Source organism: uncultured Campylobacter sp. (assembly GCF_937959485.1).
Lineage (GTDB): Bacteria > Campylobacterota > Campylobacteria > Campylobacterales > Campylobacteraceae > Campylobacter_B.
Genome location: NZ_CALGPY010000005.1, coordinates 173,015 through 230,685, shown reverse-complemented (window position 1 = coordinate 230,685; position 57,671 = coordinate 173,015). Strand labels below are relative to the sequence as shown.

The following is a 57,671-nucleotide window of genomic DNA, read 5'->3' as shown; positions in this document are numbered from 1 at the left end:
AATTTAATCCCGATCTTTGCCTGCCTGCCGCTGTATTTGTCGCGCGCGATGAGCTTTGGCGACATGATGCAGGCGCGCTCGGCGTTTTACAGCGTGCAGGACGGATTTGCGTGGTTTATGGACTATTACAAGCAGATCATGGAGTGGGCGGCGAGCGTGCAGAGGATCTATGAGTTCATCTCGCGCATGGACGGCGAGAGCGCAAATCTGCGTGCTTGCGTCAAACAAAGCGACGAAAATTCCGCTCGTTGCGAGGGCTTGTCGGTCTTCACGCCTGCGGGCGAGCCGCTGATCGAGGATCTACGCTTCGAGCTTGCGCCCGCGCAGTTTATAATGCTGCGAGGCAAGAGCGGCGCGGGTAAAAGCACGGCTCTGCGCTACGCGGCGGGTCTTTGGAGATACGGCCGCGGCGAGATCAGCCTGCCGCGCACGGGCGTGATGTTTATCCCGCAAAAGCCCTATCTGGCGCCGCTTAGCCTAAAAGAGCTCATTTCCTATCCGCAGCCGCCGCGCGCAGACGATGCTGAATTTTTAGAAATTTTATGCTGCGTAGGGCTTGAGAAATTTGCTCGCATGCTAAACTCGTGCGCCGATTACGTTAAAATTTTAAGCGGCGGGGAGGCGCAGCGGCTTAGTTTTGCGCGGATACGCTACCACAAGCCGAGCTTTGTTTTCGCAGACGAGATCACGTCCGCGCTCGATCCTGCCTCGGCGCGCGAGCTGCTACTTAGTCTGCGTGCGGATCTACCGAGCCTCGGCATGCTAGCGATCGTGCATCAAACGGGGCTTGAGGATATATTCGAGCGGACGATAGAGCTTTAAATTCGGCCCTTTAAATTTCACGCGGCAGGGATTTCGCCTTTAAATTCATATCTTTTTAAATCCAGATTTATTAAAATTACTCGTTTATATTAAGCGGCGATAAAATTTAGCCGAGGCGCTAGGTGTTCGTATACGTGAGCATCGGCACCCGCGCGGCTAGGCGCTCGCACGCAGTCGGCGGCGGGCAGGCACTACGGCGCGGCGAGCGGCTTGGAGATCGGTAGACGGCGTGCGATCGCGATTTTGCGCGAAATTAAGTCGGTAAAATTTAAACGCAAAATGATCCGCCGAGGAGATGTCGCCTAGATAAAATTTTAAACCGAGCCGCGATCGGTAGCGTAACGGCGTGCTAAATGAACGGGCTGCGGCAGCGGCGCGATACGTGGGCGTCGCAATAAGTCGGTAGCGCGTCGGATGGCGTGTAACACATCAGCGGCGCAGATGGCACGCCGTAGTCGAGAAGCGGAACGACAATACGTACCTACTCGGCGCCGTATGACATAACCTTCGCTTGGGCAAATCATCATCGTAACGGCGCTACGATCGAAGCGAACAACGCTGCCGCGACGACGGATCGGCAGTACAAAGCGGCGCGGCGTGATTGCGGCGGCGACAGCATAAAATGCCGCAATATGGCAACCGCGATCGACAGGATGCGTATGTAGGGAAAGCGCAGTGCAAGTAGCGCAAACGTCGCGATACGATGATGGCGATCCGCGGAGCGTATAAGTGAAGCAGCAGTGCGGGCGGCGCAATAACGCCGAGGCGATACGATAGCGGCGACCGACGAGACGTAACGCCGCCGTAGCGTTCGCGTGCGCTACGCCTAAGCCGCTAAATTTTAAAAACAAAGCAAGGAGATTTGATGCTTAAGGCGGGGATTGTTTATAAATTTGCGCTCATCGTGCTGCTAGGCTGCGCGCTTTGCATTTTGGGCTTCTCGGGCGTTAATTTCGCGCGCGGCGAATATGACGAGGCCTGGATGAGCCTGCATAAGATCGCAGGATTGGGCCTGCTTTGCGTCGCGATCTTGCATATAATCACGAGGCGAAAGAAGCTCGTAAAGCTCTGGGGCGAGTTTTTGGACGTGGTTTTGAGCCGCAAAAATCCCGGTTTTTGTAATATGGATCGCATCATCGGCGCGATCGAGCCTTATAATATCAGAGAAATCGCTGGTAAAATGGGCTTTGAGCCGGACGAGCTCGCTGAGATTTTGAAATCAAACGGCATCAAGCTTGTAAGCGCAGATCAAGGTCTGCGCGAGCTTGCGAAGTTTAACGACGAAAAAATTTTCTTCATCTTGGTGCTTTTGATCGAGGCAAAATTCGGCAAAGCGGGCGGATGTAAGGTCTAAATTTTAAAATTCCGGTCAGATTCGCTTCGCAAATTTATCGTTTTGGAAAGTAGGCGGCGCCAAAGAGTCTAAATTTAAAACCGAAATTTTATCGCGCCACGTAAAATACTCAAGATCAAAATTTCATCCAATCTCCGCCTAAATTTTAAAAAATCTATCTTTAATCTTTGAAATTTATTATTATTTAATCAAGAGAAATTATAATATAGCATTTGCAAATCATTCGCAAAATCTTAATTTTAAATAGGGGAGAGTGATGTTTAAGAAATTTTATCTTTCAAATGCCGCGATCGCGCTAAGTTTGTGCGCCGCATTACAACTAAACGGAGCCGAAAACAACGCTACGTCCGAAAATATCGCGCCTAGCGCAGGGGCGGTAAATTCCGCAGTTCCTAAAAACGCTTCCGGCGCGAACGCCACTAAGCTAGGTACCATCGTAGTTACCGCGACGGGCTTTGAGGATATGCTTAAAAACGAGGTTCGCAACGTCTCGGTCATCACCGCGGAGGATATGGAAAACCGCGGCTACCGCGATCTGCGCGAAATTTTAGAAAAGGCGCCGGGGGTTAGCTTTCACGGCGATACGGTCGATCTGCGCGGACAGGGTCAGAAGGCAAATACCTCCGTCAAAGTCCTTCTTAACGGAGTCGCGCTCAATATGATCGACACGACGCCGACGCCAATCCCGATCGATCTCGTTCCTATTGAGGATATAGAGCGCGTGGAGATCATCCCCGGCGGCGGTAGCGTGCTTTACGGCAGCGGCACCAGCGGCGGCGTGATAAATATCATCACAAAAAAAGGCGCCAGATACCCGTACGCCAATGTCTCTACCAAGATTGCGTCGTATAATTACAATGATCTAAATTTAGGGCTAGGTGGAGGCGTGAGCGATAATCTGTTTCTAAAAACCGCCGTTAAGGGCTTTAAGCAGCGCGGATACCGCAAGGGCGAGAAAAATACCGGCTACTATGGCTCGCTCGGGATACATTATAAAATTTCAGACGATCAAAGCATCTCTTTCGATCCGAGCTTTTATCAAGCTAGAACCTATTCCGTGCCTACTCTGGGCCTTATCGAGCTTAGGGAGGATCGCCGCCAACAAGGAGGCGAGAGGACCTTTACCAAAAGCACACGATTAAATTTTGACTTGGATTATGCGGTGAAATTCGGCGATAGATTTGAAGCAAATTTACAGCCTTATTACCAAGATATTAGAATTTTGCAAAAGGGCTTTGTGATGAAAGATCGCAAAGAGGGGGCGAATTTAAAGGGCAAGTTTACCTATGATAACGACGAGCTCATAGTTGGATATGATTATCTTAAAAATAAGGGCTTCCGCAGGATCGACTTTACCACTTCGATGAATCCTATGATGAGCCTTTCGCAACTTACGATCTTTGATATGCAAAAACAGACGCACTCGGTTTATGCCTTAGAAAAGCACGACTTCACAGAGCTGTTTTCGCTTAGTGCTGGCGGGCGTTTTGAGCGCGCCGAATACAAAGTAGATCGCGAAGTCTCTACGACGATGCGTAGGATGGGGCGCATATTTCATACTCAAGAAAGCACGCACGTAACGGATCATAAAAACAACTACGCTTTTGAGATTACGCCGAATTTTAATTATTCCAAGGACGGCAATCTATATTTTAAATTTGAGCGCGGCTATATCTCCCCGGGGCCTAATCAGCTCATCGACAAGCTCGGTCGCAACGGCCCTTATGTGCTTAATAACCTCAAATCCGAAACCTTTAAAACCTACGAGATCGGTCTTAAAGATCTAATCTACGGGCAATACGTAAGCGCTACGATCTTTTGGACCGATACGAAAAACGAGATCGTAAACGAAACCCTGGGCAGCTCGATCACCGACGGTTGGCATTTTATCAATATCGACGAGACGCGCCGCAAGGGCGTGGAGCTGTATGCGGAGCAAAGTCTGCTTTCAAATTTAAAGCTCAGCGAGACCTTTTCATACGTGGACGCCAAGATCCAATCCGGCGCGAATAAAGGCAAACAGGTTCCGTTGGTGGAGCGTTCGAAGTTCGTTTTGGGCGTCGATTACGAGCCGATTAGAAATTTGACGCTGATGAGCGATTTTAAATATTTCTCATCATCGCACGACGCCAACCACGATAGGATCGACTCGCGCACGATCGTGGATCTGGGCGCTGCGTACCGCTTCGCAAGCGGATTTTTGATAAGCGCCGGAGTTAAAAACGTCTTTGACGAGGAGTATAATTACAACCAAAATTTACGCGCAGACGACTATACCCCGGCTCCAGGGCGCAATTACTACGCGGAGTTTAAATACACCTATTAGCGTGCGTTTAAATTTAAGTGGGATTTTGAGCTGCGGACTTTAAAATTTACGGGCGGAATTTAAAATTTCGCCGCAGCGCGCTTTGCCGCCGCGGGATTAAATTTAATAAAAGGAGCGAATATGAAACCGGACTATAAAAACTGGGTGCCTAAGGGCATGATCGCGGGCTTTGCCGCAGGTGCGGGCGTAGCGTTAGTTTTGTTTTTGATTTTCGGCGTTTGCGGCGCTTTCGTGGGCGGCGTGCTGAGGTGGTTTCTTGCGGGGCTTTTCGGCGCAGCGGCGCTGTTTTTGATCGGCTTTACGATATACTGCGTCGTGTGGTACCGCGCGTTTGATTACGGCGGCAAGCGTCAGCTTTCGCGCGCGATCGTAGAGGGCACGGCAAAATACGTGGATCTGCCTGAGGGCGGGCGCGGGCTAGACGTAGGCTGCGGCAGCGGCGCGCTAACGATCGCCGTGGCTAAGCGCAATCCGCACGCATCGGTGCTAGGCGTCGATCGCTGGGGCTTTGAGTATGCGTCTTTTAACAAGCAGCTGTGCGAATCCAACGCGCGCGCCGAAGGGGTGCAAAACACTAGCTTCGAGCAGGCCGACGCCACGCAGCTGCCCTTTGAGGACGGCAGCTTCGATGCGGTTACAAGCAACTACGTCTATCACAACATCATGCACAAGGACCGCCAGGCGCTGCTTTTAGAGACGCTCCGCGTGCTTAAAAAGGGCGGCAGCTTCGCGATCCACGATCTTTTCTCGCGCGGAAACTACGGCGACATGGATGCTTTCATCGCGCGCCTTAAGGAGCAGGGCTATGAGCGGGTCGAGCTTATGGACACGACGCAGGGGCTTTTTATGGGCCCGCGCGAAGCCAAATGGCTGATGTTAGGCAGCTCAAAGCTTCTGGTGGGCAAAAAATAGAGAGCCTTTGTAAATTTTGAAATTTGAGTTAATTTAGAATTCCTAGGCGACGGATTTAAATTTGAGGCCGACCACTTTTATGAAATTTCGCTTTTAAATTTTGAAATTTTATGTTTTGAGCGTGCGGCATAGCGTGGGTTCGGGCGTAGAACCGTGCTATGATAAGATTAAAATTTCATGCTGCGAAGGAAGCGCGAGTAAGACGATCATTCGAGTAAATTTGATCGCGGATAAAGCGGATTTGACGCCGAATCACTATCTTTAAGTTAAGCTTTTGTTTAAAAATATATAATCCACATTTTATTTAATCTCAAAGGAGAAACCGTGAAAGGAACTATTTTGGCTAAGGGCGTTATCCTTGCCGCAGACGAGAGCCGTTACTCATACCAGCAAGAGGATGTGAAATCGGTAAACGAGGATGGTGGGCCCGTCGTTTTGAATCAAGGCGATGAGGTTGATTTTATCGCAGAAGCTCAAACCGCAAAGGAGATATACCTTACAAAAACAAAGCTCATTAACATAGATCTCTCTAATTTTTCTCTTGGGAGCGATAATTTATCTACCATAAGAACGCTTGGATTAGCAGGATCGGCGCTACCGATTTTAGGCGTTATTCCGTTTATCGGTTTAGTTTTTATCATCGCAGGTTTTATATGTATATTGCTCGCTATTATCAAGCTTTCAAATAAAGCCGCCAGCCCTACGCTTAAGAAAAACTATATCATTTATCTAGTAGCCACCGTCGTAGCGACCATACTTATCTTTATAGGTGCGACTATGGGGGTGTTTGCGCTGATAGGTGCGAGCGCTAAATATGGCAGTGCTAGCGGTATCGGCATAGCCATCGGCGTCATTTTCTTCATCGCCGGCATAATCGGTATGATTTATGCGTTTTTTAAAGAATTCCAAGTTTATAATGAGCTTTCAAGAATATCGGGCGATAAATTTTTCCTCTATTACTTCATTTGCACGGTCGTCGGTGCGCTAACGGTCGCTATCGTTATCGGATATTTTATACTGTTAGCGGCGTTTATCTTACAAATCATCGCTTGGTATAGATTGCGAGAGATTAAGGCGGCTTAAATTTTTGTATTTTTGATCGGCGGGTAAATTTACGCAAACAAAACCCCGCCGATAAATTTTAATTTTGCGAGTTTATGCGCAAATCCGCATTGTAAATTTAATGGCTCCGTGATATTTTAAATTTAAACGCGATATAGACTAAAGCAGCCGTAGTCGGTGCGCACGGCTAAAAAATCCTCGCCATTTATGCGCTCAAATTTCGCCTCGCAGCGCTTCACGACGTGCGAGAGCTCGAAGCTAAGCTGCAAATTACCGCTTTTTAGATCGATGATGCGGGCTTTGTCGTAATTAATCAATGCGAGCCGTGAAACGTCCGCACTAATGCAAAGCTCGTCCGCCTCGGCGCATTCAGCTCGTAGCCACGCAGGATTAAGCCACTCGCCGCTTGCAACATCAATGCAAACTAGCTTGCCCGCGTAGCGCTCCTTGCCTAGCACCGAGCCGTCCGCTAAAAAGCAAATTTTATCAAAAATGCCGAAGTCGCCTCCTATCTCGTTTAAAGCTTCTCCATTTAGCGTGTTTAAAATTTTGATCTCGTTTTGCTTGCAATGAAGCGCTAGTCGCGCGCCGTCATCGCTAATCGCGGCGCACAAGGTCGGCGTATAGCTTTTTATCTCGGATTTGTACTCGCTAAGAGGCGAAATCTCGCTGCCGCGCAAAGTAAAAATTTGACCGAACATAGCAAACGCCGCCGTATCTTTCGCAGCGCAAACGAAACTTGTAAATTCTTTGCTATTTTTAAAGCTTATATCTTTAGAAAGATCGCTAAATTCGCTCGTAGCGGGGTCAAATTTAAAGATAAAATGATCCAGATCCAAAAGCAAAATCTCGCCCGCGCGCTCCGCATGCCACGCAAGCGGCTTTGGCAAGAGGGTCTGCTGCTTTACGGCGCCGCTCGCATCCAGCCTGATGAGAAAATCATCTAGCGCGCCGCCCTCTTTGTAGCCGCCGCATTTATAGACGAAAAACTCGCTTTTAGCACCCGCAAAGGCCAGCGCGCCCGTGTATCCGCCGCCGATATAGACGTGCAGATTCGCCTCGCCCACTTTGGCGTCTGCGTTTTGCAGGACGTAGCCTTTCTTTAGGCTCTCCCACTCCTTTTTCACGCAGGCTTTTTGCGCCTCGTCTATACTTGCAAACTCCTTTTGCATCTGCCTCGTTTTGCCGTTTTTGATGCTCTCGCTGATTGAAATTTGACCCTCTATGCGCAAATTTAGGCGGTCACCGCCGCTTAAATTTATCAAATTTTTCATTTTTGCTCCTGCGGATTAGTTTTAAAAATTATCTAAAAGCGGCGCTTAAAAGCCGCTAAATATCGATAATGCGAGGTGCGAGAGCAAAATTTTAACTCCGATTAGGATTAAAATCACGCCGCCTAAAACGAGCGCCTTTGAGTGCAGATATTCGCCCGTTAGCTTGCCTACGTAGCACGCCGCGACGCACAGCGCGAAGCAGACGAGCCCGATTATGCAACAGGCGTAGAGGATGTTTATCTCGCCAAACGCAAAGGTCACGCCCACGGCCATCGCGTCGATGCTGGTTGCGATCGCGCCCAGTACCAGCTCCTTCGTGCTTAGGCGTAGAGCTGGCTCGTCCTGCTCGCGGCGGGATTCTGCGATCATCTTAACGCCTAAAAACGATAAAATTCCAAACGCGACGAAGTGATCGATCTGCGCGATAAATTTGACGAAATTTATCCCCAAAGCGTAGCCCGCAAGCGGCATTATAAACTGAGTCGCCGCGTAGAAAAACGTGACGCGCGCGATCTGCGCAAATTTGAAATTCGGATATTTCGCGCCGTTTGAGATACTAAGCGCGACGCTGTCCATCGCAAGCGCAAAAGCGATGAGTAAAAGCTCCATATTTAGCCCTTTTGGTATTATAAAAGCGTTGATTATACATTAAAATTTTCGAAATAAAATAATCAATCTTTAATTAGGGAAAAACTTTGCTTAAAAAATTAATCTTTTGTTTATTGCCGCTATTTGCGACTGCTAGCTGGGAAGAGGTCGCCGTAAAGGGGCTGGACGTGATGCTTAGTGCGGGCGCGGGCGATAGCGAAAATTTTAAAAACTCACTAAGCACTTTGATAGAGCGTGCCGCAAATGAATACGAACGCACTGGCGTGCAGGATTACGAGCTCGATCTGCCTAGCTACATTACCGAGCGCGCGGGCAAAAAAAGCATCGCCGTGCAGAATATGCAAAGGCTGGCGAGCAAGAAGCTAAGTCTTGCCGTAGAGCCGATCAAAAAGCTCGTACTTGCTAAAATAAAAGATATGTCCGAAGCCGATACTAAGGCGGTAATGAGCGGCGAGGTGCTATTCAGCCACTATCTGCGCACCAACGCCTTTGATGAAATTTACGAAATCATTCGCCCTTTGGCACGCGAACTAGGAGCCGACGCGAGCTTTGCTAAAAGCTTTAAAAGTGCCGTTGGACGCGAGCCTGGAGACGATTTTAGTAGCGAATTCAGCAGCGCCTTTATCAACGAAAGCTTCGATTTTTTAAGTAAAAACGAAAGGGAGTTTCGTAAAAATTCGGGCGCGATTTTAAACGCCATAAAGACGATCAGATAGGCGCGACCGCACTAAAATCTCGGCGAAATTTTACTTTAAATTTATGAAAAATTCTATCCCTGAGCTCGCGGAAAATTTTAATTCAAAATCCGCTTTAAATTTTATCTCAAATCAGGCATGCGAGCGCGCAAAAAATACAGCGTCCGGCGGTGCGATAAATTTTGCTCCCGCTCCCTGCCTCAAAAGAAATTTCAAATTTCAAGATACGGCCGCCGAGTTAAATTTTACCAGCAGAAGAAATTTAAAATTTTATCCCGCTTCGGCCGGTTTTGCCGTGCGCAATCGTGCCTCGGTCGGTTTTGCCGTGTGCAGTCTCGTAGCGCCCTATTCCGCTCCGCGCGTCAGAAATCTTGAGAGAAAATCCGCTTTAAATTTCGCGGCTCTTTCGCCAAATTTAAAGTCTGCGCAAATTCCTGGCTACGCCGAAAATAAAGCTTTAAATTCCGCAAAATCCTATAAAACAGATCCTTGCGAAAATTCCGCAAGAAATTTCAAGCGAAATTTTATATTAAATTTTACGAAAACTTCCACTCATAGCGGCGCAAATAGCGAGAGTTCGCTAAATCGTGCTAGCGCCGTAGACGAGCCAAATTTAAGCCCCGCAAAAAGCCTTGCCGCAGCTCATACGCAACGCTTAAAGAAAAATTTTACTGGAGTTCTTGCAAACGATCCTGGCTACGCTAATGCGCCGCAGAGCTTTGGATTGAAAAATTTTAAGGCGCGGAATTTTGCGAAGAAATCTAATTCGGCAGAGAATTCTAGCTCCGCTCGAAGCTTAAATTCCGCGCAGAATTTCGATTTCGCGCAAAGCTCTAATTCTACGCAGAGCCCTGCTGCCGCGCAAAATTCCGCCTCTACGCAAAACTGCACGCAAAGCTCGAATTCTGCGCAGAGTTTTGGGCAAAATTCTAGTTCCGCACAAAGCCGCGCGCAAAATCCCGCTCCGCCTAGCAGGCTGTGGGATCTGGGGCTGCTTTTCGTAGCGATCGTTTGGGGCTGTACCTTCGTGCCGGTTCAGCGCGCGCTGCATAGCGGCGACGTTTTTAGCTTTTTGTTTTGGCGCTTTTTGGCGGCGAGCATTTTTACCTACCTCGCCTGCCTGCGCTTCGGCGTCAAATTTGACCGCGGCACGATAGGGCGGGGCGTGTTTTGCGGGCTGATGCTGTTTTGCGATTTTTCGTGCCAGACCATAGCGCTTGATTATGCGCTATCATCGACGGTGGCGTTTATTTTGGGGCTAAACGTCGTCATCGTGCCCTTTTTAATGCTTGCGTTTTTCGGCAAAAATGTCGGTACGAGCGCCTTTGGCGGTGCGGTCGTGGCGCTTTTGGGGCTATATTTTTTAAGCGGAGCAAGCGGCGCGGTGGGATTTGGCATAGGCGAGAGACTGACGCTGATTTCGGCGTTTGCATACGCGCTTCATATCGTATTTACCGGCGTCTGCGCGCGCAAAAGCAACCTCTACGGCTTTGTGATCGTGCAGTTTATCTGCGTCTGCGTCTGTGCGCTGATCGCGGCAGTTTTTGTCCCGCACGCGGAATTTGAAGGCGAGATAAAGGTACTTGGGAATTTGATCTTTTCGCCGAACTTCGATTTTGTTTTCGCGCTGGTTTTAACCTCGATCTTTGCCACTGTCGCGGCGTTTGTGATCCAAACAATGGCGCAAAATCGCGGCGTAAGCGAGATAAAAACGGTGCTTATTTTCGCGCTGGAGCCCGTAAGCGCGGGTATTATGGGGTATGCTTTTGGCGAGAAGCTAAGCGCGCTTCAAATTTTAGGCGCGGCGCTGATACTCGCAGGCATCCTGCTTAGCGAGCTGGGCGGGCTTTTAGGCGCGAAGTTTGCTAAAGATCGAGCTTGCGAAAAAGCAGACCGAGGCGACTAGGATTATCGAAGCGCCGCTGGTTAGATTGAGCTTGAAGCTCAAAACAAGCCCCGCCGCGCAGAAAAGCGCCGATAGCGCGCAGCTTATCGCCATCATCGAGCCTAGGCTTTTTGAAATTTTTTCGGCGATGAAGGGCGGGATCGTCATCAGCGAGATCACCAAGATTAGCCCTACGATCTGAATCGACGCGACTACCGCGAGGCTCGCCATCACTACGAGGACGTAGTAAAAGACGCTCGTATTCACTCCGCGCAACAGGGCAAATTCCTTATCGAAGCTGATCGCTAAAAACTGCCTGTAAAAGCACGCCGTAAGCGCCGCAAATGCCGCGCCGCAAATGCCGATAAAGATTAAATTTTCGTGATTTATCGCTAAGATCGAGCCGAATAAAAAGCTCATCAGATCGGATTTGTATCCAGGTGTGAGATCGGCGAAAATTATCCCAAGAGCCATTCCAAATGCCCATATCGCGCCGATTACGGCGTCGAAGCGCTCGGTGTTTCGCAGCGTGACGTAGGCGATTAGCAGCCCCAAAAACAGCGCAAATACGCTAGCTCCCAGCACGGGTGAGATGCCTAAAAATAGCGCGATGCCGATGCCGCCGTATGCGCCGTGCGCGATGCCGCCTGCGATGAAGCTCATGCGATTTATCACGACTAAAGAGCCTACGACGCCGCAGACTATGCTGACTAAAAGCCCGCCGAGCAAGGCATTTCGCATGAAATCATAAGATAGAATTTCAGCCATTTTCGCCCTCCTTGCAGCAGCATTCGTTAAGCGCGAGATCGACGGCGCAGAAGTGTCCGTGCTCGCGTCGCAGGTGATCTAAAAATTCCGCCCTGCCCCCAGGATCGATCTCGTGGGTGTGCGCCGAACCGTTTGCGACGTAAAGCGCGCGGTTTGCGTAGTTTAGCGCAAGCTGCACGTCGTGGCTGATTAGAATTATGCCGCAGCCGCTCTCGTTTAGGGATTTTAAAAGCTCGTAAATTTGAACCTGCCCCATCGTGTCGATGCTCGCTAGCGGCTCGTCGAGAAGTAAAATTTTAGCCTTCGCGCACAGCGCCCGCGCTATGTAAACGCGTTGTCTTTGTCCGCCGCTAAGCTCGCTGATACGGTAGTCTGCTAGGCTCTGCATACCTACGCGCTCCAAAGCCTGCATAGCTTGCTCGCGCTCGGATTTAGAGTAAAAGCCGAAAATTTTCTTATCTATCAGCCCCATTAAAACGACTTCGAGCACGCTTATGGGAAAGCTTTTGTTTATCGCGATGAACTGCGGCACGTAGCCCATTTGCGCTCTGGCAAGCGCGGGCGATCTGCCTAAAATTTCGATCGTGCCCGAGCTTGGTCGCAGCAGCCCCAAAAGCAGCTTCAAAAGGGTGCTTTTGCCGCCGCCGTTGGGCCCGAAAATCGCTAAAAAATCGCGCAGCTCGTAGCTTAGGTTTATATCTTTTAAAATTTCGCGTTTTTCGTAAGCAAAGTTTAAATTTCTTATCGTCACGTCCGCCATGAACGCCCTTTCGCCTAGATTTTGAAAGCATTTATTATAGCCCAAATTCGGAAAAATTGCCAAATTTTGCTATTATTACAAAAAATTTAAAGGCGAGCGGTGGAGAAAATCGGCGAAAAATCAGATAAAAATAGCTGGGATAAAAAGTCCGAAAGTTACGCTAAATTTAGCGGCGAGCCGGGCAGTTTCGGCAAGCGGGTATTTGAGATACTGCACAGCTGGGGCGTAAGCTTTGCGGGCAAAAGCGTGCTCGACGTGGGCGCCGGCACGGGGGTTTACTCGCTGTATCTCGCGTCGCTGGGCGCTAAAGTAACGGCGATCGATAGCTCGGAGGGGATGCTGCGCGAGTTAAGACGCAGCGCGGAGGAGTTTGGCATCAGCTTGCAAAACGTATTAAATTTAAGCTTTGCGGAGTTTTGCGAGCGACTGAATCGCGATGGTTTTGCAAATGCGGTGGGAAAAAATTTTAAAATTTATCCGCGCTCGCAGAGCAAAATTTCAAACGCGCAAGCCCAAGAAGCCCAGGCTTTAAATTTAAAAGACGCCGCGAGCAAAACCCGCGAGAGCGAAAATTTTAAAATTCCCGCAGCTTTTGATATCGCGTTTCTTACTATGAGCCCCGCGCTAAAAAGCACGGAGGATTTTGAGGCGTTTTTGGCTTTGGGCGAGCGCAAAATTTATCTAAACTGGGCAAGCGAGCGCAATTCGTCTATGCTGGCGCCGCTGTTTGAGCGCTTCGGCGCAGGAGCTAAAAGACTTGCTACCGCCGCCGAAAAGTTTGAGGCGCTGCTCGGGGCGCGCGACATCAAATTTAAAAGCGAAATTTTAACTGAGAGGCGCGAGCAAAAACGCAGCCTGCAAGAAGCTGTGCAAAACGCCGCGTGGCACCTACATATGGACGGCGCGAAGGCTAGCGAGCGCGAGATCGAGGAGATTTTGAAAAAGTGGGTTAGAGGCGGGATGATAAACGATGAGATCGAAGCGAGTTTTAAGCTGTTTTATATTTAGCCTGGTGCCGCTTTTGGGGCTTTGCGGCAATCTTTTCTCACCGCTTGAGATGCCTAAATATGACCCGCAAAAGGCGCGGCTGGGCGCAAAAATTTTTACCGACGTAAGATTTAGCCGCAAAGGCCGCTCCTGCGAGAGCTGCCACAACTTCTATCTAAACGATTCGGGCGCTTCGGTGCGCGATGGACGCGTGCCTACGCTCATAAATTCTTATTACTTTGATCGCTACTTGGGCGATTATAATTTCGCGGGCTTTGAAGCGCGGATCGCAGCGTCGGTTTTTAGCGAGAATGAACTGGACGCGAGCGAAGATAGAATTTTAGAGCTTATCAGGAAGAATTTAGCCTACAAGCAGGCTTTTGAAAGTGCTTACGACGAGGCAAATACGGCGAACTTCATTGATGCGCTGAAGGAATTTTTAAAGTCCAAAACGGCGATAAATTCCAAATTTGACCGATTTTTGCGCGGCGAGGTTAAGCTAAATGATGCCGAATATAACGGATATGTGCTTTTTGTGCGGCTGTGCTCGGCATGTCACAACGGCGTTAGCCTAGGCACCGGCAGCTTTACCAAAATTCGCCCAAGCGCGGAAGAGGAGGATGTGCCTAGGCATAGGCTCACTTCCGATGGATTTGAGCTGCGCCGCGTGCCCAGCTTGCGCAATATCACGCAAACCGCGCCTTACGTAAACGGGCAGACGGATTTGCGTCTTGCGGTGCGGCAGATCGCAAAGGATCTGCTAAAATACGATCTTAACGATAGGGAGCTTGATGCTTTGATGAGCTTTTTAGCTACACTTAAGGGCGAGATGACGGAGGCGCAGGATGAAAGATAAGATAATGTGGACTTTGATGGTGGGGATTATGATATTAGGCATAATCATCGCCGGGAATTATTTCTCGTCGCTAAGAGATGTAGCGAGATTTAGCACGATTTCGCGCGAGCTAGCTTTGATCGATAATGCCGACAACCGCTTAAATATATTATTTGATGCAAAGATCGCAAGAAGGGACTTTTCGATTGCAAATGCCGATATGCGCGGCATCTATCAGGTGCTGCAAGCTCTACAAAAAGACAAAATCATCGATAAAATCGGACTTAGCGGCGATGTGCGCGCGATCGGAAGCGCTTTTAGCGATAAAATTTCGCTTTTGGACGAGCTTGGGGCTTTAAATTCGCAGAATTTAATCCTTTTTCAAAGTCTGCAGCAAAAATTTTTATCCAGTGGCGCAAATGCGCAAAGAGCAAATCTCTACTCTCAAATTTTAGGGCTTAATTATAAAAATCGCTCCGAGATCTCTGCTTTAAAAAGTGCGCTAGAAAGCGCAGATGCGTCAAGCCCCGACGAAGCTGCGTTTATAGGAATCGCACGGCAAATTTTAAGGAATTTCGAGCGGCAAAATATCATTGTAAGCGATAATCTCTCGTTGCTAAACGAGCGCTTCGCAAGCCTGCGCGAGCGATTTTCTTACGCTAGTGAGGAATTCTACGGCTCGTTTATGCAAATGACGATGCTTTACACGGCGGTGTTTTTGTCGTTTTTACTGCTTACTTACATCATAAATTCCAATGCTTTGCGTAGTAAACGCGCCCTCGCGCCCTATCGCGCGCTATGCGAGGAGGCAGGCGAAGCGATAGTTTTAGCAGATCAGAGCTTTAAAATTTTATACGCTAATAAAAGCGCGCTTAGCTTAAGCGGCTACGAACAAAGCGAGCTGGAAGGAAGCGATCTTGGAGTTTTGATGCCCAAAGATAAAGGGACCGAACTTCCTGCGATGGTAAATAAAAGCGCCAAAGATACGCGCCTGCTTCGTAAAAACGGCGAGCTAGCCGATGTGAGCCTAAGGCTATCAAATATCGCTGCTGCATCCAAGCCGCCGCTATATGCGCTTTACGCTCATGATATCGGCGAGCGCGAGATTATGAAACTAGCTCTTGCGAGCGCAAAGGAGAGCTTAAACAATCAAGTCTATATCGATCATCTTACGGGCCAGGGCAACGAAGCAGCGCTATACGAGCTAATAAACGCCGAAAAAACGGGCGTAGCGATCTACATCACTATCGTAAATTTTGCAAATTTGCGACTTTTTTACAAGGCGGAGACGACGAATGAAATTCTGCGCTCCTTTGCGCGTACGCTTGCAATGTGTATCGAATCGCACGAGATCAAAGCCAGTATCTTTCGCATCCAATCGGATGAGTTTTGCCTATTTTACGAGGGACTAAATGTCGCGCGCGACGTGGAGATCATAAATAAATATTTCACCGACAAGGTCTTTAATCTCCATACCACCGAGGGCTTTGCGTCCGCGCCTTTAAATATCACGATGGGCGTGAGCGAGCGCGCCGACGTAGCAGGCGGCGCAAATAGGGTCTTTCAGGCGGTTATGGCGATGTATGAGGCGCAGAGCAGAAACGAGCACGTGGGCTTTTATTCGCGCCCAAATGCGATTGAGGAAAAATATCTTCAAAACCAGATTATGATCAACACCATTCAAAATGCGATCAAGAAAAATCAAGTCTTTGTGCTTGTTCAGCCCATATTTGATATCACCCACCGCGATCCTAGTGGTAACACCTACGGCACCGAGGGCGGTGATTATGTCCCGTTAGTATATGAAATTCTAATCCGCCTAATCGATCGTTCGGGCAAGACGCGCTGCCCGGGTGAGTTTATCGATATCGCAAAGCAAACCTCGCTCTACATCCCGCTAACTCAGGTCGTAATAAACGAAGCCTTTCGCTTGCTAGACCGCTTCGCAGGGACTTGCTTTAGCATAAATCTTTCATATTTTGACATCGCAAACGAAGGTATCAAGGAGCTTTTAGAGCGCAAGCTCGCATCCAGCCCAAATGCTTCAAATTTATTTATTGAAATTTTAGAAAGCGAGGAATTTGACGATTACGAGAGCCTACGCAGCTTCATCGCCGTAGCCAAAAACTACGGCTGCAAGGTCGCGATAGACGATTTTGGCAGCGGATACTCCAACTACTATAGAATTTTAACGCTCGATGTGGATTACATAAAGATCGACGGAGCGCTCATCAAAAATATCGCAAACGACAAAAACTCGCGCGCTATCGTCGAAACTATCGCTAACTTCGCGCGCAAGCAGGGCTACGAGCTCATCGCCGAATACGTAGAAAACCACGAAATTTCAATCATCTTAGAAGAGATGGGGATTAAATATATGCAAGGCTACTTCTACAGCAAGCCAATGGAGCCTTCGAGGATAAAATTCTAATCTCATCTCGCCACGACTTTATAGCCCGCCTCTTTAAATTTATAGCCCAAAGATCGCCTTCGTAAGGCGATAAATTCTGATTTAGCAAGCTGCTGCTTTAATACGAAATTTATCTTGGCAAATACTACGCGGTTTTATCGCGAACTTATGGCGCGCCTTATAGCTAAATTGCCAAAAAAGCTTGCGCATGGCAAATGAAGTGGAGCCAAATTTAAAATTAAATAGCGGATTTATGGATGAAATTTTGCGAAGTTCAAAATTTTAAAATTCCAAGCCGTAGAATTTTAAAATTTGAAATGCGCGAGCTGCAAATTTAAGGCTAAATTTTAAAATTCCGTAGCGATAAAATTTTAAATTCCGTGCCTTAAACCCGCCTGCAAATTTTAAAATTTTATGGCGCAAATTTTCAATTCATTCATATAATAAACATTTCGCGCGAACTTTGCAAAAATAAAAATTTTAACAAGCTTTGCTCTAAGTAGCGATAGAGCTTTCAAATGCAGGCGGAATTTTTAAGTGCAAACTTTCTTGCTTTCAGCGAGAATGAGCTTAAATTTTAGGCTTTAGCCCATTAGCTCAAGCAAATTCGCTCTAAGCCTTCATACTCCCCGTATCTTTAAATCTTTGATGCCACGACAGCGCCTCGCTTAAGATGTGTGGAGTATGCCCCGCACAGGGTTGCGCACATGCCCGCTCGAAATAATCTCTCAGCGCTTCTTGGTAAGTGGGATGCGCGATGCTTATCATCGCGCGAGCACGCTCACGAGGGCATTTGCCGCGCAGATCGGCGATGCCGTATTCGGTGATGATGACTTGAGTGTCGTGCTCGGTATGATCGACGTGACTCACGAACGGCACGATAGCGCTGATCGCGCCGCCTTTAGCTAGCGACGGGCTAAGAAATAGCGACAAATATCCGTTGCGAGCGAAGTCACCGCTACCGCCGATGCCATTTTTCATCTGCGAGCCCATGACGTTAGTGGAGTTTACATTGCCGTAGATGTCTGCCTCTAGCATGCCATTCATCGACACGACGCCAAGCCTTCTAATAAGCGCTGGCGAGTTGGAGACATCTTGTGAACGCAGTATGATGTGCTTGCGGTAGAAATCGATGTTTTTTTGAAATTCCTTGACACCTGCGGGGCTAAGCGATAGCGCTGTGGCACTTGCAGTGCCTACGACGCTTCTTTTGATGAGATCTAGCATGCCGTCTTGGATCACCTCGGAGTAGCACTGCAGCCCTTGGTAGCCAGCATTTTGTAGCGAGCTAAGCACGGCGTTAGCGACGTTGCCGATGCCCGATTGTAGCGGCAGTAGCTTCTTTGCGGGAAGTCTGCCACAAGCTTCCTCGTTTTTTAGAAATTTTACGACATTGCACCCGATCGCACTTGAAATTTCATCCACGGCGGTAAAATTATTGACGCGATCATGCGTCCTAGCCTCTATTACAGCGACTACTTTGGCAGGATCTACATGCATGTAGGGGCTGCCTACACGATCGCCTACGTGCTTGATTGGCAGATCCGCAGCGTGTGGCGGCAGGCGCAGATCCGTAACGTCGTGAATGCCCTCCAGCTCAAGCGGCTGATAGTAATTCACTTCTAAAATAACGCGATCGGCGATATCGAGCCAGGCTTGGTTATTGCCTAGCGACGTGGACGGCACGAGCACGCCGCTTTCTTTAATCGCCACTACTTCGATCACAGCAAAGTTTAGATGTGGAAAAAAGCCAGCTTTAAGCTGCGCGGCAAGGCTTGATAGATGCACGTCCGCGTATCGCACGGCGCCACTATTTATCGCATGGCGCATATCGGCATCCGTAAAAAACGGCACGCGAAAGCTCACGGCACCTGCTTTTGCCAAAACTCCGTCTAAAAGCGGATCGGTCGATGCGCCCGTAAAAATTTCGATTTGATAGGGCTCGCCTTTTTCGTGCAGCGTTGTCGCTCGTTGCGCCAGAGCTTGCGGCAGAGCTAGCGCGCAGCCCGCCCCAACAAAGCCGCTAAAGCCCACCGATGCGCCATTTGGGATCAGCTCGCAGGCTTCCTCGGCGCTCATAATTTTTGATTTTAGATATTCGTTTTGCACGCGTGAGTTCATTTTCCGTCCTAGCCGTGATTTGGGCGAAATTATAATATTTTTGCGCGAAATTTCAAAATCTAAATTTCGTGCGTGAGCTAGGCTATAGAGCAAAAATATTAGGCGTGGTCGATTGGGATACGCCTCAAAACGCCTCCGATCAGGCTTTTTTGCTTCGGCGGTTTGAAATACACGCTTGCACAAGCGCTCGGTAGATAGGATTTTAAGCGCGATTAGAGCTTGGTTTGATGGTCTCGCCACGATACCATCAAACGTTCATCGCGCGCCGAATTTTGCGGAATTTAGGCGCAAAATTTACGCATAATTTGCGAGCTGCGATATTTAAATTTAAGCTTCCTTTTGCAATTTAATCGCTCACCGCACTTAAATTTAAATCCCCGCCTCGCAATTTTAAAATAGGCGTTTTAAAATTTATCGCTCGTGGCGTTTAAATTCCGCGTCTAGCGAGCTTTGAGTCTACATTTGAAATTACATCGCTTGCGGTGCACGCATTTGCCCGCCACACCTGTATTTTAATCCGCATTAATGAAATTCCCTCTGTCTGAAATTCTAACCTCTTCGCACAATATGGCAGTTTAAAATTTCAAATTTCGCGCTTTTTTTGGGAGGGCGGTTCGACGTAGATACGCAAAATTTTGATAAATTTACGCTTGCAAAATTCTAAAAATCATATCATCGTCACGGATAGATTGCAGATTTGTTTAAATCCTGGTTCTTAAAATTGTAGTCCTAGCCGTTACGCGAGATTTTTGATTCAAAGAGCCTTGCCGCGTAAATTATAATCTCTCTGAGCCCAAAAATTGACGCCGCTTAATACATGAATTCAAACGCGTTTTAGAATTCAAAATTTAGCCCGCCTTGTTACCATTTTCGGTCGAGCTTTATAAAATTTCGGCAAATTTTATACTTGCAAAATTTTAAAATTCTACCGCCGCAAAATAGGGCGGAATTTCATCTCTGCGGCTTGCCGTCGCCGAATTTAGCGACTATCTCCTCGCTGCAGCTCCCCTTGGGCGCCCAGCCTTCGCGCTTCATCCGCGCCAGATTGTCGCACGCCTCCTGCGAGCCGCCCTCACAAAGTTCGTCGTATATCACGAGGCTGCGGCACTGCCCGCTCGCGAAGCTCTCCAGCGCCGCGGCGTTGCCCAGACAGGCTCGCTCGCGCAGATCGCTCATCGCGTGCTCGCCTGCGCCGTCCGTTTTGCCTCTCTGCTTCCGCTCGGCGAGGGTTGCGAGCTTGCACGCATCTGCGAAAAAGCCCTGCGCTTTGAGGCGGTTTCGCACGACGCCGCGACCGCCCAACTCGTATCTCATTGCCGCTTCGTAGCATGCGGCGGCATCCTTTTTGCTGCATTTTGCTAAAAGCGCGCTGGTTTTTGCGCCGCTAAATTTAAACTCTTTAGCTTCGCTGCCCGCGCTTGCCAAACTAAGCGCCAGCGCCGCAGCCAGCGCAAGCTTTAAAGCTTTCATCTTTACTCCTTTTTCGTTTATCCGCTCGCTCGCTTCGATTTACCGCCTCATCGCGCACTGCACTCGCACAGCCTGCTAAAATTTAAAAGGCTTGCGCGCCCTATTTGCGATCGAAGGCAGAAATTTTACCGCCTCTGCCGCGCTAATTTTTCGGTAGTAGATCGAGCACCGCGCAGGCGCGCTTGTTGTGCATTTTGCACGCCTTATCTAGCGCCTGCCCCGAGAGCTCAAAGCTTTGAGTGGTGCCGATTCCTTGGAGATATTTGACCGACAGCTCGTAGCAAGCTTCGCTACTGCCGGCATCGCACTGCTCGCGAAAAAGCTCAAACGACGCCACGACGTCCTTCTCCACGCCCAAGCCGCGTCCTAGCGCATCTGCGTAGAAAAAGCACAATAGCTGATCTTTGCGCTCGCAGCCGCTTTTAAGACCGCGCGCGACGCGCTCGCAGGAGCCTTCGTCGCTTTTTACGATGCAGCTTTGCAGATCCGCCCGCGAAATTCCGTCCGTTTGGATGACCGCATCGGCGCTGCTTTGCGAGTCGGCGCTCGCTTCGCCGCTTTTTATAAAGCGCGCGCTTGCGGTCTCGCCGATACTCGTTGTTTTGCCCGCCGCAGAAATTTTATCCGCTCGCACGCTCTCGCCGCAGTTTGCCGCAAGGGCGTAAAATAGTGCCAAAAATAGAAATTTTTTCATACTCGCCTCCGTTAAATTTAGCGTCATTTTAATTAAAAATGTTGAATTTAAGAAAAATGCGCTCCGCCTTAAATTTCGGCTTTGTGTCGCAACGCGTTTGGAGCGCGAATTTAAAGCGCGCCGCCAAAGCGATCGATCATAGGCTCTTTAGCGCCGCAAGTACGTTTTGCGCGTCCTGCTCGGGCTCCGCGATACGGCTAAAGCGCTTTATCTCCTTGCCACCTCTAAAAATCAGGGTTTGGCGGTGGTAAAATTTCTTCCCGTCGCCTGTAGTGAAGGTTTCGAGCCCAAGCGGCGCTTCAAGTTCGAATTTTTCGTCGTTTATGAACTCAAACGTAGCGCCCGTAGCGCGCTTAAACTCGCTCGTGTTCGCCTCGCCCATGCTGCCTACGGCGATAAGCTCGAAGCCGAGGGCTTTTATCTGCGCAAACGCGCTCTCGTAGGCCTTGCACTGAAGCGTGCAGCCCGTAAGCCCCGCTGCGCCGCGTAACTCTGCGGGCAAAAATTTGCCGCTGCCGCCCATTTTCGGATAGGTAAAAACCACGCAATTTTTCGGTAAATTTATCATCTCTCGCCTTTTGATCGAAATAGGTCGCAAAAATAGCATAAAAAATCTTAAACCCGCTTAACGGATGAAATTTTAATAAAATTTAGCGTAAAATAGGGGGCGAAATTTCGGCAAAATCAAATTTGGAGTTAAATTTTGGATATTGACAGAGCGATAGAGGAGCTGGCAAAAAAGCAGCAGCAGTGCAAGATAAAATTTATAAAACCGTTGATTTTATTGCTATGCATCGCGGTTTTTTCCATAGGCTGGTTTATCCACGGCTTGATCCAAAACGAATACTCCTCCGCCGTGCTGATGTCTGCGATGATCCCGATAATTGCGGTAAGCTGCGTATGGGGGATTTATGATGATTCCATCGCTAAGTGGGAGTACAACGCCTTTTACAAAGACGCCTTCATCCGCGCTATTATTTCAGATATCGATCCCGCCTTTAGATATGAGCCGCAAAGCGGCATAGACGAAGAAGAGATCCGCAAAACGGGCATCTATCCGAATAATGAATTCGTAGCCGAGGATCAGATAGACGGCGTGTATAAAGGGGTAAAATTTAGCCTAAGCGAGGCGATAAAAATCTATGAAACGCGAGAATCTATGAGGCTTGTAGAGTTATCTCAAAGGTCCAAGAGCGATCTTTCCGCGGCTTTTTTGCTATCGGCGATCGCGCTTTGGAACGCTTGGAGGCTCGGCGAATATGTGCAAGCCTTTAGCGGCTCGGTTTTGGTGTGCGAGTTTTATAAGAAATTTAAGGGGCAAACCATCATCGCGGATCGCTCGCCCGGCACCAAATTTTTAGGCGATCAGGAGCTGATGGACGATGTGATTTTCGGCAAGGAATTTCGCGTGTTCGCAAGCGATAAGATCGAGGCGCGGTATCTTTTGACGCCTAGCCTTATGGAGCGTCTCGGGGCTTTGAAGCTTAAGCTTGCGCCCAAGATCGCTCTTAGTGCGGCGTTTATGGACGGAAAATTTTATCTATTTTTAAACGGCGCGAAAAACCGCTTCGAAGCTGCGCTGTTTTCGCCACGCACTACGCTAAAAGACGCTGAGCGGATAAAGGCTGAAGTTTTGCAGCTTCTTGGTATCATTGACGAGCTGCGTTTGAATGAGGAGCTTTTTGGCGGCGCAAGCGAGAGCGGCGAGCCTGCAAATAGCCCGCCACTCGGCGGCGAAGAGCTGCAGAGATTACGCGATAAAGGCTTGAGCTCGCGCGATCGCTGATTTGAATTTTAAAATGTCATCTCGCGGCTTAAAATTTAACACTTTTTGAAATTTAGCGTCTCTTGAAATTTAACGCGGCGCAAGCGGGTAAATTTTACGGCTTGCGGCGGTAGCTTGAAATTTTAAAATTTAGCCCGCGCGCCGTAAAGCTCGCGATGAAATTTTACTCGTTATTTCCCGCGATCGTTTCGATTAGTTTGCGTTTGTTTCGGCGGTTGTAAAGCACCGACGAAAGGAGCGATAGCGCGATGAATAAGATCCCCACGGTGCCGGTTATGATCTCGCTTACTTCAAATTTCAGCTTGGCAAACATTATAAACGCCAAACACGCGATGGCGTAGTGCGCGCCGTGCTCCAGATACGCAAAGTGCGACAGCGTACCGCGGGCGATGAGATACAGCGTGATAGAGCGCACGAACATCGCGCCGGCGCCGAGGCCCAGCATGATGATGAAGATATTATCGCTTAGCGCAAACGCGCCGATCACGCCGTCGAAGCTAAAGCTCGCGTCCAGGGTTTCTAAATACAAAAAGCCCGCGAGGCCGTTTTTTACGCCGTCCGTGCCGAAAAGGCGGTCGAAGCAGGAGATGAGCAGATAGAGCAGGATTGCGCCGAAATACGCCGCGCCGAGCGTAGCCGAGCCCGTTTTAGCAAGCAGCACGAGCCCTGCGGCTAGAGCGATCAGCGTGGGCGCGTTTGGAATGCGCTTTAAAAATCGCACGAGCCCGTTATTTTCGATTATGCCTAGCCAGTGTAGCTCGCGCTGCACATCGAAGAAAAAATCGCAAAAGACCATCAGCAAAAACGCGCCGCCGAAAACGTAAATTTGCGCTTCGTTCTCGCTTAAAATTTCATGGTAGCGCTGCGGCTGCTTAAGTGCAAGCACGAGGGTTTCGCAAAGACCCAGATGCGCGCTTGCGGCGACGATTAGCACGGGGAATAAAAATCTCATGCCAAAAACCGCGATCGGAATACCCCAGAGGATAAATCTGCTCTGCCATACCGGCGCCATATCTTTTAGCACCTTGGCATTAACTACGGCGTTGTCAAAGCTGAGGCTGATTTCGAGTGCGCACAAAAGCGCGCAGATATAAGCGGCACCTGCGCCGCCGATATAAAACGCGATAGCAAGCGCAATTAGGCTTACTACAAAAGAGGAGTAAAAATATTTCATCATCGTCCTAGCCGATTTTTTGCGCGATTTTAGCAAAATTTAGCCCTAAATTCTATATAATTGCAAAAATTCCAAAAAAGGCAAAAGATGCTTACCAATCCCGTATTTATCAGTATCTGTGTGATGTGCGCGCTGTGCTTGCTGAGGTGCAACGTAATGCTTGCGATCCTAATCGGCACGATATGCGCCGTGCTCTCAAGCAATATCCCGCTGGGCGATGCCATAAATTTATTCATAAACGGCAACCCCGAAAACGCCGGCAGCCTCGGCATGGGCGGAAATTTAGAAACCGCGCTTTCATATCTGCTGCTAGGCGTCATCGCAAGCGCGATCTCAAAGACCAACCTAACGGCGATCTTGGTGCGCGCAGTGGCAAATTTAATCAGCGACAAAAAATACGTCTTTATCTTTTCGATCGCCTTTTTTGCGTGCTTTTCACAAAATTTAATCCCCGTGCATATCGCCTTTATCCCGATTTTGATCCCGCCGTTAGTCAAGATAATGAACTCGCTAAAGATCGACCGCCGCGCCGTAGCATGCGCGCTGACGTTCGGCTTGCAGACGCCGTATATGGCACTGCCGCTGGGATTCGGACTTATCTTTATGGGGCTAATCGAAAAAAATATGAACGCAAACGGCATCGCAGTAAGCCTAAGCGACATATCGAGCGTGATGTGGCTAAGCGCCGTGCCGATGCTCGTGGGGCTAGTGCTGGCCGTGATCTACTACCGCAAGCCGAGAGACTACGCCGAAACCAAACAGAGCCTGGATGCGCATTTTAGCGAGCTTAAGATGGGTATGCGCGAGTGGGGCGCTCTAGCGGGCATCGCGGTGTGCTTCGCGGTGCAAATTTGGATCAAATCCCTTCCGTTTGCCGCGCTTAGCGGAATTTTAGTAATGCTTGCTAGCAAAGGCATCGAGTGGAAGAAGCTCGATAACGTATTTGACGAAGGCGTGCATATGATGGGATACATCGCGTTTTTGATGTTGATCGCCGCAGGATACGGCACGATCTTAAAAGAAACCGGCGGCGTGAACGAGCTGGTGCACGTAGCGAGCACTTTAAGCGGCGGCAAGCTAGGCGGTGCGCTGCTGATGATCGGCATCGGACTGCTCGTGACGATGGGTATCGGCTCGAGCTTCGGCACGATCCCTATCATAGCTACGATATACTGTCCGCTAGCCGCGCAGTTGGGCTTTAGTACGGCGGCGACGATCTTTATCATCGGCGTGGCTGCGGGTATCGGCGATGCGGGCTCGCCTGCGAGCGATAGCACGCTCGGGCCTACCGTGGGGCTGAATATCGACGGCGAGCATAGCCATATGTGGGATACCTGCGTGCCGACCTTTATTTTCTTTAATATCCCGCTAATCATATTCGGCATAGTCTTTTCGATGATGTTATAGATTGCGGAATTTGCGCGGGTTTTCGCGGGCAGAATTTTAGAATTTTAGAATTTCGTCCGCGCGGCGCTGCTCGTAAATTTTGTAAATTTACGAATGCGGCCATTTTTAAATTTAGCTGCGCGGCTTTACTTTTAAATTTACCCGCGCGATTTTACCAAATTTATTTGCGTCGCTCGCACGATCGGCTTAAATTTAACCGCTCGCGGCGTGTTGATAAAAATCATTGCTAAAATTTGAAATTTCGCATAAAATGGACGAAATTTCATAGCAAGGAGCGGTAGTGGAGCAAATTTATCCTTACGTGCAGATTGTGCATCTCATCTGCGCCATTATCTTTTTGGGCTACATATTTTTCGATGTCATGATTTTTTCGCGGCTTAAAAGCGCGCTGGGCGCGGACTATGAGCGCGTTAAAAAAGCGATCGGCTCGCGCGCGATTAAGATTATGCCGGTTTGCCTTTTTACGCTGATAATCACCGGCGGAATGATGATGAGCCGCTGGGTCGGGAGCGCTAACGGCGGGTATTTCGGCACGCCGCTTCAAAAAATCTTTATGTTAAAAGTCACGCTTGCGCTCATCATCGCCGTGTGCGTAGCGATAAATTTAAGCTGCCGTGCGATGGGAAGGCCCGCGCCTGAGTTTTTACGAGCAAATATCCATAAAATCGCTTTTGTATTCGGCTTCATCATCGTGCTTTGCGCCAAGCTGATGTTTGTAGTATGATTTATAGCGCAAAATTTAGCGCTGGCCGCGCACTTTTATCGTGGAATTCTATAGCGCGGCAAAGATTTAATTTTGCTTGCTTTTAAAATACGACGTTTGCTAAAAATTTTAAAATTCCAATTTATCGAGCGGGCGTAGGGATTTAAGAATTTTAAATTCCGCCGCGTCTGCACCAAAGCACGAAATTTTAAAATTTCACTCCTTTCTTGTGCTGTTTTGTCAAATGCAATCTGCAAGATTTAATCTCATAAAATTTTAAAATTTCATCGCAAGCTTTAATACGCTCATAAAAATATCTCGCGCAATTCTGCAGCTTTAAAATTTTGCAAAATTTTAAAAATTTTAAATTTTACCGCTAGGACGCGGATAAGAATTCTAAAAGAAGTTCGCGCAAAATCGAAGCAAACAATGAAAAAGCGAATTTATTTGACGATTTTACTTACTATTTAATAATCATTAAAGATATAAAAAGCTAAAATTGCTTTTCGCCCGCGGGCGAATTTAATGTCTGCTTGCCATTCGGGCGGGATTTTGAGGTTTCCCGTAGCCGTGGCAATGGTTTTGAAATTATTTATGAGAAAGGAAAAGGATGAAGAAATTTCTCTTAAGTCTGCTTGTCGCAGCTTTGGCTAGTAGCGCGCTTTGCGCAAGATCGCTCTCCGAGATCAAAAGTAGCGGAGTGCTTAGAATAGGCGTTTATGACGCACAGCCGCCGTTTAGCAAGATAGAAGACGGCGTGCATCAGGGCTTTGAGGTCGATATGGCAAACGCCATCGCTAAAGATATGCTTCCATCAGGCGGAAAGGTGGAGTTTACCTCCGTGCTTGCAAATCAGCGTATAAAATTCCTACAAGAAGATAAGGTGGACGCGGTTATCGCAACTTTTACCGTAACTCCGGAGCGCGAGAAGCAGATCGATTTTACGACCCCATATTTTAGTGTCAATATAGGCATTTTGACCCGCATCGAAGATAAGATTAAATCCTTAAACGATTTACAAGATAAAACTATTTTGGTTCTTAGCGGCGGTACTGCAGAAACATACTTTGAAAAGCAAGGCTATAATATCGCCAGATGCGATAATGCAAACGCCTGCTATAAGGCGCTAAAAGCCGGACAGGGCGACGGGTATGCCGACGATAACCTAGTCGTGCTGGCTTATCCGGTATTAGATAAAAAGGTTGAAGTAAATATCAAAAATTTAGGCACTTCGGATTTCTTAGCCATCGGCGTGAAAAAGGGTAATTCGGAGCTTTTGGATTTTCTAAACGGCGAGCTAATCAAACTAAGCAAAGAGGGCTTTTTCAAAAATTCGTTCGATAATTTCATCGAGCCTTACTACAAAGGAACTGCAGAGAAAAAGTATTTCTTGCTGGACGATCTTTATAGCTTGCTGTAATTTTTAAAAAGGGGGACGCTATGAAAAAGATAATCCTGGCATTGATGCTGGCCGCGTGTTCGCTTCTTAGCAACACTTTGGCCCAAATTAAAGAAAAAGGGGTTATTCGCATCGGTATAGATGGCTCGTCTCCGCCGTTTAGCGTCGCTAAAGCCGGCGAATATAGCGGCTTTGAGATACTCTTAATCGAAGGGCTTGTTAAAGAAATTTTCGGCGATAAAGGCGGCAAGATAGAATATGTCGTAACGGTAGGTGATGACCGCATAAAAGCGGTGCAGGACAACAGAGTCGATTTGGATATCGCACTCATCTCGGTTACGAAAGAGCGCGAGAAGCTGGTAGATTTCTCCGATCCATACTTTAGCGTAAATATCGGCGTGCTAACTCGTAGCAACGATAATATCAGAAAGGTCTCCGATCTAAACGGAAAGACTATACTGGCGCAGCCCGGCACCACCGTGTTTGATTACTTTACGAAACAGGGCTATAACGTAGTACCGTGTGCGAGCGCGAATGAATGCTTTAATGACCTAAAATCGGGCAAGGGCGACGGATACGGCGATGATAATCTACTTGTATTTGCTTACGCTGTAGTCGATTACAAGGTTGAGGTAAATATCAAGAATTTAGGCTCGACGGACTTCCTGGCCATCGCGGTGCAAAAGGGCAATACTGAGCTGCTTAACGCGGTAAATGCGGGACTAATTGAGCTAAGTAAAAAGGGGTTTTTTACAAAAATTTTTGATGAGAGTATTGAGCCTTTTTATAAAGGCACCATTGATAAAAAGTATTTCTTGCTGGACGATCTTTACAGCTTGTTTTGATTTAAAGCGGCGATGGATGGAATTCTATTCGCTGGCAAATTTTAGTAAAATTTAAAGGAATTTTATGAAAAAGATTATATTTGCGTTGTTAATCGCTTCATGTTCGTTATTTGCTAACTCTTTAGCGCAGATCAAAGAAAAAGGGCTCATTCGCATTGGGATAGACGGCTCACTGCCGCCGCTTAGCGTCTCCGAGGACGGCAAATACAGCGGTTTTGAGATTTCGCTTATTGAAGAGCTCGTGAAAGAAATTTTCGGCGATAAGGGCGGTAAAATCGAATATGTTGTAACTCTAGGCAACGACCGTATCACAGCCGTGCAAGATAACAAGGTCGATTTGGATATCGCAGCCATCACGGTTACGAAAGAGCGCGAGAAGCTAGTGGATTTTTCAAACCCTTACTTTAGCGTAAATATCGGCGTGCTAACTCGCACCGATGATAATATAAAAACCGTAGACGATTTACAAGATAAAGAAATTTTAGCAGAGCCCGGCACTACGGCGTTTGATTATTTTAGCAAGGAAGGATTTAAGGTTATCTCATGCGCTAGTTCGAGCGAATGTTTCCGCGCGCTAAAATCCGGTCGCGGCAGCGGCTATGCAGACGATAATATGGTAGTTTTGGGTTATTCGGTTGTAGATCGCAAGGTAGAGGTAAATATCAAGAATTTAGGTACGTCGGACTTTTTAGCTATCGCGGTGCAAAAAGGCAACGATGACTTGCTAAACGCCTTAAACGACGGGCTTGTCAAGCTCAGCAAAAATGGCTTTTTCAAGAAAATTTTTAACGACAGCATCGATCCTTTTTACAAGGGAAAGGCTGAGAAAAAATATTTCTTGTTAGATGATCTTTATAAAATGTTTTAATTCAAAGGACAAAATATGAAAAAAATTCTACTAAGTATTTTGCTGGGTGCTGGCGCGCTTTGCGCTAATTCCCTAGCAGATATCAAGCAAGCAGGCGAAATTCGCATAGGCTTGCAAGATTCCCAGCCTCCGTTTAGCTTCGATGATAACGGCACGCTAAAGGGCTTTGAGGTTGATTTGGCAAATGAGTTAGTCAAAAATCTATTTGGCAATAAAAAGATCAAAATCGACTTTATCGCCGTAGCATCTAAAGATCGCGTTCCTTCACTGGAGCAAAACAAAGTAGATCTCATCATATCCAAGCTTACCGTCACAAAAGATCGCGTTCAGAAAGTCGATTTTTCTTACCCGTATTATTCAGTGCAAATTGGCGTGCTAAGCCGCAAGGACGATAATATTTCAAGAATCGATCAGATCGCGCATAAAAAAATCCTAAGCGTTAAAGGCACAACCGCCGAGGAGCACTTCAAAAACGCGGGCTATGAGATTGCGACATGTGCCGATGCGAATGAATGCGTCGCCAGACTAAAGGCTGGCGAGGGCATAGGCTTTGCCGACGATAACACGGTCGTGCTCGGATACGCTAGAAACGATGCCGCGCTTGATGCAAAAATCATCAACCTTGGCAAGGTAGATTATATCGCCGTCGCCCTATCTAAGGGCAATACCGAGCTGCTTGATGCGGTCAATAGCAGCCTGGTAAAAATGTATAAAGCGAAATTTTTCCATAAGGCTTTTGACGAGGATATCAAGCCATACTACGGCGGTAAGATCGATAAAAAGCACTTCACGCTCGATGAGGTTTATAGCCTGTTTTAATTTAGATGCATCTAAAATTTTAAGGCGCCCCTTGACGTCCAAACATACACGCAGCTGCGATATTTGATCGCAGCTCGTTTTTGCCGTCAAGGCTTCGGCGGCATTTATAATTTAAATTCCGTATTTTTGCGGGCTTGGTTGCGATATAGAATTTTATGAGATTTTGATATGCGGTTGCGAAAGAATGTGGCTTCTAAAAGATAGTCGGTCGCGCAAAATTCTAATCCGAGTAGTAAAATTTTATATCCTTTTTCAGTTGCGTCGGCAGTATATTAAATTTAGCCCTAAAAATTTTAGAAAAATGCGATAAATTATTGTATCCGACCATTTTAGCAGCTTCGTTTACGCTGATTTGATCTAGACTTAATAGCTCTTTTGCAATTCCAAGCCGCTCATTTGTCAACATCGCATAAATGGTCATGCCAAAATATGCTTTAAAATCCCTTTTTAGTGCAAATTCATTCGTGGCACAAAGACGAGCGAGCTCCTTAATGCTAGGTGGGTTTTGCATATTTTCAAGTAATATTTTCTTTGCTTTTTGAACTGTTTTTATGCGATTTTCATCAAGGCTAAGCGCATTTTGGGGCTCATTAAATTTATAAAAACTTCTATAAAGCATCTCTAAAATTTTACTTTCCATAAAAATTTCGCGCATTTTGCCGTCGTATATCGCGGCATTTTCGATTTCTTTAAGGATGATATTTTGCACGGCGCTTGTTTTAAATTTCTTCATGCAAACGGCTTGATCTAAATTCAAATTTTTTAAAATTCCCAGCTCATTTGCAAAAGCGGTGCTAAGCGCTATGCATGAGCTTTTATAGTGTTTATTTTCAAGCTCGTGAACGCCACGCAATTTGCTTTGCATAGTTCCGAGCCAAAACTCACCTTTATTCAAGACGAATTGATCTTTATCCGATCTGAAGCAGATAGGATTTTCGCCCGTATTGAAAAATAAAAATGAATAGCGGCTACCTCGCTCGTGGCGATGCAAAAGAAAATCTCTGCAAATTATATCGCTGCTATAATATCCTATCTCTCCGCCCGTATAAAAAGAGCTAAAGTTGAATTTTATACTTTCGCTTTTAAGCTCGGTTTTGCTATACCTGCATTGCTTGGACGGCTCAATGTCGTTAGATATTTTTTGCAAAAAATCATCTAAACTTATCTCTTTACTCATCTTATCCCTTTAGCGTTTAAAAAAATCCCTCTACCGTTTAGTATTTCTTGATAATGCATATCTTATTATAGTAAAATGAGTTTAAATTTTAATAAGAAAAGGGGCGTTTGTGCGCGCAATATATAAATTATCGCTGATTGCTGCTATAGCGACAGCCGGGATATCGAGTGAGATAGAAAAACAGGGCAAAAGTGTAAATTTGGGCGAAATTACCGTAGTCAGTGCTACGGGCTATCGGCAAAATATTCAAGACGCACCCGCTTCCATCTCCGTTCTTACGCAAAAAGAGATACAAAAGCGTAACTATCAAGATATCTCCGCAATGGTAGAGGATTTGCCGAGTGCCTTTACCGCAACGCTAGGCGCTGCATCTAGAAAAGGCATAAGCCTAAGAGGTCTGTCTCAAAAGTATACAAAAATTTTAATCGACGGCAAGCCCGCGACCAGCGATAGCGCTTATAAAGGATTAAGAAGTATTGGTAGCAGTCAGAATTTCTTGCCTCCCGCAAATGCGATAGAGCGCATAGAGGTCGTCCGCGGTCCTATGAGCTCGCTTTACGGCAGCGACGCTATGGGCGGAGTAATAAATATCATCACCAAGGGCTTTTCAAATGAGCTTAGCGGCAATGTAAACGGATACTATACTTTTGCTAAAAAATCGCAAATAAAAGGTGATTATCAAACGGGTTTTTATCTAAACGGAGCAATTGTCCCAGACGTGCTAGGTATCGCACTTTACGGCAGATTTTTTGAAAAGATAGAGGATAAAGAGCCTTATGCGAATAGAAACAATGAAGAGACGAATATAGGCGCAAAACTGATGTATAACGTAACGCAAAATGATGAGGTAACGCTTGATTATCGTAAAGTAAATAATAAATTTAGGCGTACATACGGGCGTACGCGAACAACCTCGGGAGGCAATAACGATATTGCGAAAGAGGATATGAAAGGCTACACCGCAAGCCTGTCTCATCAGGGAAAATACGATAAGTTTATGATAGATAGCTATGCAAACTACGATAGCATGAAAGAAAGCGGCGCCCAGGATCTGCGTCTTAGAACGACTACGCTAAATTCTAAAGGCTCATATTTTTTCGATTCAAATGCTTTGAGTTTGGGCGTGCAATACCGAAGCGAGAGATTAAACGAAGCCGCTACTACCGCAGATGAGGCAAATGTCAAAAGATGGGATTATTCGATCTACGGCGAGGATGATTTTTATCTAACTGACGATTTAACACTAACCGGCGGAATCAGATATAACCGCGATAAGGACTATGGCGGCCATATATCGCCGCGCGCTTATGCCGTTTATCGTTTAAACGAAAGTTTTTCTATTAAAGGCGGCGTTTCGACGGGATATTCAACTCCGGATATTAAGCAGCGTAGCGAGGGCCTTGCCTTGCCGTTTGCAGGAGGACAAGGAGCGCAGATAGGCAGAAGCTCTTTAAAGCCTGAAAGCAGCATAAGCTACGAAGGCGGGTTTTCTTACGACGATAACGATAAATTTAACTTTAGCGCTACTGCGTTTTATACCAAAATCAAAGATGGAATTTCTACGAAATTAATTTGCCGTCCAAGACCGGGAAATCCTTGCGTGCATAACGGCAAAACTTACAGACGCGGTATTTGGGACACTATAAATATCGGAGAAGCTGAGGTTAGGGGTCTAGAGCTAAGTAGCGATTATCAAATTTTAGATAATTTGAAGCTGCATGCAAACTACGCCTATACGAAATCCGAGCAAAAAACGGGTAGCGAGAAGGGCAAAACCTTAAATAATTTTCCAATCCATTCGGTAAAGCTAGGATTTGATTACGACGTAAGCTCCAAGCTAAACTTATGGTCGCAAATAAATTATTATAGTAGGACGCGCGATAGCCTAAGCTACGATGAGGATATCCGCTCATACACGCTTTTTGATCTGGGCGCGAGCTATAAGCTCACAAAAGACGCAAGTTTAAATTTTACGCTTTATAACATATTCAACGAATTCGTACTAACGCGCTCGGGAAATTATCAAATGATGGTCGTAGACGGGATGAAGGCGCAGGTTGGATTTAACGTGAACTTTTAAATTCGCAGCGCATAAATTTCGTCCGCGGATTTAAAATTTAAGGAAATTAATGGCGATTCTAAAAAGGAAAAAATTTTGGTTCAACGTCCATCTTGTTTTGACGCTTATGTGTTGCGTGCCAATCTTAATCGTAGCCCTTAGCGGCGCTATTATCTCGTATCATGATGAGATTATAGATGCGTTAAATCAAAGCAAATCTTTCGTGAGCCCGAGCGGAAAAGATGCCCTCGAACCCGCCGAAATTTTAAATATTTTCAGAAAAGCTAAGCCCGGTTTTACGCTCAGTTATTATAGAATTCCTCAAAATAAAAATGAGGCGATTAGGCTTTCCGGCACAGATTCTAGCGGCGAGTTTAAATCATATTTTATAGATCCTTATAACGGCGAAATTACTTCGGAAAATATAGGCGATACGTTTATCGGCGTAGCGCTAAATCTACATACTAATCTGGGATTTGGGCTAAGCAAAAACGAAACTCTGCGGCTAATAGGCAAAAATATCGTGGCGCTTAGCACGGTTATGTTTATTTTGGTCTTAATTTCAGGCGTGGTGATCTATTATCCTAGTTTTAGAGGAAAGATTTTACGCGCATTTAGGATAAATTTTAAAGCGAGAGGTTACACGTTTTTATATAGCTTGCACGGCGTGGTCGGAGTTTTGCTGCTACCTGTTTTGCTTACGATAAGCGCTAGCGGGCTTTATTGGTCGTATGATTGGATAGCCAAAATCACCAACAGAGCGCTAGGGGAAAAGGAAATTTTTAGAAAAACGAGTTTTACCGAAGTGCGAGGATTTTCGCTCGAGGATGAAGATAAAATTTTAAATTTGCAGACGGCACTTGATATTTTTAAGCGCGAACGCGGTGAAAACTACGAATTCTTCAATATTATCGCCCAAAAAGATGGAGAAAATTTTATGATCTTTTATTTTGATAAAGGCGAAGAGAGCAAAAAGCATATGAATACGATGAGCGTGAACGTTAAAAAGGGCATCTTGCGGCATGCTCGCTATGATGATGCGAAAAGCACCATGCCGCGCCCTTTTGCTATACATAAAGCCGTTTTGAGCGTGCATTCGGGCTATATCTTCGGCGAGGCGGGCAAGTTCTTATTTTGCGTAGCGGCGATTTCTGTGTTATTTTTTATAGTTACAGGATTTTGGATGAGCATAAAAAGAATTTGCAAGAAAAGATAAATCCATAAATTCAAAGCGGAGAAATAGCTTATTCGCGGGGTAAATTTAAAATTTTACCCGAAGCAGTATCGCTTCTTTTCAGCTAATAAAATTTTATGTGTAGCGCTCTGAAATACTATGTGCAGAGTCTTTTTAAGCCTTGCGTCGCATCTTGATTTTGTTAAATTTGCTTTGGCGTTTTAACTGCATTCATTTGCCGCTCATAAAATCTCTAATATTTTGCGCGATCATTTTTATTAGCCGCTTGCGAGCCTCTATGCTCGCCCATGCTATGTGAGGCGTGATGATGACATTGCAGCGATTTTTTACTCGCAGCAGCGGATGATCCGCCTTCATCGGCTCTGTTTGCAGCACGTCAAGCGCCGTGCGTAGGCCTCGCTCGTCCACGGCGCGAGCCAGCGCGTCCTCATCCACGATGCCGCCGCGGCCGAAATTCATCAAGATCGCCCCCTCTTTCATCTTCGCAAGCTCCGCCTCGCCGATCAATCCCGCCGTTTTTTCATTTAGCGGAGCGTGGATCGAGATGATATCACAAGCTCTCAAAAGCGCATCCAAGCTCACTCTGGCAAACTCGCCGTTATCGTTCGCGCCGCTGGTGGAGTAGTATCTCACGTTCGCGCCGAATGCGGCGGCGATGCGGGCGACCTTTGCGCCGATCTGTCCAAGCCCGATGACGCCGAATTCTTTGCCGTAAATTTCGCTGATGGGCGCGTCAATGTGAGTAAAAATTTCGCTCTCGCACCATTTGCCGCTACTGCCGTAATCCGCGTAGTATCCGAGCGCGTTGGTTAGCGCAAACAGCGACGCGAATGTCTGCTGCACGACGCTGTTCGTCGAATAGCCCGCCACGTTCTTCACCGCGATGCCGCGAGCCTGCGCGGCCTGCATGTCGATGTTATTCGTGCCCGTGGCGCTGACGCAGATCAGCTTAAGCGCGGTTTGCGCCATGATCTCATCCGTGATTAAGACTTTGTTGGTTATGACGATACCCGCGCCGGCTAGGCGCTGCGCGGTTTGTGCGGGCCCTGTCATCTCGTAGCTTTCAAACTCGCCCAAGCTCGCGATCTCGCTAAGATCGGCATCGCCTCCAAGCGTCGCGGCATCCAAACATACGATCTTCATATTTTCCCCTTTGCGTTTTAAAATTTTAAGCCGCAGTCGCGCAGCTAAATTTAGCCGCTAAATTCCATTGCGCGATTCGGAGCGCAGCGCTTAAACGGCAAAATTTTAACTCTGCAAATTTAGCTATTGCGTAAATTTGCTCTAGCGAAATTTTACTATTGCAAAATTTAACTATCGCGAATTCTGCTCTCGCGAAATTTAACTCAGCGGCGCGTGGGGCGTTAAATTTTAAAATTCTAACTCGCGCCGAAGCAAGCGGTAAATTTTACTTCCGCTGAAACCTGCGTCTAAATTTAAAATTTCAATTTGCGCAGAAGCGAGAGATAAATTTCATCTCTACCGCTCGCGTATAAATTTTAAAATTTAGCTCGTGCAAATCTTGCTCCGCGCGGAATTTCAACTTACGCAAATTTAACCTGCTCGAAATTTTATCCGCGCAGAATTTTGGTCGCGCCGCTACGTTAAATTTTGCCATAGTCACCTAGCGTTAAATTTTACTGCTGAGCGGCGATAAAATTTACCGCCGCGAGAGCCTTACCGCCAAATTTATCGCCAAGAGCCGCCGCCCTAAAATTTCTCAAATTGTATAAAATTTGCCGCGCCGCTACTTCGCGTCCTCGATATAATGCCCCACAAATTTTGAGAGATTATCAAGTATCTCGCCGCCCTTGCGGAAGCCCAGCGCGCAGCCTTCGTAGGCGAAAAACACCCCCGCTTGGTAGCTCTGGGCGCGCTCGTCTTTGTTTAGCTCGTAAAATTCCTGATATAAAAATTTCTGATTTCCGTAGTCGCCTCCGTTTTCCTCTATCTTTTTGCCGCCCGCGTCGAAAATCGCCACATTCGCCCCCTCGCGCGCCAAAAACGGCTTTTTGATCATCTTTTTGCCGATGATCGGCGAAAAGGAGCTTTGCAGCAGCAGCGGGTGGTTCGGATACAGATCCCACAAAATTTTCATAATCCCCTTGCTTTGGAAAAGCAGCGTGTATGCGGGATTTAGGATGATCGCCTTTTGATTTTGCACGATGTTTTTTAGCAGTATCGCAAGCTCGCCCTCCTCGATCGCGATCGCCTCCCAAGGGATCAGCTTAAACCAATACTCGTAGTTTTCGCCGTCAAAAAACACGCCCTCTTCGTCGTTAAATTCCACCTCGTCCACGTAGGCAAAGCGCGTCTTAAAGCCCGCATCCTCCGCGGTCTGCTGCAAAAGCTTCGTCGTCTTTTCGTCCTCGACGTTGCCCGCGACGCTGCTAAATAAAATTTTCCACCCTTCGTAAAATTTAGAAAAATCCTCAAGTTCGCCGTCAAGCACCACGAGTCGCTTGAAATTATCGCGCAGCGCGTCGTAAAGGTCGTTGAACTGGCTCGCCTCGTCCATGCCGTTTTCCTTGAGCATCGCCCACTGGATGATCGCTGTCTCAAATACCGCCGTGGGCGTGTCGGCGTTAAATTCTATCAGCTTGATTGGCTTGCCGTCCAGCCCACCCGCGAAATCGAAGCGCCCGTATAGGTGCCAGTGCACCTCGTTTTCCCAGCTTTGTTTGATGAGATCAACGAGATTGAAGGGGATGCCGAGCTCGTGGAAGAGGTTATTGTCGATGACGTGCTGCGCAGCCGCGACAAACATCTCGTATAGCTCGTTTGCGGCCTCATAATACGCATCCGCCTCCGCAGCGCTCACGCGTACGATCTCGTCGCTGACGTAAGGGGTCTCGTCTGCATCCGTGTGCCAGTAAAAGCCGAGCTTTTCGAGATATTCGTTGCTTAACGGCGTTATCTTTTTTAGTTGCATTTTTATCCTTTTTTTTAAAATTTTAACTCATCTGTGCCGCGATTTTTGCGGCTTTTGCTAGTTTTGATACACATACGTCTTCGCGTAAATTTCAAGCGCGCAAGGCGCACGGCAAAATTTAATTAGCGTAGATCATGCGCGGCGATCGTGCGTAAATTTAAGCCACGCGAGATGCGCGGCTAAATTTAAATGGCACGCAGACGACGCGGATCGGGCGCGGCAGAAGCGATGAAATTTAGCCGAGCTTCATCGTGCGCTTTTGCAAAACCTGCGTCAAATCAATGCCAAATTCGCGCAAATTTTAAAATTCTACGCTTTAAATTAAACTCGCCGCGCAGAGCCGCCGTATGTTTCAAAGCGTGTTTAGCCGCCGAAAAATCCGCCGCTCTTGCCGCTCTTGCTTCCGCCGAAAAATCCGCTCTTACCGCTTCGCGCCTTATCGTTTTGCTGCTTTGCTTGATTGAAGCTATTTACGCTTCTGGAGTAGGCGCTCGGGCTTTTGTAGGCGGTTTGGCGCTGGCTTTGATAGGCAGGGTTGTTAAATAGCTTGCCGCCGATCCACGAGCCGATGATGGCACCCGCAGCGCTTGCCAAGATTGCTTCGCCCAGGCTCATGCCGCCGCTGCTAAGCTGCGCGTTTTGGTTGGTTAAATTTGAAGTGCCGGCGTCGATTTTAGCGTTTTCCTCGGCCAGAAGGGCTTTGGTCTCCTCATCGCTTAAAATTCTCTCCGTGCCGTCGAGCGATTTTAAGATGATCTGGGTCTTTTCACTCGGAAATTCCTCTAAAATTTTATATTTTCCCGGCGCGACCTCTTCGAGCCGCACGAGCGCGCCTTCTTGCAGACGGACATTTTGCTCTTGCCCCCTATCGTCGCAGCCTGCTAACGAGCCCGCCATAACGAGCCCGAAGCCGCTTACCAGCGCATAGCTAGCGATTTTGCGTAGTTTCATTTAGATCCTTTCAGTGATTTTATATCTAGGCTTTGATTTATCAAAAGCTCGTTTCCCTCGACGCGGATAAACTCGCTCTTGCCGATGTTTTCGATGATTAAGCTTTGCGCTTTTGGGCGCTTTTTGCGTTTGAGCGATTTTACGAATTTTGCAAGGCTCGTCCATTCGCTACGATCGAAGGTTTTTTCTTTGATTTCGACATCGTAGGGTTTGGCTTCGCGGCTTTTGCTCGAAAGCAGCGGTTTGTCGAAAAACGACAAAAAATATCTGAGCTTCTCGTCGCGCTCTTTATACATAAGTTTGATTTCATCTTTTGAGGCGATTAAAATTTCCTCTTTTTCTTTGTGAAGCCTATCCTTATCGCTTTGCAGTGCTTCGATTTTACCTTTTAGCTCGGAGATTTCTTTGATGAGATAGTCGATGAAGCTTTGAGTGCCTGCTATGCCGCCCGTGCGCGAGCTTTTCGCAGAGTTTTGCGAAGCGGGCTCGCTTTGCATTTCATCATCTAAAAGCACGTAGCGTATGCCGCCGCTTTCCTCGGCGCGCAAGGAATTTCTGCGGATGCGGTTGTAGACGGCTTCTTTTGAAATTCCTAAAATTTCGGCTGCTTCGCCGATCGAGACTTTTTTCATACAAAGTTGCCTTTCAGCTTTGATACGCAATTATTGCGAAATTTGCCTAAAATAGGCATTAAACGCTTCGTTTACAAAGATAGATTCCGCCTTACCGCAGCTGGCGCGCGATAAAATTCCGCTCGCTTACGCCCGCTAGATATAAAATTTCGCTTCGCTCGCAAAAGCCGCGCAAATTATTTTTTTGCTAAGCTTTTAGAATTTTGGCCTAATAATGTTGCTTAATTAAGTATATTTTTTATACACTTACAAAAAATTTTAGTATTTCAAAGGAGGCGAAATGCCCGAATCGCCTAAATATAAAAAATCCGAAATTCGCTGCAAGCTCATTTTAGACGCGGCGCTGGAGCTGTTTTTAGCCAAAGGTTACGAGGCTACGAGCTTAAGCGATATCATCGAGCTTAGCGGCGGCTCGCTATCGTCGGTTTATAAGTATTTTGATAACAAAGAAAGCCTATTTTTGCGCATCATCGAACTGCAAAGCAAAAAGCTTGATGAGCGAATGAACGAGCGCATGCGAATCAATAAAGACCTAAAATTGCGCGAGTATCTGCAGGAGTTTGCAGGGATTTATCTGGAGTTTCTTTTTGCTCCGGAGGCGATAAAATTCTACCGGCTGATACTTTTCAGCGGCTTTAACGGAGCGCTTAGCGAGAGCCCAAAAATCTTTTTAAAAAGCGGCGTGCTAGGTTCGCCGAATGCGCTGGATGAGTATTTGGCGGCGCATGCGGACGAGTTTGCGCCTGGGCGCACGGCAAAAAGCCTAGCGCTATATTTTTGCTTTTTGCTTAGAGAGCCGCATTTTAGCAGGCTGCTGTTTTTCGACGAAAAGCTAAATTTCAAAGCGAGCGAGCTAATCAAGGATCGCATCGATATGTTTTTGCTCGGCGTAAAAAAGCGCTAATGGCGGAATTTTACAGCGCAAATTCCGCGTTTTTCGCACCTTTAAATTTTATGAGCGGTTTGGGACTTGGATTTTATAGCTTGGATTCTATCCGTTACCAAGCGCTATAAAATGCCACGTATCCCGCACTTAAAATTTTAATTCTATTGATGCAAAATTTTTGAAACGATTAGAGCTGAAATTTTTATTTTCTGTATTAAATTCTGTGCCGAAGTTAAAATTTCGTCGTGGAATTTCGCGCCGCTTGCCTGCGCCTTTAAATTTGCGCCACTCAGATTTTAAATTTAATAAAACCTCTTATAATCCCGCGAAATTTCAGATCAAAAGGATTAAAAATGGATTATGATATCATCGTAATAGGCTTTGGCAAAGCAGGCAAAACCCTTGCCGCAAAATCCGCCGCGCTAGGTAAAAAGGTCGCTCTCATCGAGCGCTCGCCGCAAATGTACGGCGGCACCTGCATCAACGTAGGCTGCATCCCGACCAAGCGACTAGTTACGGCGAGCAAGGAAGCTGGCTTCGTAAATTTCAGCGTGCTCGGAGAGTATTTCGTGCTGAGCATGCAGAAAAAGGACGAGCTCGTAGAGGCGCTGAGGGCGAAAAATTTAGCCATGCTAAAGGGAAGCCCAAATATCGATGTAATCGATGGCGAGGGCTCATTTACGAGCGCGAATTCCGTGCGCGTGCTAAGTCCTGACGGACAAACACGTGAAATTTCGGCAGAAACGATCGTCGTAAATACGGGCTCGAGGGAGGTCGAGCCTAGCTTTGAGGTAAGCTCGCAGATCGCTTATAGTAGCGAAGAAATTTTAAATTTAAAGATCCTGCCGAAGCATCTAGTAATCATCGGCGGCGGATTTATCGGGCTTGAGTTTGCCTCGATGTTTGCAGGGTTCGGCTCGAAAGTTAGCGTACTGATGCGATCGAAATTTATGAAAAACGAAGATGAGGACGTGGCTGCCAGCGTCAAATCCGCTCTGCAGGCCCAAGGCGTGGAGATTGTCGAGGGCTGCGAGTTTTTGAGTTTAAAGGGCGGCGAGCTGAAATTTAACCTCGCGGGCGAGAGCAGGCTGATCGCGGCGGATGCGTTTTTATACGCCCTCGGTCGTCGCGCGAATACGAATGACCTAAATTTAGCCGCTGCGTGGGTGCAGACGGACGCGCACGGCAATATCATCACGAATGAGCATTTGCAAAGCTCTACTGCTGGCATCTACGCGGCAGGCGACGTGCGCGGCGGCGAGATGTTTACCTACACGAGCCTGGATGATTTTAGGATCATTTTTAGCGCGCTTTTCGGGGACGGCGCGCGCACTACGAAAAACCGCGCACCGCATGCAAGCGTGCTGTTTACCCGCACGCCGCTAGCTCGCATCGGCCTTAGCGAACGCAAAGCAAGAGCGAGCGGGCGCGAGATCAAGGTGCTGAAGCTTTCGATGGCGGCGGTGCCTGGCGCCAAAGTTGTAGCGCACGACGAGGGAATGATGAAGGCGGTCGTGGACGCGGCTAGCGGCGAAATTTTAGGCGCGGCGCTTCACTGCGTAAACGCGCACGAGATCGTTAATGAGCTGGCGATCGCCATGGCGCTGGGCGCGAAGGCGGACTTTTTCAAAAATCAAATTTTTACGCATCCTAGCATCAGCGAGGCGCTGAACGATCTTTTCGGACAGTTTTAAATTTAAAATTTAATGGCGCTCGGGCTTGGCGATGCCTGAGCGCCGTGACGTAAATTTATTGCGAAATTTAATGCGCCGGAGCGGGTTAAATTTAGACTGGGTTAAATAATTTGAGTCTTTGCCACCAGCGCCTTTCTTGGTCGCTATAGCTTGGCACGCATCGCTTCATCCGCCGCTTGTAAAAAATAATTTCTAGGTTATCTTGGAATTGTTTTGAAAGAGCTGTGCGTAAAATTCTGTTAGCACCTATCGGTATGTACTAATCGCTTGTTGTTTAGAATTTCAAAAATTTATACTTTATGGATAGGCTCAAAATTTTATTTATCTCCAAAGATCAAATAGGCTAAATTTCTACTCAAATTCCCATACGCAACTACCCAGTATTCTCGTATGATATTTTTGATTTGCAAGTTATCGTCCAGAAAGTCGGCAAATGTTTTAATCCTATCTTTGTCTACCGCGCCCAGCTCTTCATCCTCTTTCTCAAACGAAGCGACAATTAAATGCAACAGAGCAATCTTGTCGTAGAAATTTAGTGTCTTGTTTTCTAGTAGATTTAGCATAGACGTAATTTTGCCAATGTCTGCTAATTCTAGCTCCCAATCTTGCTCATCTCCCGCCGAATCTAACCCCAAAAGCTTATTTAATTTTATTGCGCTTTCTTTTCTTACGAAATAATTAGTCATTTTATTGTCCTTTATAGATGTTTTTGCCGCGATACTTAGACGACTGCGCCATCTAGCAGCTTTTTGGAATTTTTCAAAGCCCATACGAAATTTTCGAGCTCTACGCAGTCTTTTAATTCAAATCCAAAATTTAACAAACCTACCGATAGGGCGTCGCCATCTTTTATGACATGCGCTATTAGATTGCCTTTATGTTCTATACTCACTTTATTTTCATATCTTGTAAATTTAAAGATATTTTCCGAGCATCTTCCGTTTCTTTTTGAAAATTTCTCAAACTGCTCCGCAAAATTCGGTCTTTGATTCCCATCTTTTAGCCATAATCCCCCAGCATATAGCGCCCATATAAGCTCGTAAAAATTGATATTATGCCGAGTCTCGGTAGCAGCGACTAAAAGCTTATTCGTTTCATGGTTGATCTCTATTAAAGCCTCTCTGTCCATATGCCAAATCTCGGCTACTACTTTTTCTCTATCCGGCACGGAGGCAATTAAAAATTCAAATTCATTTTTTATCATATTAAAATCCTATTTTTTTGTTTTTTACTACCTAATTTAATTTGAATGTTCTATCATTCGAGCCTAAATCGTATTTTTCCCATTCTTTTATGGCGTCTCGCGCCTTTTCTACTACGATATGCCAATTTGAATCCTCTATAATGGCGCGATCATCGGTTTCGTCTTTGGCTTGATAATTTTTTATAGCATCTCTAAATTCTTGCAATAATTCTATAAGTTTTGGCGGGAATCCTAAACGACAAGCCGCATTTTTTATAAAATCGTCGAAATCAAAATCATCAAAAAGCGTGCACATTAGCTCTGTATACGATGAAATATAGCCCTCTACGTTGTTCTCGTTCAGCCAATACATTTTTGCTGCTTTATGCTGGAAGCCTCTTCTATATTATCATAAATGCCCTTTACGCGGAATTCCTGTCCTTCTAAATTAAGCATCTATTTTTCTCCATAAATTTTGTATTAAATTATTTTGTCTAAATCAAATTTTATTCATTTCCACTCTTAATCTCTGCAAGCGTTAATTTTGCCAAAGGATTGATAAGCTTAGCGATGCAATATTTATTATCGCATGTAATCACGCTTTGGCGCTCATCTACTTTCATTGCGTTGGAGCAATTCGGGCACATTACATAGCCTTCGCCCAAATCAACGCCAATCGGAAAATTTAGCCCTCTCTGTTCTTTCAAAAATCTAAAAAATTCCTCTTTTGAAATTTTGATATTAGAAAATAATCGAAAAATTTCTTCTACCTTTTGCCTTATCTCGCCTTCTTTAAAAAATACGTTAGGAGCCTTTTTAAAATCTTCATCAAACTCAGAAAATCTACCCGTCATCATACCCAATTCTTTTAATGCCTGCTCTTTCGCTTTATTGGTTGCGCAATATTGCGATTCCAAATCGTACATCTTATAAAATTCATCGCAAAACAGCTCTATATCGCACCAATCGTATATGAATCCAGCTATTAAATAATACAATTCTTCATTTTGCTGCATATTTCACCTCATTTTAAATTTTTATCGCCATTTTTATCATTTATGGCTTTTATAATTTCATGCAATAGCTCGTTTTCGGCGGCATTTTTCTCATCCAATATTGACACGCCCATAGTCGTTGGAGTAATCTTAGATAAAAACAGATTTATAAGCTCTGTTTTTTCATCGATTCCGTATGACAATGTAACGATATCCAATAAATCGTGCCGCTCTATAAAACCATCAAAGATATCTTCTAATCGCGACGCTTTCTCTGCGTAGAAGAATATCCACTTTACGCCTATAAGAAAATCCGTTGGGATATTACTAAAGATATCTATCTTATCCATAAAGTGCGATCCGATAAGCAAATATATATCCGAGCTGCCTTTAGGCAAAGAGTCAAGCTCACAAATAGAGCCGATATTTTTATAATTTAGCATTTTATTCCTTGTCGCGCCGATTTTGCACCCTCTTTAGCCACTCTTTTTCAAATTTATAATATTTCTCAAGCTTTTTATTCTTTTCTATTTGATTCCACTTTTCTATCTCGGCATAATCTTGCAGTTCGCCTCCGCATTTAGGGCAAACCCTCCTATCTTTAACGTCCGAGAAATTATAAAATTTAAGGCACCCTTTGCAGCGCATAAATTTAGGATAATATTTTATGCTTTTTTCGGAGCGAAATGCGAGATATGCAAAGAAAACGCACGCCGCAAAGCATAAAATTCCTATGATGATACGCAGATACGCGCTATCAAATTTTACCGATGCCATAAAGCCGGGTTTTATATCGACTTTCCCTAATAGAGCGGCCGCCAGTCCCCATGCAAAAAAAGCAAAAAAGCCGATTAACGCGAAATTTCTATTTAGCATTTTTATATATTCCTCGTATAACAAATCAAAATTTCATCGCTTTTTAAATTTACGCTTTTTAGGCTTTGGAGCTTTAGCGCTTTGATGAGGAGCGTTTCTTCGCCAGTAGTCGCCGTCATTATACTCTGTAAGCTTTTTGCCGCAGTCCGGGCAAATTTGATCGGTATCTTTGACGTCCTCGTATCGGTAAAATTTACCGCAGTCTGCACACCACATATACTCCGGGTATCTTTTTATGTTCTTTTCAGAGCGGAAGGCGAAATAAAAGCTAGAAATACCTATTACTATAAATGCGATTGCGGGCAATACCCATAAAATACCTGCATCATCAAATTTAATATATTTCTCGCCTATCTTTACATGTTTATGTACCGTAAAATTTATAAGATATAAGAAGCACATTATGCCTGTCAAAAAAGCGGCAATTCTATCTAGCATTGCGCTGCTCCTTTTCCTTATGATCTGCTTCATTCATAGCGTTTTGCGCCATACCGTCTGATCCTTAAATTTTGGCTCTATGAGATAAATTTTATTCCTGATCGTTTTAAATTTCTCATATAACAAACCTGCAATATTGCAAAATCAAAGTATAGTCTTCGCTATAAAATTTTACCCTATTTTTTCTATTGTAGATACTCATACTTAGCAGATATTTGGCGAAATTTATGTAATCCTTCGTACTAGGAAAATAAAGCGTAACGCTTTGGTAGAATGTTTTAAAATTCAGCTCAAATTTATACTTATCCATATCATCCGTTATATAACACTCCGTTTCGTCCATTTTAATAAATTCCTCTATATCTATGCATAGTTGAGCGCTATTTTTTGCAAATCGCGCTCCTCCCACCCAATATTCATAAGGAAAAAGCTCTAGGTATGAGACCCTTTCATTATACGATGATGTTAAAATGTTTTTTGCGAAATAATACATAGCCAAATTCGTAGTAAAACCCAATACCACAAGCTTTTTGTTTTCTAGAATTTTAATATCTAATTTATGATATTCATGTCCCATAAGTTCCTCATCGATAGTTAGAGGATCGTCTTTTATATAAATTTTATTCGGTAGCACTGATTTATTCTCCTTTTGCGCACTATACCGTTATTCATCGAGCGCCATTAAATATGATCCCAATCCCTTTGATTGCGGAGTATAATAACTCTTTTCCACCTAAATTGAAGCTATTTGTGTTCATATTTTCTCCAATATAAGTTCCGCCGAGCCCTCCTCAAGCGAATTATACTCATCCAGATGTATATGCGAATGTTTCGGCGCGGAATCTTGCGCTAAAGTAAGCAAATGCCTGGCAAGAGATATAAGTCCGCTTTTATTTGCCCTTATAGTAACTTCGTTTCCTAAAGCATCGACAGAGATCACAAAGTCCTTTTCCCATTGTAGCTGCAGTCCCTTTTCTGCGCAATAGTCTAATGTTTTTATAACATACTGTCCCATATATCGCCGATACTCCTTTCTAAATTTAATCGGTTGCCGAATAAAATTTACCTCATCCATCGGCTAATCAATCTCATAATATTTCTAGAAAAATTATATCTAAAATAAAAATGAAGGGGGTCGGAATAACTAAATTTAAGACAGGTGGTGCGCGCGAAAATGAAGTGGATTAAAATTTGAAAACAACTTAAGCAGGAATTAAAGAAAAATAGAAAGAAGTGATTATAACTTAAAAATAGCTTAAGTGGTGGTCCCGATTGGACTCGAACCAACGACTTCCACCATGTCAAGGTGACACTCTACCAACTGAGTTACGGGGCCAAAAAGAAACGGCAGTATATCAAAAAAATCTCTCAATAGCAAGCAAATTTTAATTTTTCGTAAAATTCTGCCGAAATTCTATACCAAGATTTCGCCGTGACGTAAAACCCCGTCGAATTCTACGCGAAATTTCACGATCTTGCCGCAACTCCGCGTGGAATTTCATCCCATTACTAAAATTTCTCAATCCCGCGTGAAATTTTATCGCGCTTGCGCGGCGTTCGCGTGTTTTGCCCCAGCAGCCTATTCTGCTCCGCTTTGTTTTATCTAGTCGCTTTGCTTCACCCCGCTTTATTTTCATCTGCTCGCCTTGCCTTGCCCTGTCTTATTTCGCCCGCTCGCCTCGCTCCGCCTTGCGCCCGGCTAAGACGTCCAAATTTTTTCATTCAGCCTTAGAATTTTTACGATTTGCAGCATCGTGTCCAGATCAGCTTTGATATCCTTTGCGATTCGAGCATTAAGTATCGGCTGATCCAAGCTCGGCTCGAAACTATCGGCGCCGCGAGCTATCGCTATGTAAATTTTATCTTGCTTGAAACTCAGTGAGATATCCGATTTCACGAGCTGTTTAAGAGATAAAATTTTCTCCATCATCGCAGGCGTCAAGACATACATAGCCGCCACCGTATCGCTTGCGTAAACCGAGAAATTTGCATTGAAATCCGCGTTATCTATCGGGATTTTGCGATCGCTCCATAGCCCGCGCGGCAGCCCCGAAGGCGGCAAATCTATGCCTGCGGGCGCCGCCGCATCCGAGAAAACAAAAACGTCGGAGCGGATTTTTTTATTAAAATTTGCCACAAAAAAGGGCCCCTCGAAAAATTTAAAGTATCTTTTTTTAAAAAAGGATGAAATTCCCCTGCTGACGTCCTTTTCCAGCCTTATATCGCAAAACATAAAATCCACTCCGTCCACGTTTGCGCAAACCAGATCATCCGCGCGAAATCTATCAAATCCGTCAAATATCTCGCTTGCTCTTACCTCTTTTTCCTGAAAAAGCGCGCCCATTTTATACGAAAAGCCCAGACTCTCGATATAGGGCTTGAGATAAAGCTCTTTGTAGCGCATCAAAAACCGCTTGGTTTTGCGCTCGAAAATCCACTCGTAAAATTCGTCCCGCATGGCGATTATTGCTAAAATAGACATGACCAAAAAAGATAAGCTTTCTATGCCAAGATCGAGTTTGGGAAAATCGAGAAAGATGATTATCAATGCGAGCGCAAGCATCGGACCGAAAACCACGAACGCTACGAGGTAACTTAAAATTTTCCAAAGCTTGCGACTTTTCTTGAGCCGTTTACGCTGCTTTTCTAAATCTATGACGGTTTTAATATCCACGCCCAACCTCTATTTATTAAATTTAACGGCACAACCTTACGGCACAGCATAAATCTGCACCAGATATGGCGCAATAGGCGCACGCTGTTTTAGAGCCACTAAATTTTACGGCTGCTTGCGCGAGCCGCGCGCAGTGAAATTTGCCGCCACGCTCAACTTGTAGCATAAATCCCGTGATTAAAAAATTTATTTCAGCAATTCGTTTGCATACGCTCGCACGCTCGTATCCACCGCCGCAAGCGCTTCTGCGTCCGTCACGCTAGGCGAGTTAAATTTCTCCGCGCACTTTAGCACGACGCGCGCAATGTCGGTGAAGCGGCACCGCTGCTGCAAAAACGCATTTACGCCCGCTTCGTTTGCGGCGTTGATGACGACGCCGAGATCGGGGTTTGCTAACAGCGCGTCTTTGAGGGTAAAGATTTGAAATTTCATCTCGTCGATCGGTTTAAGCTCTATCGGTCGCAGCGCGCACAGATCCACAGGTGCGGTGATCTGCTCCCGTACGTCGCCACTAAACATCGCGTGCGCGATGGCTAGCCGCATATCGGCCCTGCTAATATGCGCCGTCGTGGAGCCGTCTGCGAATTCGACTAGCGCGTGGATCTGCGAGGTGCGCTCAATGAGCGCATCGATCTCGCGCATGCCGTAGAGCCAAAACGCCTCGATCACCTCAAAGAGCTTATTCGCCATCGTGGCGCTGTCGATCGTGATCTTCGCGCCCATCTTCCAGTTGGGGTGTTTGAGGGCGTTTTGCGGCGTGAGCGAACCCAGCTGCGTTAGCGGAACGTCGTAAAACGCGCCGCCGCTAGCCGTGATGATTAGGCGCGAAACGGGGATTTTGGCATTGCTAAGCAAAAATTTCAGTCCAAAATGCTCGCTGTCGATCGGGTAAATTTTATCCGTTTGCAGAAATTTCCCGCCGACGACGAGGCTTTCTTTGTTGGCGAGACATAGCCTCTTTCCGAGCTCTTGGGTTTTTAGGCTCGGCATCATACCTGCAAAGCCTACGAGAGCGTTTACGACGGTCGTGCTTTTGCACTCTGCAAGCATTTGTAAAATTCCATCCGCGCCGCAAAATACGCGCTCGTGATCCACCTCGCTTTTCTGCTGCGCGTCCGCGATACAGACGAGACGAGGATGAAATTTTGCGATCTGTTCGTTTAAAAGCTTGATATTGCGCCCGCAGCTAAGCGCTTCGATCATACTGCCGCTGCGCGCGGCTACGTCTAGGGTGTTTGTGCCGATAGAGCCCGTGGAGCCTAAAACTACCATGAATAGACTATCGCCATCGCGATTGCGCCGAACATATAGCCGTCGATGCGGTCTAAGATCCCGCCGTGCCCCGGAAAGAGCGCGCCGCTATCTTTAAGACCCGCCGCGCGTTTTAGGTAGCTCTCAAACAGATCGCCGAACACGCCAAAAATTGCTATGATGATGGTTTTTCCTAAAATTTCAAGCGGTGGCATATTGGTAAAGATGCGCGCATAAATGAGGCTAACGATAAGCGCGAGCGCAAGACCACCTAGCACGCCTTCTACGGTTTTATTTGGCGAGCTAGCGCTTAGCGGAGTTTTGCCAAAGGCTCTTCCGATAAAATATGCGCCGCTATCGCTAGCTACGATAATAAAGATCAGCCAAACGAAGTGAAAAACTTCCCCGAAATCATCATAGGCCGCCCACATAAAAAATATCGGCGCAACGGGATAGATGAAAGGAAGCGTGATCTTTAGGCTGGGGCCCTTGGTAAAGGCTACGACAGAGGCGACGCATAGGATCATCAGGATGCTAACTTTTAGCGCTGAGACGAATGGCTCATCGGTCTGCGTAAATGGTAGCAGCGCAAAAAACGCGATCGCCAGCGCGAGCCACTTTTTGCTAGTTTCCTCTAGACCCCATAACTTGAGGCTTTCAAAAAACGCCAGCACGAGTATCAACGCAAATACGGCGAAATTTAGCCACCTAGCGTTTATGAGAATTAGAGCCAAAAATACGGCGAGTAAAATGCTTGCCGTGATTATTCTTTGCTTCATAGAATTTCCTTGGAATTTATTTTGAGCAATTATATCGCAAGCTCGCTTATTACGGCTTTAAAACGCTGATTGTTTTAAAATTTACGTAGTTTACAAATGCACCTTCGTTGATTTTGACATTTTGACGTTTGGTGTAATCGACGAGATATTTTCCGCTGCCGCTTGCACTGAAGCTCACGCAAATTTTAGCAGCAAATTCAATCACCTCTTCGCTTAGACTTTGCTTATTTGTCTTTACGATGACGTGTGCGCTTGGAATATCCTTAAGATGAAACCAATAGTCGGATTTGGAACTATTTTTTAGTAAGAGCTCATTGCCTTTTTCGTTTTTACCGACGCTGATTTTAAAATCCCCTAGATAAAAGCTCGCTACATATTCGCTATTTTTTTCCTTGCTTTTTTGCCTAGTTTGCGTGCGCTTAGGCATTAGAATTTCGATCTCGTGTGCGTCCTGTGCGGCGAGAATGAGCGATTTTAAATTCTCGTAAAACGCGAGTTTCTCCTTTAAATTTTGCTCTTCGATATGGATATTAGCAGCCTTTTGGCGCAGACGCTTCGCCTCGGAGTAAAGCTCGCCCAAAGCGGCGCTTGCAGGCTTTTGCAGCTTAAATTCTACCGCCTCTGCGTCTCCTTTTTGCAGCATAAATTCTCGCGCGCTGGTTGGAATCTTATAGATATTTTCTTTTAGCAAGGCGGCTTTCGCACCTAAAAGCTCGGCGCTTCGCAGTAGTTCGGCGCTACTTTGCAAAGAGCTTAGAGCTTCGCGCACCGAGTCTAGCTTTTTATTTAGCGCCGTGATTTTTGCGGATTTGAGCGAGTTTAAGCGATCCGCATTTAGCGCGTTAAATTCCGCGCGAAAAAATGCCCTAAAGTCCAAAATTTTTGGCACGGGGGCTTCTTTAATATTTGCAGGCGGTAGGTGGCGGAGTTTTCTTCCTACTTTGATCTGCCTAAATTCCGTTTCGAAGTGCCGCAGTGCCTCTAAAATCACATCGTTTTCATCAGTGATTATTACGTTTGTAAAGCGCCCGGTAAATTCGAAGTAGATATTTGAGCTTTGGGTTTTGTAGCTTGCGTTTTGGCTTACGCTAAGGCATAGAATTCTATTATTTTCTGGCACGCTAACGGAGGTGATGCGCGATTTTACGAAGCGCTTAGCAAGTAGCACGTCAAAGGGCGCCGCGTAAACCTTACCTTCGGTAAAAGCGTCATTTTCGTGGATATTGCAGCCTGATTTATTCATATCGAAAAACAGCGTCTCGTTGCCGTCAAAGCAGACTTTAAAAAGGTTATCTCCTACGCGCTTAATGTGCGAAAGAAAGCGTTTGGCGCGTAGATACTCGCAAATTTGAATTAAGTTTTGATACTTCATATGCGTTAAAATTTCTCTTTATGGATTTTGCTTAAATTTAACTTCTGCAGATCGTGAGGGCTCGGGCTGCGCTGCGGTACGCCGAGGGCCAGTATCGCTTCTGCTTTGAAATTTGGCGGAAAGCCCAGCGCCTCGCGCAAAAACTCCTCGCAGCTGCGTCCATCCGCAGCGGTGCGCAATCTTACCTGCACCCAGCAGCTACCGAGATTTAGCGCGCTTGCGGCAAGGTGCATGTAGCCTAACGCTACCGAGCAGTCCTCGATCCAGACGTCCTGTTTCTGTTCATCTGCGATCACGACGATCGCGGCCGCGGCCTGTTTTAGCATATTCGCTCCGCTGCTGCGGCACGCGCTTAGCCGCTCAAGCATCCGTTTGTCGCGCACGAGGATAAACTCCCATGGGCGGCGTGCATGCCCCGACGGCGCAAGCAGGCCCGCTTTTAAAATTTTATCCAGCGCCTCGTCCTCAAGCGGCCCCTGCGCGTATTTTCTTACGCTTCTGCGGTTTGCAAAAATATCTAAAATTTCCATCGTCTCGCTCCTTGCGGCTCAATTATACATAAAATTGCAAAAATTTATGATTTTTTAGCTAAAATCGCGCAAATTTAACCGATACGAAGGAGATTTTATGAAGCAGACGATCACGGAGAAAATTTTTAGCGAGCACGTGGGCGAAGCAGTTTTTGCGGGACAGATCATCGAAAGCGCCATCGATATGGTCATCGGCAACGACATCACGACGCCGATTTCGATCAAGCAGTTCGAGCTTAGCGGCGCAAAAAAGCTCGCCAACCCGGACGGCTTTGCGATCGTGATGGATCACTATATCCCTACGAAAGACATTCTAAGCGCAAACCAAGCTAAAATTTCACGCGAGTTTGCTTACAAGCACGATTTGAAAAATTATTTCGACGAAAAAGATATGGGTATTGAGCATGCGCTGATGCCTGAAAAAGGGCTCGTAGTGCCCGGCGACGTCATAATCGGTGCGGACAGCCACACCTGTACTCACGGCGCGCTGGGGGCATTTGCGACGGGTATGGGCAGCACCGATCTAGCTTTTGCGATGATAACGGGCAAGAATTGGTTTAAAGTACCGCCTACGATCAAAGTGATCTTTCGCGGCAAGCCCGCACCGCACATCTACGGCAAGGATCTGATCTTGGAAGTGATCCGCCTCATCGGCGTGGACGGCGCGCGCTATAAGGCTTTGGAATTCTGCGGCGACGCGCTGGAGTATCTGGATATGGATAGCAGATTTTCGCTTTGCAATATGGCGATCGAAGCGGGCGGTAAGAGCGGTATCGTCGCGGTCGATGAGATCACGAAGGAATTTTTGGCGGATAAAAGCTTGCGCGCCGAGCCGAAATTTCACTACTCCGACGAGGGCGCGAACTATGAGCAAATTTTGCAGATCGACGTTAGCAAGCTTGATCCGGTGATCGCCTATCCGTTCCTACCTAGCAACGGCAAGAGCGTGCGCGAGGCGGTGCGCGATGACATCGCCGTCGATCAGGTCTTTATCGGCAGCTGTACCAACGGCCGCCTGAGTGATCTGCGGATCGCGGCGCAAATTTTAAAAGGTCGCAAGGTCGCGCGCAAAACCCGCCTCATCATCACGCCTGCGACGCAAAAGATCGCTTTGGCCGCGCAAAAAGAGGGGCTGTGGGATATTTTCGTCGAGGCAGGCGCAGTCGTGAGCAACCCGACCTGCGGCGCGTGCCTGGGCGGATATATGGGGATTTTGGGCGTGGGCGAGCGCTGTATAAGCACGACTAATCGAAATTTCGTCGGCCGCATGGGAGATCGCAGCAGCGAGGTGTATCTGGCAAACTCCGCCATCGCCGCAGCTAGCGCCGTCGCAGGCAAGATCGCCGATCCGAGGGATTTATAGGTTTAAGATTTGAATTTTAACAATAATTTTGTTTTCTATGTGTGATCTTAATGGGTTTATGGGTTTACCTGAACGTGGCTAAATACCAATCACTATAAACGCTGCAAAAAGTTATATGTATAGCGGAGGTGCGGTAGTCCGGTAAAATAAAAGCAGACTGCAACCAAACGCAAAACGCGCTTCAAAACCAGAAATTAGATCGCCTTATAATTACCAAAAATACACAGATTTTGTTTGCGAGTAACGAAATTTGAGCTTGCTCACCATAAAAGCCGCGATCGTTGTGCCTATAAATACGCGATCGGTATCAGCCCTTGAAACGAGTTGGTTGCCGTTGAGATTCGTAAACTCGCAGTATGAGTAGCCGCTAATAGCCATACTCAAAAGAAAAGCTCCAAAAGCTCACCGCCCCATCGCACCCATAACCGCCCGGCTGCCGCTGAAAATGCTGAAAGATATCGTCACAATAATAGCAAGATAATCATCCCTCACCTGACGTTTTAGGAATTTAAGTCCAAAAAAATATCTGTGCATTTATCCCAAAAATATGACTGTCAAATTTAAAATTGAAAGGTGAAATTATAGTTAATTATTAATCAAATGCTATTAAATATACCGGCTTTAATTGATAATATTTTTTTCCGAAACCCAAAACCTGTAATTATCTATTTCACTTTCGTTCCTATCCTTGGATGCGACCTCAAGCCAATATTTACCGTCTGATTTCACTTTTACTAGAATATTTTTAAATTTTATCGCCAGACCTGACTTATCGTCTAATATACAAGTGTATTTTATAAACTCTATATCTTCGCTTGCTTTACTTTGGCATTTGATATTTAAATTTAGAATATACTCTGGAATATTGTCTTTTCGAATGTCGAGATCGATTTGGTAGTTTGCTAAACCTACAGCCCTCACAAAAAATCCACTAGCAGATGACAAAAGTACGAAAACAACAAAGGATAATACAAACAGTATATACCGATATGAGAATTTTTTACTAATTTGAAGAAATCTTATCATAAAAGAAAGAAGCACCATAGGAATTACTACAAGGATGTAGTCATCTGTATAGTTAAAATAAATAACTAATAATATCAGCAAATCAGAGATAAATATTAAAAGGGCGGCTAGAAGAATATCGCTCAGTTCATCTTTATTATCTCTCCAAAATTTATAGGAAAATGATAACAAAAATATTGCATGTAAAGTCAAACATATCTTAAGCAAACAACCTGCATCTCTAATGTGCTCATACGAAGAAGATGATAAATTTAATTTATCATGAATAACCGGTATAAAAGTCATTAGCAATATCATACTGAAATCTATTCCCATAAAACATAGCTTAACCTTATTTTTACTTTCGTACCAGCCTCTAAATAAAAAGTAATTTTGTAAAAATACAAGAATATATAAATATAAAGTTAAAGATATACCGATAGCAAAAACTGCAACTAAAGATATAGGTATGCTTCCTATAGAAATTTCCGGTACTCTTTTTAACTCTAAAAAATATGGTATACAAAGAAGCGCTCCAAAAACTACAAAATTTAATACAGAAAATATTTTATATTTTATACCTTTTGCTATGATTTCTTTCGCGTCACTTAACATAGAATTTGAAAGATGGCTTATATATGTTTTTTTATCTTTGATAAATTTATCCGGTAAATTATTATAAATTCTATATATTTCACCCTCGTTTTTAAGAAATTTTATATAAAGTTTCTTTTTGTCCTCAATATCTATACTTTTTATTGATTTTTTAACAATTTCTTTTTGTATTTTTAATATTCTAATAGATTTAATATATTTTATGATAATGCCTCTAAACATAATTTTATTTGTATAATAAATATCTTTTTGTTCTAAAATCAGTAAATGTTGTTCTATTTCATCAATAAGATCGCGAGCTGTATTAGATAAAATTTTAAAATCTTTTCGTTTTGTAAATTTTTGTAGAAAATTGATGGCTCCATTAGTTCTATTCATACACTTGACATATCTCGACTCAAATACGTCTATTAAATATTCTTCCTCGCTAGAAAAATTTGAATTTTTTAATTTGTCAAGAGTTCTACTAATTTTCCAAATACATGACTTATTATTATAGACATTAGCTAGCGCCTCATGTATATTTTCTATTTCAGTCTCTACTTGCTCTAAATCCTTATAGGTAAAATTCCTCTCAAACATAAAAATTATTCCTTATTTAAATTTTTAAAACTACGATACCTACCGATTTTAAATTTCTACGCATCCAAAATCGCTCCGTTGCTAGCGTTCGTTACCAGCTTGCGATACATTCGCAACCAGCGATACGGCAGCGGTTTTTCAAGCGGCTTAAATTTAGCCCTGCGTTCGGCTATCTCAGTCTCGCTTAGGCGCACGTTGATCGCGTATGTATCCACGTCAATGTCGATGATGTCGCCGTCTTGCAGCAGCCCGATCATGCCGCCCTCGGCCGCTTCGGGACTCACATGCCCGACGCTTAGCCCTCTAGTCGCACCGCTAAATCTGCCGTCCGTGATCAGCGCCACGTCTGCACCCAGCCCTCGCCCCATGATTAGACTCGTAGGGCTTAGCATCTCCTGCATGCCGGGACCTCCGCGCGGCCCCTCGTAGCGGATGACGACCACGTCGCCTTTGCCGACTTTACCCTTCGAGATGCCCTCTATCGCCTCGTCTTGACTGTTAAAGCACACGGCCTTGCCGCTAAATTTGCGCTCGCCGATGATGCCCGCGGTCTTGACGACGCAGCCCTGTTCGGCTAAATTCCCAAACAAAATCGCCAGCCCGCCGACCTGCGAGTAGGCGTTTTCGACCTTGCGGATGACAGATTCGTCTTTTATGGCGCTAGCTCCGACGCGCTCGCCTAGGCTTTCGCCGCTTACCGTTAGCGCATCTAGACCCAGTAGCCCGTTGTCGCGGCGCGAAATTTCGTTTATCACGGCGCTTAGTCCGCCCGCGCGGTCGATGTCCTCCATATGCACGTTTGGCAGGCTCGGGCTGATTTTGGCTATGTGCGCGATCTTGCGGCTGATATCGTTGAGCCCCGCGATCTGTAAATTTACCCCCGCTTCGCGCGCGATAGCCAGGATGTGCAGCACGGTGTTGCTGCTACCGCCCATCGCCATATCGACGACTAGGGCGTTTTGGATCGATTTTTCGTTCACGATATTGCGGATTTTATATTTTTCATCGAGCGCGATTTGGCAAATTCGTCGCCCCGCCTCGCGGATAAGCGCCTCGCGCTCGGGAGTTAGCGCAGGCACGGTGCCGTTGCCTTTTAGCGCGATACCCATCGCTTCGCACAGCGTATTCATCGAGTTTGCCGTAAACATCCCCGAGCAGCTGCCACCGCTCGGACAGGCGGCGCACTCGATCTCTTTTAGCTCCTCGGCGCTGATCTCTTTGGTTTCAAATTTACCCACCGCCTCAAACGCAGTCGCAAGGTCGATCGGCTCACCTTTTTTGGTGTAGCCCTTTTTCATCGGGCCGCCGCTAACAAAAACCGTCGGCACGTTCACGCGAAGCGCGCCCATCACCATGCCGGGCACGATTTTATCGCAGTTTGGCATACATACGAGCGCGTCTAGGGCATGCGCGTTCATCACCGTTTCTATGGAGTTTGCGATCAGCTCGCGGCTAGGCAGGCTATAAAGCATCCCGCTATGCCCCATCGCGATGCCGTCGTCCACGCCGATGCAGTTAAACTCAAACGGCACGCAGCCGTTTTTGCGGATCTCGTCTTTTAAAATTTCGGAGTATTTGTTGAGGAAAAAGTGCCCCGGGATGATCTCGATGAAGCTATTTGCCACGCCGATGAAAGGCTTTTCAAAGTCCTCATCCTTTAGTCCGGTCGCTCTTAGCAAGCTTCTGTGCGGCGCGCGCGTATAGCCTTTTTTGATGATGTCGCTTCTCATTTTATGTCCTTGAATTGAAATTTTCTCCATTTTAGCATAAAATTTTACCGCTGCGGGACATTTTGAATTTTGTGCATTAAAATTTAAAACCGGACTATTGAGCTTAATCAAACCGAATCACTCCTATTTTTGATATAATTGCACATCGATTATCAAAATCTTGCCGTTTGGCAGGAATGAAAAGAGGAGAAGATGCAAAGAAGAAATTTCTTAAAACTAACGTCTGCGTTGGCGGCTAGCGGGCTTGCTAGCCCTCTTTTTGCAAAGGAGACTTTTACTATTTACGGCGCGCCCGCGATGCCTAGTCTCATCATAGGCGTTGCGTGCATACAGGGGCAGATCGGCAAAAAATACGACGCGAAGCTTGAGCTTTGGCGCGATCCCGATCAGCTGCGCGCAGGCGTGGCAAACGGCGAGTACAAGGTCATGATGAGCCCTAGCAACGTGGGGATGAACCTCGCAAATCAGGGGCGCAAGATCGGTATGGTAAATATCCTCACCGAGGGGCTAAATTTTGTGATGAGCAAGGGCGAGAAGATAACGGAATTTGCTCAGCTGAAGGGCAAAAAGATCGTAATGCCTTTTAAAAACGACATGCTAGACATCATCGTGCGAGCCATAGCGAAAAAGCAGGGCATTAGCGGACTAAACATCGACTACACCGCTAGCCCCGCAGAGAGTGCGCAGCTGTTTTTGGCCAAGGACTACGACGTCGCAATCACGGTGGAGCCGTTAGCAAGCGCCATGATCTTAAAGGGCAAAGTATC

56 protein-coding genes and 1 tRNA gene (2 of these 57 running past the window's edge) are annotated in these 57,671 nt (G+C 46.2%); 24 read left to right on the top strand and 33 right to left on the bottom strand.

The features are described 5' to 3' along the window. The 6 genes from Q0380_RS03065 to Q0380_RS03040 form a co-directional block, all read left to right on the top strand. Positions 1-822 carry the end of an ABC transporter ATP-binding protein/permease gene (locus Q0380_RS03065; protein ID WP_298960030.1) on the top strand. The gene continues 1,068 nt to the left of window position 1, outside the view, so the window shows 822 of its 1,890 coding nt (coding positions 1,069-1,890); the start codon falls outside the window, past its left edge; it ends in the stop codon at positions 820-822. Between the two features lie 865 nt (positions 823-1,687). After that, positions 1,688-2,176, top strand: coding sequence for a chemotaxis protein (locus Q0380_RS03060; protein WP_298960027.1), 489 nt, complete (start codon positions 1,688-1,690; stop codon positions 2,174-2,176). 256 nt (positions 2,177-2,432) lie between these two features. Continuing rightward, positions 2,433-4,502: a TonB-dependent receptor gene (locus Q0380_RS03055; RefSeq protein WP_298960022.1), complete on the top strand. Its 2,070-nt coding sequence runs from the start codon at positions 2,433-2,435 to the stop codon at positions 4,500-4,502. A gap of 120 nt (positions 4,503-4,622) precedes the next feature. Next, complete coding sequence (locus tag Q0380_RS03050; RefSeq protein ID WP_298960019.1) at positions 4,623-5,414, top strand: class I SAM-dependent methyltransferase; 792 nt, start codon at positions 4,623-4,625, stop codon at positions 5,412-5,414. 133 nt (positions 5,415-5,547) lie between these two features. Next, complete coding sequence (locus Q0380_RS03045) at positions 5,548-5,679, top strand: hypothetical protein (protein ID WP_298960016.1); 132 nt, start codon at positions 5,548-5,550, stop codon at positions 5,677-5,679. Positions 5,680-5,738: 59 nt separating this feature from the next. Continuing rightward, on the top strand, positions 5,739-6,497 hold the full coding sequence (locus Q0380_RS03040) for a DUF996 domain-containing protein (RefSeq protein ID WP_298960013.1): 759 nt from the start codon (positions 5,739-5,741) through the stop codon (positions 6,495-6,497). A 122-nt stretch (positions 6,498-6,619) separates the two neighbouring features. Here Q0380_RS03040 and Q0380_RS03035 read toward each other — a convergent pair whose 3' ends face one another. Next, complete coding sequence (locus Q0380_RS03035) at positions 6,620-7,750, bottom strand: hypothetical protein (protein WP_298960010.1); 1,131 nt, start codon at positions 7,748-7,750, stop codon at positions 6,620-6,622. A 45-nt stretch (positions 7,751-7,795) separates the two neighbouring features. Further along, positions 7,796-8,359, bottom strand: a complete 564-nt coding sequence (locus Q0380_RS03030) for a manganese efflux pump MntP family protein (protein WP_298960007.1) — start codon at positions 8,357-8,359, stop codon at positions 7,796-7,798. 86 nt (positions 8,360-8,445) lie between these two features. Here Q0380_RS03030 and Q0380_RS03025 point away from each other — a divergent pair, with 86 nt between their 5' ends. Together Q0380_RS03025 and Q0380_RS03020 are read left to right on the top strand one after the other, a co-directional pair. Further along, positions 8,446-9,075, top strand: coding sequence for a hypothetical protein (locus Q0380_RS03025; protein WP_298782922.1), 630 nt, complete (start codon positions 8,446-8,448; stop codon positions 9,073-9,075). 43 nt (positions 9,076-9,118) lie between these two features. Continuing rightward, on the top strand, positions 9,119-10,960 hold the full coding sequence (locus Q0380_RS03020) for a DMT family transporter (protein WP_298960003.1): 1,842 nt from the start codon (positions 9,119-9,121) through the stop codon (positions 10,958-10,960). Here the strand turns inward: Q0380_RS03020 and Q0380_RS03015 are convergent. Next, positions 10,904-11,707 (bottom strand): metal ABC transporter permease, encoded by an 804-nt coding sequence (locus Q0380_RS03015; RefSeq protein ID WP_298960000.1) that lies wholly within the window; start codon positions 11,705-11,707, stop codon positions 10,904-10,906. The two genes, Q0380_RS03020 and Q0380_RS03015, sit on opposite strands and share 57 nt — an antisense overlap. Continuing rightward, on the bottom strand, positions 11,700-12,467 hold the full coding sequence (locus Q0380_RS03010; protein ID WP_298959998.1) for an ABC transporter ATP-binding protein: 768 nt from the start codon (positions 12,465-12,467) through the stop codon (positions 11,700-11,702). Before Q0380_RS03010 ends, Q0380_RS03015 begins: the two co-directional genes overlap by 8 nt. 99 nt (positions 12,468-12,566) lie before the next feature. Here Q0380_RS03010 and Q0380_RS03005 point away from each other — a divergent pair, with 99 nt between their 5' ends. The 3 genes from Q0380_RS03005 to Q0380_RS02995 are packed head-to-tail and all read left to right on the top strand — an operon-like array spanning position 12,567 to position 16,720. Next, a complete protein-coding gene (locus Q0380_RS03005) occupies positions 12,567-13,475 on the top strand; it encodes a class I SAM-dependent methyltransferase (protein WP_298959995.1) in 909 nt (302 codons plus the stop codon). Then, positions 13,438-14,310: a cytochrome c peroxidase gene (locus Q0380_RS03000; RefSeq protein WP_298959992.1), complete on the top strand. Its 873-nt coding sequence runs from the start codon at positions 13,438-13,440 to the stop codon at positions 14,308-14,310. Before Q0380_RS03005 ends, Q0380_RS03000 begins: the two co-directional genes overlap by 38 nt. After that, positions 14,300-16,720, top strand: a complete 2,421-nt coding sequence (locus tag Q0380_RS02995) for a GGDEF domain-containing phosphodiesterase (RefSeq protein ID WP_298959990.1) — start codon at positions 14,300-14,302, stop codon at positions 16,718-16,720. Before Q0380_RS03000 ends, Q0380_RS02995 begins: the two co-directional genes overlap by 11 nt. Before the next feature lie 591 nt (positions 16,721-17,311). Here Q0380_RS02995 and Q0380_RS02990 read toward each other — a convergent pair. From Q0380_RS02990 to Q0380_RS02975, 4 genes are all read right to left on the bottom strand, one after another. Beyond that, positions 17,312-18,820 (bottom strand): succinate CoA transferase, encoded by a 1,509-nt coding sequence (locus Q0380_RS02990; RefSeq protein WP_298959987.1) that lies wholly within the window; start codon positions 18,818-18,820, stop codon positions 17,312-17,314. A gap of 951 nt (positions 18,821-19,771) precedes the next feature. Next, the gene (locus Q0380_RS02985) at positions 19,772-20,290 is read right to left on the bottom strand and encodes a hypothetical protein (RefSeq protein WP_298959984.1); all 519 of its coding nucleotides are present in this window, start codon (positions 20,288-20,290) and stop codon (positions 19,772-19,774) included. A gap of 142 nt (positions 20,291-20,432) precedes the next feature. Continuing rightward, positions 20,433-20,984 (bottom strand): sel1 repeat family protein, encoded by a 552-nt coding sequence (locus Q0380_RS02980; protein WP_298959981.1) that lies wholly within the window; start codon positions 20,982-20,984, stop codon positions 20,433-20,435. A 136-nt stretch (positions 20,985-21,120) separates the two neighbouring features. After that, a complete protein-coding gene (locus Q0380_RS02975) occupies positions 21,121-21,552 on the bottom strand; it encodes a redoxin domain-containing protein (RefSeq protein WP_298959979.1) in 432 nt (143 codons plus the stop codon). Between the two features lie 135 nt (positions 21,553-21,687). On the opposite strand from Q0380_RS02975, the gene Q0380_RS02970 reads away from it, so the two are divergent. After that, positions 21,688-22,770 carry a DUF3137 domain-containing protein gene (locus tag Q0380_RS02970; RefSeq protein ID WP_298959977.1) on the top strand — a complete coding sequence of 361 codons (1,083 nt, stop codon included), beginning with the start codon at positions 21,688-21,690 and terminating at the stop codon, positions 22,768-22,770. A 163-nt stretch (positions 22,771-22,933) separates the two neighbouring features. Here Q0380_RS02970 and Q0380_RS02965 read toward each other — a convergent pair whose 3' ends face one another. Beyond that, positions 22,934-23,944 carry a DUF475 domain-containing protein gene (locus Q0380_RS02965; RefSeq protein WP_298959975.1) on the bottom strand — a complete coding sequence of 337 codons (1,011 nt, stop codon included), beginning with the start codon at positions 23,942-23,944 and terminating at the stop codon, positions 22,934-22,936. Positions 23,945-24,031: 87 nt separating this feature from the next. On the opposite strand from Q0380_RS02965, the gene Q0380_RS02960 reads away from it, so the two are divergent. From Q0380_RS02960 to Q0380_RS02935, 6 genes are all read left to right on the top strand, one after another. Beyond that, positions 24,032-25,351, top strand: a complete 1,320-nt coding sequence (locus tag Q0380_RS02960; RefSeq protein ID WP_298959972.1) for a Na+/H+ antiporter NhaC family protein — start codon at positions 24,032-24,034, stop codon at positions 25,349-25,351. 280 nt (positions 25,352-25,631) lie between these two features. After that, the gene (locus Q0380_RS02955; RefSeq protein WP_298959969.1) at positions 25,632-26,075 is read left to right on the top strand and encodes a copper resistance protein CopD; all 444 of its coding nucleotides are present in this window, start codon (positions 25,632-25,634) and stop codon (positions 26,073-26,075) included. 589 nt (positions 26,076-26,664) lie between these two features. Then, positions 26,665-27,474: a transporter substrate-binding domain-containing protein gene (locus tag Q0380_RS02950; protein WP_297943219.1), complete on the top strand. Its 810-nt coding sequence runs from the start codon at positions 26,665-26,667 to the stop codon at positions 27,472-27,474. A 20-nt stretch (positions 27,475-27,494) separates the two neighbouring features. Next, the gene (locus Q0380_RS02945; RefSeq protein ID WP_298959965.1) at positions 27,495-28,298 is read left to right on the top strand and encodes a transporter substrate-binding domain-containing protein; all 804 of its coding nucleotides are present in this window, start codon (positions 27,495-27,497) and stop codon (positions 28,296-28,298) included. Positions 28,299-28,362: 64 nt separating this feature from the next. Beyond that, entirely contained in the window at positions 28,363-29,166 is an 804-nt protein-coding gene (locus tag Q0380_RS02940) for a transporter substrate-binding domain-containing protein (protein WP_298959962.1), read from the top strand. Between the two features lie 15 nt (positions 29,167-29,181). Further along, the gene (locus Q0380_RS02935) at positions 29,182-29,985 is read left to right on the top strand and encodes a transporter substrate-binding domain-containing protein (protein WP_297988179.1); all 804 of its coding nucleotides are present in this window, start codon (positions 29,182-29,184) and stop codon (positions 29,983-29,985) included. A gap of 220 nt (positions 29,986-30,205) precedes the next feature. Here Q0380_RS02935 and Q0380_RS02930 read toward each other — a convergent pair whose 3' ends face one another. Then, positions 30,206-31,162 (bottom strand): AraC family transcriptional regulator, encoded by a 957-nt coding sequence (locus Q0380_RS02930; protein WP_298959958.1) that lies wholly within the window; start codon positions 31,160-31,162, stop codon positions 30,206-30,208. Between the two features lie 109 nt (positions 31,163-31,271). Between Q0380_RS02930 and Q0380_RS02925 the strand changes: the two genes are divergently transcribed. Together Q0380_RS02925 and Q0380_RS02920 are read left to right on the top strand one after the other, a co-directional pair. After that, positions 31,272-33,242, top strand: a complete 1,971-nt coding sequence (locus Q0380_RS02925) for a TonB-dependent receptor (RefSeq protein WP_366806607.1) — start codon at positions 31,272-31,274, stop codon at positions 33,240-33,242. A gap of 49 nt (positions 33,243-33,291) precedes the next feature. Further along, a complete protein-coding gene (locus Q0380_RS02920) occupies positions 33,292-34,437 on the top strand; it encodes a PepSY-associated TM helix domain-containing protein (RefSeq protein ID WP_298959952.1) in 1,146 nt (381 codons plus the stop codon). A 189-nt stretch (positions 34,438-34,626) separates the two neighbouring features. On the opposite strand, the gene Q0380_RS02915 is transcribed toward Q0380_RS02920, so the two are convergent. The 5 genes from Q0380_RS02915 to Q0380_RS02895 form a co-directional block, all read right to left on the bottom strand. Next, entirely contained in the window at positions 34,627-35,559 is a 933-nt protein-coding gene (locus Q0380_RS02915; RefSeq protein ID WP_298959948.1) for a D-2-hydroxyacid dehydrogenase, read from the bottom strand. Between the two features lie 301 nt (positions 35,560-35,860). Further along, positions 35,861-36,034 (bottom strand): hypothetical protein, encoded by a 174-nt coding sequence (locus Q0380_RS02910; RefSeq protein WP_298959945.1) that lies wholly within the window; start codon positions 36,032-36,034, stop codon positions 35,861-35,863. 129 nt (positions 36,035-36,163) lie between these two features. After that, entirely contained in the window at positions 36,164-37,348 is a 1,185-nt protein-coding gene (locus Q0380_RS02905) for a glutathionylspermidine synthase family protein (protein ID WP_298959942.1), read from the bottom strand. Between the two features lie 363 nt (positions 37,349-37,711). Further along, the gene (locus Q0380_RS02900; RefSeq protein WP_298959938.1) at positions 37,712-38,299 is read right to left on the bottom strand and encodes a UPF0323 family lipoprotein; all 588 of its coding nucleotides are present in this window, start codon (positions 38,297-38,299) and stop codon (positions 37,712-37,714) included. Next, complete coding sequence (locus Q0380_RS02895) at positions 38,296-38,931, bottom strand: helix-turn-helix domain-containing protein (RefSeq protein ID WP_298959935.1); 636 nt, start codon at positions 38,929-38,931, stop codon at positions 38,296-38,298. The genes Q0380_RS02900 and Q0380_RS02895 overlap by 4 nt, the downstream gene beginning before the upstream one ends. Before the next feature lie 280 nt (positions 38,932-39,211). On the opposite strand from Q0380_RS02895, the gene Q0380_RS02890 reads away from it, so the two are divergent. Further along, the gene (locus Q0380_RS02890) at positions 39,212-39,835 is read left to right on the top strand and encodes a TetR/AcrR family transcriptional regulator (RefSeq protein ID WP_297897019.1); all 624 of its coding nucleotides are present in this window, start codon (positions 39,212-39,214) and stop codon (positions 39,833-39,835) included. Between the two features lie 335 nt (positions 39,836-40,170). Then, on the top strand, positions 40,171-41,511 hold the full coding sequence (locus Q0380_RS02885; protein ID WP_298959933.1) for an FAD-dependent oxidoreductase: 1,341 nt from the start codon (positions 40,171-40,173) through the stop codon (positions 41,509-41,511). 317 nt (positions 41,512-41,828) lie between these two features. Here the strand turns inward: Q0380_RS02885 and Q0380_RS02880 are convergent, their stop codons facing one another. The 15 genes from Q0380_RS02880 to Q0380_RS02810 form a co-directional block, all read right to left on the bottom strand. Beyond that, on the bottom strand, positions 41,829-42,197 hold the full coding sequence (locus Q0380_RS02880; RefSeq protein ID WP_298959931.1) for a hypothetical protein: 369 nt from the start codon (positions 42,195-42,197) through the stop codon (positions 41,829-41,831). A 35-nt stretch (positions 42,198-42,232) separates the two neighbouring features. Then, positions 42,233-42,715: a hypothetical protein gene (locus tag Q0380_RS02875; RefSeq protein ID WP_298959927.1), complete on the bottom strand. Its 483-nt coding sequence runs from the start codon at positions 42,713-42,715 to the stop codon at positions 42,233-42,235. Positions 42,716-42,746: 31 nt separating this feature from the next. Next, positions 42,747-43,067 carry a hypothetical protein gene (locus Q0380_RS02870; protein ID WP_298959924.1) on the bottom strand — a complete coding sequence of 107 codons (321 nt, stop codon included), beginning with the start codon at positions 43,065-43,067 and terminating at the stop codon, positions 42,747-42,749. A gap of 133 nt (positions 43,068-43,200) precedes the next feature. Beyond that, entirely contained in the window at positions 43,201-43,710 is a 510-nt protein-coding gene (locus Q0380_RS02865) for a hypothetical protein (protein ID WP_298959921.1), read from the bottom strand. 8 nt (positions 43,711-43,718) lie between these two features. Next, on the bottom strand, positions 43,719-44,132 hold the full coding sequence (locus tag Q0380_RS02860) for a hypothetical protein (protein ID WP_298959918.1): 414 nt from the start codon (positions 44,130-44,132) through the stop codon (positions 43,719-43,721). Between the two features lies 1 nt (position 44,133). Further along, the gene (locus Q0380_RS02855) at positions 44,134-44,565 is read right to left on the bottom strand and encodes a hypothetical protein (protein WP_298959915.1); all 432 of its coding nucleotides are present in this window, start codon (positions 44,563-44,565) and stop codon (positions 44,134-44,136) included. Positions 44,566-44,598: 33 nt separating this feature from the next. Then, on the bottom strand, positions 44,599-45,003 hold the full coding sequence (locus Q0380_RS02850; protein WP_298959912.1) for a hypothetical protein: 405 nt from the start codon (positions 45,001-45,003) through the stop codon (positions 44,599-44,601). Positions 45,004-45,118: 115 nt separating this feature from the next. Beyond that, positions 45,119-45,637 (bottom strand): hypothetical protein, encoded by a 519-nt coding sequence (locus tag Q0380_RS02845; RefSeq protein ID WP_298959909.1) that lies wholly within the window; start codon positions 45,635-45,637, stop codon positions 45,119-45,121. A 120-nt stretch (positions 45,638-45,757) separates the two neighbouring features. After that, positions 45,758-46,018, bottom strand: a complete 261-nt coding sequence (locus Q0380_RS02840) for a hypothetical protein (protein ID WP_298959906.1) — start codon at positions 46,016-46,018, stop codon at positions 45,758-45,760. A gap of 245 nt (positions 46,019-46,263) precedes the next feature. Beyond that, positions 46,264-46,339 (bottom strand) — tRNA-Val (locus Q0380_RS02835). Between the two features lie 363 nt (positions 46,340-46,702). Next, positions 46,703-47,677: a DUF3137 domain-containing protein gene (locus Q0380_RS02830; protein WP_298959903.1), complete on the bottom strand. Its 975-nt coding sequence runs from the start codon at positions 47,675-47,677 to the stop codon at positions 46,703-46,705. Between the two features lie 186 nt (positions 47,678-47,863). Further along, positions 47,864-48,949 (bottom strand): 1-deoxy-D-xylulose-5-phosphate reductoisomerase, encoded by a 1,086-nt coding sequence (gene dxr / locus Q0380_RS02825; protein ID WP_298959900.1) that lies wholly within the window; start codon positions 48,947-48,949, stop codon positions 47,864-47,866. Then, positions 48,943-49,707, bottom strand: a complete 765-nt coding sequence (locus tag Q0380_RS02820) for a phosphatidate cytidylyltransferase (RefSeq protein ID WP_005872778.1) — start codon at positions 49,705-49,707, stop codon at positions 48,943-48,945. Before Q0380_RS02820 ends, dxr begins: the two co-directional genes overlap by 7 nt. Positions 49,708-49,756: 49 nt before the next feature. Continuing rightward, positions 49,757-51,079, bottom strand: a complete 1,323-nt coding sequence (locus tag Q0380_RS02815; protein WP_298959895.1) for an NFACT RNA binding domain-containing protein — start codon at positions 51,077-51,079, stop codon at positions 49,757-49,759. Between the two features lie 5 nt (positions 51,080-51,084). After that, positions 51,085-51,609 (bottom strand): nitroreductase family protein, encoded by a 525-nt coding sequence (locus Q0380_RS02810; protein ID WP_298959892.1) that lies wholly within the window; start codon positions 51,607-51,609, stop codon positions 51,085-51,087. A 97-nt stretch (positions 51,610-51,706) separates the two neighbouring features. Here Q0380_RS02810 and Q0380_RS02805 point away from each other — a divergent pair, with 97 nt between their 5' ends. Next, on the top strand, positions 51,707-52,972 hold the full coding sequence (locus Q0380_RS02805) for a 3-isopropylmalate dehydratase large subunit (protein ID WP_298959889.1): 1,266 nt from the start codon (positions 51,707-51,709) through the stop codon (positions 52,970-52,972). 210 nt (positions 52,973-53,182) lie between these two features. Here Q0380_RS02805 and Q0380_RS02800 read toward each other — a convergent pair whose 3' ends face one another. The 3 genes from Q0380_RS02800 to ilvD form a co-directional block, all read right to left on the bottom strand. Then, positions 53,183-53,350, bottom strand: coding sequence for a hypothetical protein (locus Q0380_RS02800; RefSeq protein ID WP_298959886.1), 168 nt, complete (start codon positions 53,348-53,350; stop codon positions 53,183-53,185). A 243-nt stretch (positions 53,351-53,593) separates the two neighbouring features. Beyond that, complete coding sequence (locus Q0380_RS02795) at positions 53,594-55,174, bottom strand: hypothetical protein (protein ID WP_298959883.1); 1,581 nt, start codon at positions 55,172-55,174, stop codon at positions 53,594-53,596. 56 nt (positions 55,175-55,230) lie between these two features. After that, positions 55,231-56,904 (bottom strand): dihydroxy-acid dehydratase, encoded by a 1,674-nt coding sequence (gene ilvD / locus Q0380_RS02790; protein ID WP_298959880.1) that lies wholly within the window; start codon positions 56,902-56,904, stop codon positions 55,231-55,233. 192 nt (positions 56,905-57,096) lie between these two features. Between ilvD and Q0380_RS02785 the strand changes: the two genes are divergently transcribed. Continuing rightward, a protein-coding gene (locus tag Q0380_RS02785) for an ABC transporter substrate-binding protein (RefSeq protein WP_298959877.1) crosses the window boundary here: on the top strand, positions 57,097-57,671 show its 5' portion. 385 nt of this gene lie beyond the right edge of the window; the window shows 575 of its 960 coding nt (coding positions 1-575); it begins with the start codon at positions 57,097-57,099; its stop codon lies beyond the right edge, outside the window.

Bases quoted from the DNA above. Each gene is read 5' to 3' on its own strand.
- Q0380_RS03060 (WP_298960027.1), top strand. From the start codon at position 1,688: ATGCTTAAGGCGGGGATTGTTTATAAATTTGCGCTCATCGTGCTGCTA.
- Q0380_RS03055 (WP_298960022.1), top strand. From the start codon at position 2,433: ATGTTTAAGAAATTTTATCTTTCAAATGCCGCGATCGCGCTAAGTTTG.
- Q0380_RS03050 (WP_298960019.1), top strand. From the start codon at position 4,623: ATGAAACCGGACTATAAAAACTGGGTGCCTAAGGGCATGATCGCGGGC.
- Q0380_RS03035 (WP_298960010.1), bottom strand. From the start codon at position 7,750: ATGAAAAATTTGATAAATTTAAGCGGCGGTGACCGCCTAAATTTGCGC.
- Q0380_RS03030 (WP_298960007.1), bottom strand. From the start codon at position 8,359: ATGGAGCTTTTACTCATCGCTTTTGCGCTTGCGATGGACAGCGTCGCG.
- Q0380_RS03020 (WP_298960003.1), top strand. From the start codon at position 9,119: ATGAAAAATTCTATCCCTGAGCTCGCGGAAAATTTTAATTCAAAATCC.
- Q0380_RS03015 (WP_298960000.1), bottom strand. From the start codon at position 11,707: ATGGCTGAAATTCTATCTTATGATTTCATGCGAAATGCCTTGCTCGGC.
- Q0380_RS03010 (WP_298959998.1), bottom strand. From the start codon at position 12,467: ATGGCGGACGTGACGATAAGAAATTTAAACTTTGCTTACGAAAAACGC.
- Q0380_RS03000 (WP_298959992.1), top strand. From the start codon at position 13,438: ATGAGATCGAAGCGAGTTTTAAGCTGTTTTATATTTAGCCTGGTGCCG.
- Q0380_RS02995 (WP_298959990.1), top strand. From the start codon at position 14,300: ATGAAAGATAAGATAATGTGGACTTTGATGGTGGGGATTATGATATTA.
- Q0380_RS02990 (WP_298959987.1), bottom strand. From the start codon at position 18,820: ATGAACTCACGCGTGCAAAACGAATATCTAAAATCAAAAATTATGAGC.
- Q0380_RS02985 (WP_298959984.1), bottom strand. From the start codon at position 20,290: ATGAAAGCTTTAAAGCTTGCGCTGGCTGCGGCGCTGGCGCTTAGTTTG.
- Q0380_RS02980 (WP_298959981.1), bottom strand. From the start codon at position 20,984: ATGAAAAAATTTCTATTTTTGGCACTATTTTACGCCCTTGCGGCAAAC.
- Q0380_RS02975 (WP_298959979.1), bottom strand. From the start codon at position 21,552: ATGATAAATTTACCGAAAAATTGCGTGGTTTTTACCTATCCGAAAATG.
- Q0380_RS02965 (WP_298959975.1), bottom strand. From the start codon at position 23,944: ATGAAATATTTTTACTCCTCTTTTGTAGTAAGCCTAATTGCGCTTGCT.
- Q0380_RS02960 (WP_298959972.1), top strand. From the start codon at position 24,032: ATGCTTACCAATCCCGTATTTATCAGTATCTGTGTGATGTGCGCGCTG.
- Q0380_RS02950 (WP_297943219.1), top strand. From the start codon at position 26,665: ATGAAGAAATTTCTCTTAAGTCTGCTTGTCGCAGCTTTGGCTAGTAGC.
- Q0380_RS02945 (WP_298959965.1), top strand. From the start codon at position 27,495: ATGAAAAAGATAATCCTGGCATTGATGCTGGCCGCGTGTTCGCTTCTT.
- Q0380_RS02940 (WP_298959962.1), top strand. From the start codon at position 28,363: ATGAAAAAGATTATATTTGCGTTGTTAATCGCTTCATGTTCGTTATTT.
- Q0380_RS02935 (WP_297988179.1), top strand. From the start codon at position 29,182: ATGAAAAAAATTCTACTAAGTATTTTGCTGGGTGCTGGCGCGCTTTGC.
- Q0380_RS02930 (WP_298959958.1), bottom strand. From the start codon at position 31,162: ATGAGTAAAGAGATAAGTTTAGATGATTTTTTGCAAAAAATATCTAAC.
- Q0380_RS02920 (WP_298959952.1), top strand. From the start codon at position 33,292: ATGGCGATTCTAAAAAGGAAAAAATTTTGGTTCAACGTCCATCTTGTT.
- Q0380_RS02915 (WP_298959948.1), bottom strand. From the start codon at position 35,559: ATGAAGATCGTATGTTTGGATGCCGCGACGCTTGGAGGCGATGCCGAT.
- Q0380_RS02910 (WP_298959945.1), bottom strand. From the start codon at position 36,034: ATGGCAAAATTTAACGTAGCGGCGCGACCAAAATTCTGCGCGGATAAA.
- Q0380_RS02905 (WP_298959942.1), bottom strand. From the start codon at position 37,348: ATGCAACTAAAAAAGATAACGCCGTTAAGCAACGAATATCTCGAAAAG.
- Q0380_RS02900 (WP_298959938.1), bottom strand. From the start codon at position 38,299: ATGAAACTACGCAAAATCGCTAGCTATGCGCTGGTAAGCGGCTTCGGG.
- Q0380_RS02895 (WP_298959935.1), bottom strand. From the start codon at position 38,931: ATGAAAAAAGTCTCGATCGGCGAAGCAGCCGAAATTTTAGGAATTTCA.
- Q0380_RS02890 (WP_297897019.1), top strand. From the start codon at position 39,212: ATGCCCGAATCGCCTAAATATAAAAAATCCGAAATTCGCTGCAAGCTC.
- Q0380_RS02885 (WP_298959933.1), top strand. From the start codon at position 40,171: ATGGATTATGATATCATCGTAATAGGCTTTGGCAAAGCAGGCAAAACC.
- Q0380_RS02880 (WP_298959931.1), bottom strand. From the start codon at position 42,197: ATGACTAATTATTTCGTAAGAAAAGAAAGCGCAATAAAATTAAATAAG.
- Q0380_RS02875 (WP_298959927.1), bottom strand. From the start codon at position 42,715: ATGATAAAAAATGAATTTGAATTTTTAATTGCCTCCGTGCCGGATAGA.
- Q0380_RS02870 (WP_298959924.1), bottom strand. From the start codon at position 43,067: ATGTATTGGCTGAACGAGAACAACGTAGAGGGCTATATTTCATCGTAT.
- Q0380_RS02865 (WP_298959921.1), bottom strand. From the start codon at position 43,710: ATGCAGCAAAATGAAGAATTGTATTATTTAATAGCTGGATTCATATAC.
- Q0380_RS02860 (WP_298959918.1), bottom strand. From the start codon at position 44,132: ATGCTAAATTATAAAAATATCGGCTCTATTTGTGAGCTTGACTCTTTG.
- Q0380_RS02855 (WP_298959915.1), bottom strand. From the start codon at position 44,565: ATGCTAAATAGAAATTTCGCGTTAATCGGCTTTTTTGCTTTTTTTGCA.
- Q0380_RS02850 (WP_298959912.1), bottom strand. From the start codon at position 45,003: ATGCTAGATAGAATTGCCGCTTTTTTGACAGGCATAATGTGCTTCTTA.
- Q0380_RS02840 (WP_298959906.1), bottom strand. From the start codon at position 46,018: ATGGGACAGTATGTTATAAAAACATTAGACTATTGCGCAGAAAAGGGA.
- dxr (WP_298959900.1), bottom strand. From the start codon at position 48,949: ATGGTAGTTTTAGGCTCCACGGGCTCTATCGGCACAAACACCCTAGAC.
- Q0380_RS02820 (WP_005872778.1), bottom strand. From the start codon at position 49,707: ATGAAGCAAAGAATAATCACGGCAAGCATTTTACTCGCCGTATTTTTG.
- Q0380_RS02815 (WP_298959895.1), bottom strand. From the start codon at position 51,079: ATGAAGTATCAAAACTTAATTCAAATTTGCGAGTATCTACGCGCCAAA.
- Q0380_RS02810 (WP_298959892.1), bottom strand. From the start codon at position 51,609: ATGGAAATTTTAGATATTTTTGCAAACCGCAGAAGCGTAAGAAAATAC.
- Q0380_RS02805 (WP_298959889.1), top strand. From the start codon at position 51,707: ATGAAGCAGACGATCACGGAGAAAATTTTTAGCGAGCACGTGGGCGAA.
- Q0380_RS02800 (WP_298959886.1), bottom strand. From the start codon at position 53,350: ATGGCTATTAGCGGCTACTCATACTGCGAGTTTACGAATCTCAACGGC.
- Q0380_RS02795 (WP_298959883.1), bottom strand. From the start codon at position 55,174: ATGTTTGAGAGGAATTTTACCTATAAGGATTTAGAGCAAGTAGAGACT.
- ilvD (WP_298959880.1), bottom strand. From the start codon at position 56,904: ATGAGAAGCGACATCATCAAAAAAGGCTATACGCGCGCGCCGCACAGA.